The sequence below is a fragment of the Agrobacterium tumefaciens str. B6 genome (assembly GCF_001541315.1).
Lineage (GTDB): Bacteria > Pseudomonadota > Alphaproteobacteria > Rhizobiales > Rhizobiaceae > Agrobacterium > Agrobacterium radiobacter.
The window spans coordinates 1-57,671 of sequence record NZ_LMVK01000010.1 but is presented as its reverse complement, the minus strand read 5'-3'; the positions used below and the strand labels follow the sequence as shown (position 1 = coordinate 57,671).

46 protein-coding genes, 1 tRNA gene and 1 pseudogene (1 of these 48 running past the window's edge) are annotated in these 57,671 nt (G+C 58.9%); 25 read left to right on the top strand and 23 right to left on the bottom strand.

Annotated elements, in window-relative coordinates:
* Positions 1-728, top strand: partial view of a DUF535 family protein gene (locus tag ASB65_RS09260; protein ID WP_060723767.1) — the 3' portion only. Its footprint begins 226 nt before the window's first position; 728 of the gene's 954 nt are visible here — the last part of the coding sequence; its start codon lies beyond the left edge, outside the window; it ends in the stop codon at positions 726-728.
* 30 nt (positions 729-758) lie between these two features.
* Here ASB65_RS09260 and ASB65_RS09255 read toward each other — a convergent pair whose 3' ends face one another.
* Entirely contained in the window at positions 759-2,276 is a 1,518-nt protein-coding gene (locus tag ASB65_RS09255) for an MFS transporter (protein ID WP_060723766.1), read from the bottom strand.
* Positions 2,277-2,406: 130 nt separating this feature from the next.
* On the opposite strand from ASB65_RS09255, the gene ASB65_RS09250 reads away from it, so the two are divergent.
* Both ASB65_RS09250 and ASB65_RS09245 read left to right on the top strand, forming a co-directional pair.
* Positions 2,407-3,261, top strand: coding sequence for a LysR family transcriptional regulator (locus tag ASB65_RS09250; RefSeq protein WP_003522061.1), 855 nt, complete (start codon positions 2,407-2,409; stop codon positions 3,259-3,261).
* Between the two features lie 121 nt (positions 3,262-3,382).
* Positions 3,383-4,165: a pyrroline-5-carboxylate reductase gene (locus ASB65_RS09245; RefSeq protein ID WP_060723765.1), complete on the top strand. Its 783-nt coding sequence runs from the start codon at positions 3,383-3,385 to the stop codon at positions 4,163-4,165.
* A gap of 54 nt (positions 4,166-4,219) precedes the next feature.
* On the opposite strand, the gene ASB65_RS09240 is transcribed toward ASB65_RS09245, so the two are convergent.
* The 6 genes from ASB65_RS09240 to ASB65_RS09215 form a co-directional block, all read right to left on the bottom strand.
* On the bottom strand, positions 4,220-5,818 hold the full coding sequence (locus ASB65_RS09240) for an MFS transporter (RefSeq protein WP_060723764.1): 1,599 nt from the start codon (positions 5,816-5,818) through the stop codon (positions 4,220-4,222).
* The gene (locus ASB65_RS09235) at positions 5,815-6,255 is read right to left on the bottom strand and encodes a DoxX family protein (RefSeq protein ID WP_060723763.1); all 441 of its coding nucleotides are present in this window, start codon (positions 6,253-6,255) and stop codon (positions 5,815-5,817) included. The genes ASB65_RS09240 and ASB65_RS09235 overlap by 4 nt, the downstream gene beginning before the upstream one ends.
* A 208-nt stretch (positions 6,256-6,463) precedes the next feature.
* Positions 6,464-8,446, bottom strand: a complete 1,983-nt coding sequence (locus ASB65_RS09230) for an amidohydrolase (RefSeq protein ID WP_060723762.1) — start codon at positions 8,444-8,446, stop codon at positions 6,464-6,466.
* On the bottom strand, positions 8,446-8,736 hold the full coding sequence (locus ASB65_RS09225; protein WP_020813626.1) for a XapX domain-containing protein: 291 nt from the start codon (positions 8,734-8,736) through the stop codon (positions 8,446-8,448). The genes ASB65_RS09230 and ASB65_RS09225 overlap by 1 nt, the downstream gene beginning before the upstream one ends.
* Positions 8,737-8,809: 73 nt before the next feature.
* Positions 8,810-9,502 (bottom strand): hydrolase, encoded by a 693-nt coding sequence (locus ASB65_RS09220; protein WP_003508350.1) that lies wholly within the window; start codon positions 9,500-9,502, stop codon positions 8,810-8,812.
* 143 nt (positions 9,503-9,645) lie between these two features.
* Complete coding sequence (locus ASB65_RS09215; protein ID WP_060723761.1) at positions 9,646-10,578, bottom strand: ring-cleaving dioxygenase; 933 nt, start codon at positions 10,576-10,578, stop codon at positions 9,646-9,648.
* Positions 10,579-10,697: 119 nt separating this feature from the next.
* On the opposite strand from ASB65_RS09215, the gene ASB65_RS09210 reads away from it, so the two are divergent.
* Positions 10,698-11,597 (top strand): LysR family transcriptional regulator, encoded by a 900-nt coding sequence (locus tag ASB65_RS09210; protein ID WP_003508348.1) that lies wholly within the window; start codon positions 10,698-10,700, stop codon positions 11,595-11,597.
* A 120-nt stretch (positions 11,598-11,717) separates the two neighbouring features.
* Here ASB65_RS09210 and ASB65_RS09205 read toward each other — a convergent pair whose 3' ends face one another.
* The 3 genes from ASB65_RS09205 to ASB65_RS09195 are packed head-to-tail and all read right to left on the bottom strand — an operon-like array spanning position 11,718 to position 14,472.
* Positions 11,718-12,797: an alpha/beta hydrolase gene (locus tag ASB65_RS09205; protein WP_020010110.1), complete on the bottom strand. Its 1,080-nt coding sequence runs from the start codon at positions 12,795-12,797 to the stop codon at positions 11,718-11,720.
* Between the two features lie 26 nt (positions 12,798-12,823).
* On the bottom strand, positions 12,824-13,288 hold the full coding sequence (locus ASB65_RS09200) for a cyclophilin-like fold protein (RefSeq protein WP_060723760.1): 465 nt from the start codon (positions 13,286-13,288) through the stop codon (positions 12,824-12,826).
* On the bottom strand, positions 13,285-14,472 hold the full coding sequence (locus tag ASB65_RS09195; protein WP_060723759.1) for an MFS transporter: 1,188 nt from the start codon (positions 14,470-14,472) through the stop codon (positions 13,285-13,287). Before ASB65_RS09195 ends, ASB65_RS09200 begins: the two co-directional genes overlap by 4 nt.
* Positions 14,473-14,597: 125 nt before the next feature.
* Here ASB65_RS09195 and ASB65_RS09190 point away from each other — a divergent pair, with 125 nt between their 5' ends.
* The 6 genes and pseudogenes from ASB65_RS09190 to ASB65_RS09165 all read left to right on the top strand — a co-directional run bounded on the left by ASB65_RS09190 (position 14,598) and on the right by ASB65_RS09165 (position 29,189).
* Positions 14,598-15,491, top strand: coding sequence for a LysR family transcriptional regulator (locus ASB65_RS09190; RefSeq protein ID WP_026363586.1), 894 nt, complete (start codon positions 14,598-14,600; stop codon positions 15,489-15,491).
* 709 nt (positions 15,492-16,200) lie between these two features.
* On the top strand, positions 16,201-19,143 hold the full coding sequence (locus tag ASB65_RS09185) for a beta strand repeat-containing protein (RefSeq protein ID WP_080868684.1): 2,943 nt from the start codon (positions 16,201-16,203) through the stop codon (positions 19,141-19,143).
* A 93-nt stretch (positions 19,144-19,236) separates the two neighbouring features.
* Positions 19,237-20,202, top strand: a complete 966-nt coding sequence (locus ASB65_RS09180) for a glycosyltransferase (protein WP_060723757.1) — start codon at positions 19,237-19,239, stop codon at positions 20,200-20,202.
* 303 nt (positions 20,203-20,505) lie between these two features.
* The gene (locus ASB65_RS09175) at positions 20,506-22,467 is read left to right on the top strand and encodes a tetratricopeptide repeat protein (protein ID WP_060723756.1); all 1,962 of its coding nucleotides are present in this window, start codon (positions 20,506-20,508) and stop codon (positions 22,465-22,467) included.
* A 102-nt stretch (positions 22,468-22,569) separates the two neighbouring features.
* Positions 22,570-23,727: a UDP-galactopyranose mutase gene (glf, locus tag ASB65_RS09170; protein WP_003510423.1), complete on the top strand. Its 1,158-nt coding sequence runs from the start codon at positions 22,570-22,572 to the stop codon at positions 23,725-23,727.
* Between the two features lie 270 nt (positions 23,728-23,997).
* A pseudogene (locus ASB65_RS09165) lies at positions 23,998-29,189 on the top strand (beta strand repeat-containing protein).
* Between the two features lie 211 nt (positions 29,190-29,400).
* On the opposite strand, the gene ASB65_RS09160 reads toward ASB65_RS09165, so the two are convergent.
* From ASB65_RS09160 to ASB65_RS09130, 7 genes are all read right to left on the bottom strand, one after another.
* Positions 29,401-31,344 (bottom strand): methyl-accepting chemotaxis protein, encoded by a 1,944-nt coding sequence (locus ASB65_RS09160; RefSeq protein WP_060723755.1) that lies wholly within the window; start codon positions 31,342-31,344, stop codon positions 29,401-29,403.
* 392 nt (positions 31,345-31,736) lie between these two features.
* Positions 31,737-32,312: a DUF1349 domain-containing protein gene (locus ASB65_RS09155; protein ID WP_060723754.1), complete on the bottom strand. Its 576-nt coding sequence runs from the start codon at positions 32,310-32,312 to the stop codon at positions 31,737-31,739.
* A 202-nt stretch (positions 32,313-32,514) separates the two neighbouring features.
* Positions 32,515-32,757 (bottom strand): hypothetical protein, encoded by a 243-nt coding sequence (locus ASB65_RS09150; protein ID WP_003510191.1) that lies wholly within the window; start codon positions 32,755-32,757, stop codon positions 32,515-32,517.
* A 115-nt stretch (positions 32,758-32,872) separates the two neighbouring features.
* A complete protein-coding gene (locus ASB65_RS09145; protein ID WP_060723753.1) occupies positions 32,873-33,649 on the bottom strand; it encodes an ABC transporter permease in 777 nt (258 codons plus the stop codon).
* The gene (locus ASB65_RS09140; protein ID WP_003510194.1) at positions 33,636-34,403 is read right to left on the bottom strand and encodes an ABC transporter ATP-binding protein; all 768 of its coding nucleotides are present in this window, start codon (positions 34,401-34,403) and stop codon (positions 33,636-33,638) included. Before ASB65_RS09140 ends, ASB65_RS09145 begins: the two co-directional genes overlap by 14 nt.
* A gap of 63 nt (positions 34,404-34,466) precedes the next feature.
* Entirely contained in the window at positions 34,467-35,468 is a 1,002-nt protein-coding gene (locus ASB65_RS09135; RefSeq protein WP_060723752.1) for an ABC transporter substrate-binding protein, read from the bottom strand.
* A gap of 48 nt (positions 35,469-35,516) precedes the next feature.
* On the bottom strand, positions 35,517-36,599 hold the full coding sequence (locus tag ASB65_RS09130; protein WP_003510198.1) for a 4-oxalomesaconate tautomerase: 1,083 nt from the start codon (positions 36,597-36,599) through the stop codon (positions 35,517-35,519).
* Between the two features lie 105 nt (positions 36,600-36,704).
* Between ASB65_RS09130 and ASB65_RS09125 the strand changes: the two genes are divergently transcribed.
* A complete protein-coding gene (locus tag ASB65_RS09125; protein WP_003510199.1) occupies positions 36,705-37,601 on the top strand; it encodes a LysR family transcriptional regulator in 897 nt (298 codons plus the stop codon).
* Between the two features lie 89 nt (positions 37,602-37,690).
* On the opposite strand, the gene ASB65_RS09120 is transcribed toward ASB65_RS09125, so the two are convergent.
* Positions 37,691-38,236 carry a MarR family winged helix-turn-helix transcriptional regulator gene (locus tag ASB65_RS09120; protein ID WP_060723751.1) on the bottom strand — a complete coding sequence of 182 codons (546 nt, stop codon included), beginning with the start codon at positions 38,234-38,236 and terminating at the stop codon, positions 37,691-37,693.
* Positions 38,237-38,384: 148 nt separating this feature from the next.
* Here ASB65_RS09120 and ASB65_RS09115 point away from each other — a divergent pair, with 148 nt between their 5' ends.
* Together ASB65_RS09115 and ASB65_RS09110 are read left to right on the top strand one after the other, a co-directional pair.
* Positions 38,385-38,720: a cupin domain-containing protein gene (locus tag ASB65_RS09115; protein ID WP_060723750.1), complete on the top strand. Its 336-nt coding sequence runs from the start codon at positions 38,385-38,387 to the stop codon at positions 38,718-38,720.
* A gap of 27 nt (positions 38,721-38,747) precedes the next feature.
* Positions 38,748-39,152 (top strand): VOC family protein, encoded by a 405-nt coding sequence (locus ASB65_RS09110; protein WP_060723749.1) that lies wholly within the window; start codon positions 38,748-38,750, stop codon positions 39,150-39,152.
* Positions 39,153-39,299: 147 nt separating this feature from the next.
* Here the strand turns inward: ASB65_RS09110 and ASB65_RS09105 are convergent, their stop codons facing one another.
* The gene (locus ASB65_RS09105; protein WP_060723748.1) at positions 39,300-40,142 is read right to left on the bottom strand and encodes a LysR family transcriptional regulator; all 843 of its coding nucleotides are present in this window, start codon (positions 40,140-40,142) and stop codon (positions 39,300-39,302) included.
* Positions 40,143-40,231: 89 nt separating this feature from the next.
* Here ASB65_RS09105 and ASB65_RS09100 point away from each other — a divergent pair, with 89 nt between their 5' ends.
* On the top strand, positions 40,232-40,633 hold the full coding sequence (locus ASB65_RS09100; protein ID WP_060723747.1) for a tautomerase family protein: 402 nt from the start codon (positions 40,232-40,234) through the stop codon (positions 40,631-40,633).
* Between the two features lie 156 nt (positions 40,634-40,789).
* Here the strand turns inward: ASB65_RS09100 and ASB65_RS09095 are convergent, their stop codons facing one another.
* Positions 40,790-41,563 (bottom strand): SDR family NAD(P)-dependent oxidoreductase, encoded by a 774-nt coding sequence (locus tag ASB65_RS09095; protein ID WP_060723746.1) that lies wholly within the window; start codon positions 41,561-41,563, stop codon positions 40,790-40,792.
* A gap of 87 nt (positions 41,564-41,650) precedes the next feature.
* On the opposite strand from ASB65_RS09095, the gene ASB65_RS09090 reads away from it, so the two are divergent.
* Positions 41,651-42,274, top strand: a complete 624-nt coding sequence (locus ASB65_RS09090; RefSeq protein WP_060723745.1) for a TetR/AcrR family transcriptional regulator — start codon at positions 41,651-41,653, stop codon at positions 42,272-42,274.
* Between the two features lie 128 nt (positions 42,275-42,402).
* Here ASB65_RS09090 and ASB65_RS09085 read toward each other — a convergent pair whose 3' ends face one another.
* Positions 42,403-43,209: an AraC family transcriptional regulator gene (locus tag ASB65_RS09085; protein WP_060723744.1), complete on the bottom strand. Its 807-nt coding sequence runs from the start codon at positions 43,207-43,209 to the stop codon at positions 42,403-42,405.
* Positions 43,210-43,642: 433 nt separating this feature from the next.
* Between ASB65_RS09085 and ASB65_RS09075 the strand changes: the two genes are divergently transcribed.
* The 10 genes from ASB65_RS09075 (at position 43,643) to ASB65_RS09025 (ending at position 55,997) form a co-directional block, all read left to right on the top strand.
* Positions 43,643-45,673, top strand: coding sequence for an FUSC family protein (locus ASB65_RS09075; RefSeq protein WP_060723742.1), 2,031 nt, complete (start codon positions 43,643-43,645; stop codon positions 45,671-45,673).
* Entirely contained in the window at positions 45,670-45,879 is a 210-nt protein-coding gene (locus ASB65_RS09070; RefSeq protein ID WP_060723741.1) for a DUF1656 domain-containing protein, read from the top strand. The genes ASB65_RS09075 and ASB65_RS09070 overlap by 4 nt, the downstream gene beginning before the upstream one ends.
* A complete protein-coding gene (locus ASB65_RS09065) occupies positions 45,876-46,754 on the top strand; it encodes an HlyD family secretion protein (protein ID WP_060723740.1) in 879 nt (292 codons plus the stop codon). Before ASB65_RS09070 ends, ASB65_RS09065 begins: the two co-directional genes overlap by 4 nt.
* A 420-nt stretch (positions 46,755-47,174) precedes the next feature.
* Positions 47,175-48,443: a sugar ABC transporter substrate-binding protein gene (locus ASB65_RS09055; RefSeq protein WP_060723738.1), complete on the top strand. Its 1,269-nt coding sequence runs from the start codon at positions 47,175-47,177 to the stop codon at positions 48,441-48,443.
* 13 nt (positions 48,444-48,456) lie between these two features.
* Positions 48,457-49,545: a carbohydrate ABC transporter permease gene (locus ASB65_RS09050; RefSeq protein WP_060723737.1), complete on the top strand. Its 1,089-nt coding sequence runs from the start codon at positions 48,457-48,459 to the stop codon at positions 49,543-49,545.
* Positions 49,545-50,423, top strand: a complete 879-nt coding sequence (locus ASB65_RS09045) for a carbohydrate ABC transporter permease (RefSeq protein WP_003510216.1) — start codon at positions 49,545-49,547, stop codon at positions 50,421-50,423. The genes ASB65_RS09050 and ASB65_RS09045 overlap by 1 nt, the downstream gene beginning before the upstream one ends.
* 265 nt (positions 50,424-50,688) lie before the next feature.
* Entirely contained in the window at positions 50,689-52,284 is a 1,596-nt protein-coding gene (locus ASB65_RS09040; RefSeq protein ID WP_060723736.1) for a peptide ABC transporter substrate-binding protein, read from the top strand.
* A gap of 54 nt (positions 52,285-52,338) precedes the next feature.
* Entirely contained in the window at positions 52,339-53,262 is a 924-nt protein-coding gene (gene oppB, locus ASB65_RS09035; RefSeq protein ID WP_003510218.1) for an oligopeptide ABC transporter permease OppB, read from the top strand.
* Positions 53,255-54,385, top strand: a complete 1,131-nt coding sequence (locus tag ASB65_RS09030; protein ID WP_003510220.1) for an ABC transporter permease — start codon at positions 53,255-53,257, stop codon at positions 54,383-54,385. Before oppB ends, ASB65_RS09030 begins: the two co-directional genes overlap by 8 nt.
* 1 nt (position 54,386) lies before the next feature.
* Positions 54,387-55,997, top strand: coding sequence for an ABC transporter ATP-binding protein (locus ASB65_RS09025; protein ID WP_003510222.1), 1,611 nt, complete (start codon positions 54,387-54,389; stop codon positions 55,995-55,997).
* 200 nt (positions 55,998-56,197) lie between these two features.
* Here ASB65_RS09025 and ASB65_RS09020 read toward each other — a convergent pair.
* Together ASB65_RS09020 and ASB65_RS09010 are read right to left on the bottom strand one after the other, a co-directional pair.
* Positions 56,198-57,387, bottom strand: a protein-coding gene (locus ASB65_RS09020; RefSeq protein ID WP_139786529.1) for an IS3 family transposase whose coding sequence is annotated in 2 segments (ribosomal slippage) — positions 56,198-57,138 and positions 57,138-57,387 — 1,191 coding nt in all. Because the reading frame shifts where the segments join, the coding sequence is not laid out codon by codon here.
* 161 nt (positions 57,388-57,548) lie between these two features.
* A tRNA-Met gene (locus tag ASB65_RS09010) sits at positions 57,549-57,625 on the bottom strand.
* Between the last annotated feature and the right edge of the window lie 46 nt (positions 57,626-57,671).

The following is a 57,671-nucleotide window of genomic DNA, read 5'->3' as shown; positions in this document are numbered from 1 at the left end:
GAAAATTACCGCTCCCGCATGACGACCTTCTCCAGAAACCCCTGTCGAAACTCCTCATCAATAAAGTTTCCCAGACGAGACGGCTGGCTCTTCTCATGGATAATTTCGCAATTGCGGACCGGCATTTTTCCAGGAGCGTGATGGCCGGGCTGTGGGCGGGAAAAACCATTGATATGGGCACGGTTCGCGGCCGGAACGATGAATATCGATGCATACTGGCCCTCGCGGATTGTTGCGGCGGCCGGCACGAGGGTGCTTTTTCCGTCAGACTCATTCGCAGCCATGACAACACCATTCTCTGGACAGCAACATTCACTTTCGTTGAAGGGCGCGAGACACAGAACCACACGATTGTCGTTGGCGGCATGCAGGGCCCACGCGCCGCGAAAGAGCAAATGGTGTCGATGACGCGCGATCTCTCAGGGCTTCGTCCCAAGGAGGCTGCATTGATGGTTCTGCAAGGTCTCGCCGCCGAGGGTGCACATGACTATTTCGCTGTCGCCCACTCCAGACACCCCATCCGTTACCGGCGCGCCCGAAGGCAAAAAATGATGGTTTCGGACATCGATGCATTCTGGCGGGAACGCTCTGGCGAGCCGGATGAAATATTCGGTTTCAAGGTGCCCTTCTCCAGCCTTGAGGGTGGAGACAAACGCAGCCAAATGAAGTCCTCTTTTTTCAGCCTCGGCAAACGTCTCGCCGAGGCCGGAGTAAACGAAAGCGCCTGAGGCTCGTCCCAGGTTGCCTGGGACTTCGCGCTAACCATGGGCAGGTTTTCGCGCCGGACCGAAGATCATGAAACTGATGGCGGCAAGGAACCAGACGCTGATGCCAGCATAAAGCATGACCAGACCAAAACCGTCCGCAAGCGCCTGATGGACGAGCTCTTCCGAAACACCCTGCGCCGCGCCGGCGGTGCCCGCCGCGATCTTTTCCGCAAGCGACTGCAACGCATTGATGTCAGCACCTGATGGCAGGTTTGCCAGAAGCGAAGCCCGGACGCCCTCGACCAGAATAAAGCCCATGATCGGGATGTTGATGGCGAGCGAGATCATGCGCGCGCTCATGTCGATACCCGAAGCCATGCCGGAACGGGCGGGGGAAACCGCCCCCGTGGTGGTGTTGGTAACAGGCGTATTGGTCAGCCCGAGCCCGATACCGGCAAGGATGCAGCCGGGCAGCATGGTGAGCCAGCTCGCATTTTCGATGCCGCTTCCAAGCTTCATAAGCATGAAACCGAGGCCGATGGTGAACAGCCCGGCCGGAATGACGAGGCGCGGCTGGTAGCGCAACGACAGGCGCTCCGCCAAAGGCGGCACCACCAGCGCCGGCAGCGTATAGGCAAGCAAACCGAGGCCGGCGGTGACGCTGTCATAACCGAGGCCCGCCTGAAACCAGATCGGCAGATAGATCATGAACGGCCAGAAGCTGATGTTCATCGCCGCCGAACCGATGATCGCCCCCGAAAATGGCCGGATGCGGAAGACGGAGAAGTCGAACATCGGTCGCGTGTTGAGCTTTTCAGCGAACACGAAGGCGATGAAGCTCGCAACCGAGACGCCAAGGATCAGAAGCGCCGCCGAGCCCACGAAACCGAGTTCGGGTCCCTGCGTGATGAAAAAGGCAAGGCAAAAAACGGCAACCGAGAGCGTGACCATGCCGGCAATATCGAGACGCGCCGCTTCCGGATCTCGCGATTCTCCCACACCACCGGCGGCGAGTAGCCATGTTCCCACGCCAAGCGCGACGTGAACGAGGAACACCCATTCCCAGCTCCACAGCGCAACGATGGCGCCACCGATGATCGGGCCGAAACCCAGCCCCACGCCCGAGACGATGCCCCACCAGCCGAACGCCATGCCGCGTTCACGGGCCGTGCGGAACTGATGCGACAGGATGGCGATCTGGCACACCAGCATCGCGCCGCCGCTCAGTCCCTGCAGGAAACGCGCGCCGATCAGCACCGAGACGTTTTCCGTCATTCCGCAGGCGAGAGAGGACAGTGAGAAAGCGAAGATGCTGGCGATGAAGACACGTTTACGGCCGAAGCGATCGGCCAGCGCCCCCGTCCCCATCAGCACCATCGTCACGCCGATGGTATAAGCATTCATGATCCACTGAAGCTGCCGGAAATCCGCGTGCAGCACCTGTTCCAGTGTTGGCAGGATCGCCGGAACGCTGGAAATTTCCAGTCCGAACATCAGGGCGGAGAGACAGACGGCAGCGAGCGCCATGGCGCTTCTGCTGCCCGCTGGGGCGGTAACGGCAAGGGTCATTCTTCAGCCTTTCAAGGGTCGGTTCACCACTGCGAGAACCGATCTGTGGAGGAGGCACGCTAGACAAAGCTTGACCATAACTGAATTGGATGATTGGCTATTTCAGAGACAACAAATCGGAATAATCGATATGAGCACGCTGGATGTGGAGGCCGTCGAGGCCTTCGTCACCATCGCCGATATGCAGAGCTTCACCCGCGCTGCCGAAGCGCTCGGCACCACCCAGGGCGCCATCAGCGTCAAGCTCAAACGGCTGGAGGACAGGCTCGGCCAGCGGCTGCTCGAACGCACACCGCGCTCCGTGCGGCTATCCGCACAAGGTGCGGTATTTCTGGCGCCCGCCCGCGAGTTTCTCGCCGCGCATGATCGGGCGCTGGCGGGTCTTTCCTCGCCGCGCCGCCGCTTCGGCCTTGGCATTGCCGCCCACGTGGCGGGACCGGAGGTTCCGACCCTGCTTGCACGTCTCAACGACCACGACCCCGGGCTTACGATTGAAGTACGCATGGATCATTCCAGATCCCTGCTTGACGCCTTCGACCGTGGGGAGATCGATGCGGCGATCATCCGGCGCGAAGACGACAGGCGCGACGGCGAGGTGCTCGGACCGGAACATTTCGGCTGGTATGCAACCCCGCAATTCGAACACCGTCAGGGTGAACCGCTGCGGCTGGCGGCGCTCTCACCCGCCTGTGGTGTGCGTGACATAGCCACCCGCGCCCTGGATGCGGCTGCGATTGCGTGGACGGAGGTGTTTCTTGGCGGCACATCGTCGATGGTGACCGCAGCCGTCTCGGCCGGGCTTGCGGTTTCCGCCTTCTCCTCCCGTCTTGCACCACCCGGCACGGTGGAGGTCAGCCAGCGTTTTGGCCTGCCGCCCCTGCCTTCTACCGAAATCATCATGTTCTCGACCCTGACGGACAGCAGATCCCGGGAGGCGTTACGCACGCTCGCCGCCGCCTTTCGCGAGCATCGGCCGGGATCGTGACCATGATCACACAGATTGACACCGTCCGCTTGTCGACAACTACCGGCGGAAAATCTAGCATCGGGCGAAAATGACCCGGCCGATGTCTCTCTCGGTCCAATCGCTGCAGTGGAGTCCCCTCATGTCCCTTCCCCAGAAAATCGGCTTTATCGGAACGGGTGCCATCACGGATGCGATGGTGCGCGGCCTGCTCGCCAGGCCTACCGCCTTGCCGCATGTCATGGTGTCCCAGCGCAGCGCGGATATCTCGGCCAGGCTTGCAGTCGATTTTCCGCAGGTGATCATCTCCGGCGACAATCAGGCGATCGTCGATGGCTGCGATACCGTCATGCTCGCGATCCGTCCGCAGATCGCCGAAGAGGTCATCCGGCCTCTCCGGTTCCGCGACGGGCAGAAGGTCATCAGCGTCGTGGCGGCAACCAGCCGCGAGTCGCTCCTGGACTGGATCGGCGCGGATGTGCGTCTCACCCAGGCAATCCCGCTACCCTTCGTCGCCCGGCGCAAGGGCGTCACCGCCATCTATCCCGCCGATACAGATACTGCCGCAATCTTCAACGTGCTCGGCAATGCGGTGGAATGCGAGACCAAGGCGGAATACGACCTTCTGGCCGCGGCCAGCGCTCTGATGGCCACCTATTTCGGCATCATGCAGACCACGACCGAATGGCTGGCCGAGAATGGTCTGCCGGAAGAAAAGGCGCGCGCTTATCTTGCCCCCCTCTTCGCCGGCCTCTCCGAGGTGGCGGTGCTTGCTGGAAGCAAGGCGGATTTCAACGAGATCAGCCGTGAGTTCGCGACAAAAGGCGGCCTCAACGAGCAGGTGCTGCTGGACTTCGACGGCAAGGGCGGCTCAGGGGCGCTGAAAGACGCATTGAGCCGCGTGCTGGAGCGGATTACGCAATAGCCGGACAGGTGCAACGGCAACAACAAAAAAGGGGCCTTTCGGCCCCTTTTTGTCTTATGCCTTCCCCGGACGGTTGATTGTTAGGAAGTGCCGCACGACAGGCTTTTCCAGTCCGGAATGGTAAGCTAGCACCTTGCCCTGCAAATCCGCGTCGGCATGGGAAACCCGCTTGTGCTGGCGCAGATGTTCAGCCCAGGATTCCACCATGAACCATTCGACAATCTTCTGCGGATCGGCGGAGTCTTCCGTCACGCCCCAGCCATAGGCGCCATCGCGGCGACGTTCCTGGGAGAGTTCATCCAGCGCATGCAGGAAATCGGAACGGTGATGCTTTTCGACATTATATTCGATCAGGATCAGAACCGGGCCACGATCATGAGCCACCGGCTCGGCAACGAGCGGTTCGGGCCAATGGTTGGACGGCACCATATCCGCATCGCCCGCAGGCAGTTTCAGACGGTGCATGACGAGGCCCGCAACCAGCAATCCCGCAGCGCCGATCAGCAACGCACCCGGCACGCCTGTGGCTTCACCAACAGCACCCCAGCCAAGGCTGCCGGCCGTCATCGCGCCATTGAAGACGGTGAGATAAACGGCAAGGCCACGGCCACGCACCCAGTTCGGCAGAACTGCCTGGGCTGCGCCATTCAGCGTCGTCAGCGCCGTGATCCATGCGCCACCGAGGAACAGCAGGATGATGATGGCAAGCCACTTTGGCGGTGCGAAGGACAGTCCAGCCATGACGAGCGCAGTCGTGAGAGCCGCACCCAGCAACAGGGCATCGGCATCGAAACGTTCGCGCAGCTTCGGCATGACCAGCGCGCCGCAGATGGCGCCGGCACCGACGGCACCGAGCAGGATACCGTAGAAGCTCGCATCTCCACCGAGCAGTTGCCGGGCGACCAGAGGCAGCAGTGCCCAGACAGCACTGGCGAATGCAAAGAAGATCGCTGCCCGCAGCAGGACGACATGCAGCGGCTTGCTGGCGCGGGTATAACGAAGGCCCGCCCGGAATGCGCCGAAGAAACCTTCCGCCAGTGCATCATTGGCGTTCTTTGCCCGTGGCCACCACAGAAGGGCGGCGATAACCACGAAATAGCTGGCGACATCAGCGCCATAGGTAAAGGCCGCCCCGAAGGCCGCGAGCAGGATGCCGCCGGCGGCCGGGCCGATGGAACGGGCGATGTTGATGCCGAGCGAGTTCAGCGCCACGGCGCTCTTGATATCCTCGCGTTTCACCAATTCCGGCACGATGGCCTGCCAGGTCGGGCCCATCAGCGCGGCGCCGATGCCGCCGAGGAAGGTGAGACCGATCAGCGCGCTGACGGACAACAGGCCGGTTTGGGCCAGAACCATGAGGGTGACGCTGACGGAGGCCAGCAACAGCTGCACGGCGATCAGGAATTTGCGGCGGTCGAGAATATCGGTCAGCACGCCGGCCGGAATTGCCAGAAGAAAGATCGGCAGCGTCCCTGCCGCCTGAACCATGGCGACGGCCGCCGGCGAGGCCGAAAGATCGGTCATCAGCCATGAACTGGCGACATCGCGCATGAAACTGCCGGTATTGCCGAGCACCGTCGCGGCCCAGAGGACGGCGAAAACTGGTTGCGCAAGAGGAGCAAAGCTGCTCGCGGTGGATTTTGCGGCACTCATTTGCCCGTTCCTTTCGTGAGATCGATTGCGGCGACGATGATGAAGGCGCCGGCAAGGCCAAGATGCTCGAAGAAGGCGTTGGTGGCCATCATGCGGTCCATGCCGGGCGCCATTTCCCAAAAGCGGAGAGCGATGAAGGTGGCCAGAAGCGTGAAGCCCGCAAGTGCCAGAGCACCGGCCCAACGCAGGAAGCCCGACACCACCAATGCGGAGGCGGTGAGTTCGAACAGGATGACGACGACGGCGAATGCGGCCGCCGGCTGAAGGCCAAAATGGTTCATCTCGGCAATCGCGCCGGGGAAGTCGAAGATCTTGGTCAGCGGCCCCTGAATATAGGCCGAGCAAAGCGCCAGAAGCGCAAGGGGCTTTGTGGCGGGGGGGGGGACGACATTTGCGAGGAAGCCGCGAAGGCGAAGGGTTGAAGATGGCTCGGTCATTTTTTGCTCCTGCGATCTGGCCGGTCGGTTCGAGCGGCGCTGCGTTCATGTGATGGAGCGATATTGGCGCAAAGGATTACCGCCAACAATTGCATCAATAGTTTCTATATAATTGCGAATTTTGTAATATTCTTTTTATCGCCGGATCTTTCGCAGACAACGGGCAGCGGCAATCCACTGCCCGTTGGATTTGTCTTGCCAATCAGCCTCAGACCGCCCAGCAGGAGCAGCCGAGAGCGCCGAAAAAGCCCTTCAGATCGGCAATCGGCAGTTTCGACGTCCAGGCGCCGGCATGGTCGTGACCATGCACACCGCAATCACTGGCACAGCCGCAGGACGAGATCGCCGCCCGTCTGAGCGAGTTCTTTCCGGCACCCTGCGGCTCACCCCAGGCGGCATAACCGCCGAAGGTTCGCACAGGCGACCAGTCGGGCATCGCCGGCGGAATATTGCTTTCATCCAGCGTCCTGAAGTCGCCGGAGCCATAGACGATCTTGCCGCCGACCATGGTCAGTTCGGAGGTAAGGAAGGAGATTTCATCCTCCGCGCAGGAGAAATAATCCTTGTCCGGCACCACGAGATCGGCGAACTGGCCTTTTTCGATGCGGCCCTTCTTGCCTTCCTCGTTGGAGAACCAGGTGACTTTTTCGGTCCACATGCGCAGCGCCGTCTCGCGGTCGAGGCAGTTGGCGCGCGGATAAAGCTGCATGCCGCCCACCGTCTTGCCCGTCACCATCCAGAACAGCGACACCCACGGATTATAGGAGGCGACGCGTGTTGCATCCGTACCGGCCGAAACGTTCACGCCCTTTTCCAGCATCCGCGCAATCGGCGGTGTGGCCTCCGCCACGCCCTGGCCATACCGTTCGACGAAATATTCGCCCTGATAGGCCATGCGGTGCTGGGTTGCGATGCCGCCGCCAAGCGCGGCGATGCGGTCGATCGAGCGGTCGGAGATGGTTTCGGCATGATCGAAAAACCAGTTCAACCCTTCGAGCGGGATATCCCGGTTGACCTTTTCGAAGACATCCAGCGCCCGCGAAATGGTCTCGTCATAGGTGGCGTGCAGACGCCAGGGCCAGCGGTTTTCCGCCAGAATCCGGACAACGTCTTCAAGCTCGCCTTCCATTTCCGGCGGCATGTCCGGCCGTGGCTGGCGGAAATCCTCGAAATCGGCAGCGGAAAAGACCAGCATTTCGCCTGCACCATTGTGCCGGAAGTAGTCGTTACCCTGCTTGTATTTGACCGATGACGTCCAGTTGAGGAAGTCCTCCTTCTCCTGCTTCGGCTTCTGGGTGAAGAGATTGTAGGCCAGCCGAACCGTCATCTGGTTCTCATCCGACAGCCTCTGGATCACTTCGTAATCATCGGGGTAATTCTGGAAGCCGCCGCCGGCGTCGATCACGCCGGTCACACCCAGCCTGTTCAGCTCGCGCATGAAGTGGCGGGGGGAATTGACCTGATAATCGAGAGGCAGCTTCGGCCCCTTGGCGAGCGTCGAATAGAGGATGCCGGCATTCGGCTTGGCGAGCAGCAGGCCGGTCGGATTGCCGTTCGCATCGCGGGTGATCTCGCCGCCGGGCGGGTTCGGCGTATCCTTGGTGTAACCGACGGCGCGAAGCGCTGCGCCGTTCAGCAGCGCCCGGTCATAAAGATGCAACAGGAAGACCGGCGTATCCGGCGCCACCGCATTGATTTCCTCGATGGTCGGCAGGCGCTTTTCAACGAATTGATGCTCGGTGAAACCGCCCACGACCCGCACCCATTGCGGGGCCGGGGTAATAGCCACCTGACGCTTCAGCATGTCCATGGCATCGGCAAGCGAGCGCACGCCATCCCAGCGCAGTTCCATGTTGAAGTTCAGGCCGCCGCGCACGACGTGGGTGTGGTTGTCGATCAGGCCGGGCAGAACCCGCTTGCCCTTCAGGTCGATGATCTTCGTATCCGGCCCGGCAAGGGCCATAACCTCGGCATCGCTTCCCACTTCCAGAAACAGGCCATCCTTGATGGCCACTGCAGTTGCATTCGGATTGCCGCGGTCGAGCGTCGTGACGCGGCCGTTGTGAAGGATCGTATCTGGGTGCATGGAAGAACCTCCGGTCTTGATGAGATCAGCGGCCTTAGCCGGTGAAAACAGATTCGGAAAGGCAAGGCTCGAAGCCGCGCCAAGAAAGGTGCGTCGTGTCGGCATCAGCTTCTCTCCCGGTTGATAGGCTGTTTGACCTCGGCAAGGCCAGTTGTTTCAGCGCCACCCTTCGGCATATGGCCGAACATATGCGGCTTGATCTGGTTGATCCACGAAACCACGGCCGGCTCCTTGCCGACGATCGTCTTCGCGAGGGGGATGATCTGCTCTCCAACCAATATGCCGAGCAGGCCGACGAGAGCAATGACGGGCGGTGCGGGAGAACGCACATTAAGCAGGCTGTAAACGATGCCGACCAGCAGACCGGCGCCAAGGGACAGAAGATAGACTTTCATCGAAACCTCCTCGATGGGTGAAAGCCGCACCGGACTGGATGGCGATCCTGCCGGTGCGGCGTGGGTTGAAAGCTTATTTCTTGGCCGGGTTGGGGCCGATGCGCTTGCCGTGCTTCACACGTTCTTCACCGCCATGGACATGGGTGACGGCATAATCGATGCCCATGCCGTAAGCGCCGGAATGTTCCTTCACCAGCGCGGTGACGGCGTCATAGGTTTCCTTGCGTGCCCAGTCGCGCTGCCATTCGAGCAGCACCTGCTGCCAGGTGACGGGAATGATACCGGCCTGCACCATGCGGTCCATCGCATATTTATGCGCGTCGAGAGAAGTACCACCGGAGGCGTCCGCCACCATGTAGATCTCATAGTCCGCGACATCATGGAGAGCCGAGAGTGCGAAGGTGGTGTTGCAGACTTCCGTCCATAGGCCGGAGACGACGATCTTCTTGCGGCCACCGGCGGCGTTCTTGGCCAGCGCATCGCGAACATTCTGGTCGTCCCAGGAATTCATCGAGGTACGCTCGAGAATGTCGTTTTCCGGGAAGACCGCGAGCAGTTCCGGAAAGGTGTTACCGGAGAAGCTTTCCGTTTCGACCGTGGTGATGGTCGTCGGGATGTTGAAGATCTTTGCCGCCTTGGCGAGGCCGACGACATTGTTCTTCAGGGTCTGGCGATCGATCGACTGCACACCGAAAGCCATCTGCGGCTGCTGGTCGATGAAGATGAGCTGGCTGTTGGCGGGGGTAAGGACTTCGAGCTTGGACATTTTCAGTTCTCCGTTCAGGTGGTGATTGCCGATCTACGGCGGTGGAAACTAGGAAGGCTTCGCCGGCCGGCTGCCCGGCAGGGGCAGCCGTCTTGAAAAGCGTAATATCTGTTTGGTCAGTGGATGCGGATCAGAGACCCGCTCTATGCCGCAAGGGGAGCGAGGTTCGCCTCAATCTGGTTGCGGAAAGGCTCATAGCGGCTCGGCAGCTTGAGCGCTTCGCCCAGATGCGCGGTATCCTCGTCGCGGTCGAAACCGGGCTCATTGGTGGCGATCTCGAACAGGATGCCGCCCGGGGTGCGGAAATAGATCGCCCAGAAATAATCGCGGTCGATGACGGGGGTGACCTGATAGCCCGTATCCATCAGCGCCTTGCGCACTTCCAGCTGCTTTTGACGGTTTTCGACTGCGAAAGCGATATGGTGGACCGAACCTGCCCCCGGACGGGCAAAGGGCGTCTTCGGCAGGGCCGCAAGATCGATCGTGTCGGCCCCGTTGCCGCCGGGAATGATGAAGCGCGTCACATTGCCTTCAGCATCAGCCCGTTCATAGCCCATGAAACGAAGGAGTTCCTCAGTCGCGGCCGTGTCGTTCAGATTGAAGCGCGCGCCGGTGAAACCACGTATGGCGCTGTCTTCGGAAATGCCCTCGGCCAGCCAGGGGGCACGGGCGTCATTGTCCGTTTCGATCAGCGCAAGGCCATCGCCATCGGGACCGGTGAAGCGCAGGCGCTCAGCACCGAAGACCGTGTCGGCCTGAAGGCCGGCGGCACCTTTGGCAAGCAGACGCTCTTTCCAGAAGCCCAGCGAACCCTTGGGGATGGAAAACTGCGTCTCGCCCACCTCACCGACGCCGGGACGGCCGGCCATCATGTTGGCGAAGGGAAAATAGGTCATGACCGTGCCGGGCGTGCCATTTTCGTCGCCGTAATAAAGGTGATAGACGCTGGGTTCGTCAAAGTTGACGGTTTTCTTGACCCGGCGCAGGCCGAGCGTATCGGTGAAGAAACTGTTGTTCTGCCGCGCATCCGACGCCATCGAGGTGACGTGGTGCAGGCCCTTGATATCCTTGATCATCGGCGGCGCCTTTCGTTGTTGGTGTGTCCGTTTCGATGGACAGAGATGTAACCCGCTTGATTGCATCGCGGAATTGCAATATTTCTCTCGAATGAATTGCGATTTTTGAAATAATAGAGATGAACGACCATAAAGCTCTGAAAACCTTTCTGATGGCGGCCGAAAAGCGCAACTTCGCGCAGGTCGCCCGTGAACTGGGCATGACGGCGGCTGCCGTCACCCGTGCGATTGCCGCGCTTGAAGACGATCTCGGTGTGCAATTGTTTGTCCGCACCACCCGACAGGTTTCCTTGACGACGGACGGCGCCATCTTCGCCGCACAGATCCAGCCGGCGGTCGAGGCGCTTGAGAACGCCCGGCGCGATGTCCGCAACGCCCATAAGGCCGATGAGGGGCGCCTGAGGATCAGCGCGCCGACATGGCTTGGCAAGACGGTGCTGCCGCCGATCCTGTCGGGTTTCCGGGAACTCTATCCAAAAATGTGCTTCGAGATTTCCCTGTCGGACGGCCTGATCAATATCGTGGATGACGACTACGATCTGGCGATCCGCATCTCGTCCGCCCCGTCAGACAAATTCACCATCTGGCGCAAGATCAGGGCCGTGCCGCGAATATTGGTGGCGGCACCGGGCAGCCGCTTCACGCAGATGGAACATCCAAGCGAACTGACCCCTGACGATTGCCTTGCCTATAGCGGTGAAAGCCGGCGGGAGAACTGGGTCCTGTCAGACGGCGGATCGAGCATCGCCATCTCGGCCGGCCGCGCATTCAGCGCCAATAGCGGCGAGGTTCTGGCCGATATGGCGGCAGATGGCGCGGGCGTGGCCATGCTGCCGGGATTTAATATCGCCGAGCATATCCATAGCGGCCGGCTCGTTCATGTCCTGCCCGGCTGGGCGCCGCCCGAACTCTGGCTGACGCTCTATTATCCGCCCTATCAGACGCTGCCGCCCCGTATCGCGACCTTCTCGAAATTCTTCGAGGAACAATTGCCGGCGCATATGGTGATGCTGGACTAGAGCCGGCGACCTTGACCCCGCCGACGCGCACGAGCGCGTCGGCCTGATGCGTGGCTTAGCGTGGCGGCAGCAAGAAATGGCAATAGCCGGGGCTGCCGCAACGTTCTGATGGTCGGGCCTCTAGGCCAGATGCTGGCTGAAGAAGGCGGCGATCCGGTCGAACGGGATTTTGTCGGCGCGGTCATACAGGTCCGTATGGTTGGCGTCCGGAATGATCACGAGTTCCTTCGGTTCGGCAGCGGCAGCGAAAGCTGTCTCGCTGAAATATCGGGAATGCGCTTTCTCGCCATGGATGAACATCACCGGGCGCGGCGATATTTCGGCGATATAGGTCAGGATCGGCATGTTCATGAACGACAGGGGTGTCGTCTGCGTCCAGGAATTACCCGAATTGACAGCACGCGCATGATAGCCGCGCGGCGTCCGGTAGTAGTCGTGATAGTCGATCAGGAACTGCGCTTCGCCACCCTTGAGATCGTTATAAGGCGGCTGATAGGCGGGGCTTCCCTTTTCCGCATCCTGCCAGCGCTGCCGGCTCATCTGCTCCAGCGCCTGTGTGCGCTGTTCGAGGGTAACGCTGTCGTTGTAGCCTTTGGACATGGCCCGCGTCATGTCATACATGGTGCTGGCCACGACCGCCTTCACGCGCTTGTCCGCCGCGACAGCGTTCAGCGCCATGCCGCCCCAGCCGCAGATACCGATGACACCGATACGCTCGCGATCCACATAGGATTGCAGCCCGATGTAATCCACCGCGGCGCTGAAGTCCTCGGTATTGATATCCGGCGAGGCGACGTTCCGGGGCTCGCCGCCGCTTTCTCCGGTATAGGAGGGATCGAACGCCAGCGCGGCAAATCCGCGCTCCGCCATGGTCTGCGCATAAAGACCGGATGACTGTTCTTTTACCGCACCGAAGGGGCCGCTGATGACAAGGGCGGCCAAAGGCGCACTTTCGCGGTTCTTTGGCAGGTAGAGGTCACCTGCCAGGGTAATGCCGTAGCGGTTCTTGAACGAGACCTTCTGGTGATCGACATTGTCGCTCTTCGGGAAGACCTTGTCCCATGAAGAGGTTTGGGCGAAAGCCTGCGTCGCGCTCGCCATCGGCACCATGCCCATTGCGGCGACGGCGATGCCCGTTGCCTTCATCAGGTTGCGCCTGCCGGTATTGCAGGTTTCATCAGTTTCGACTGGCTTGCTCATGCTGGGAACTCCTGTTGTGGTTCGGTTCATTGGACGCGTTCGATGCGCAGCGGAAATTCCCCGGGGATATGAAGCGCTTCATAGCCTTTATCGAAGCGTCCCAGCCGGATGAGGCCGGGATGCCTGTAGTCGGCATAGAACATCGCGAGATTGCCCCAGGGCATGTAATAACAAAGGTCGTAAGGTCGCTCGTTTTCGAACGGACCGTGGCCTTCGACCGTCAGCTTTCGAGGGAGATAGGCGATCTTCTCGTTGGAGCCGAAGTCAGCGATCCTGACGTCGAGCGGCAGCATGGACGCGAAATCGCGGGCTGACGGATTGTTGTAGAGCGTCGCAATCATCGTGTTTTCTGCGAAAACCAGCTTGATCTTCAAATCGGTCCTCTCCTGATTGTTAGGCCCGCTTTTGCTGAAAGCTCGCCCGGGCAGGATGAAGGCGGCGGCCATCGCCAGCAGGATGCGTCGGGCGAAAACCGCCGGGCGACCATTCACGATCGCCTCCGCGCCAGCCGCCAGGCGACAAAAGAGGCAAGCGAGGAACCGCAGAGCAACAATGCGCTCAGTGTGAAGGCCGACCACCAACCGAAACTGTCGAATAAAATGCCGCCGACCGAGGCCCCCGCCGTGATCGCCAGTTGAATGACGGCAACCTGCAGCCCGCCGCCGGTCTCGGCATCATCAGGCAGAATGCGGCTCAGCCAGGTGCCCCAGCCAACCGGTGCGGCGGTTCCAACGAAACCCCAGCCGACAAGTGCGGCTGCGACAGGAAGTTTCGCGTCGCCAAAGGCGACCATGAAGAGCGCGATACCGGCCATCAACAGGGGAATGATCGCAAGAATGCTGAAGAGACGGTGTTGCAGCAGCCGGCCGACGACCCAGGTTCCGACCGCCCCCGCCAATCCCATGATCAGCAGCAGCAGCGACAGCATCGTGATTTCGACCCGCGTGACCTGCTCGAGAAAGGGCCGCAGATAAGTAAAAAGTGCGAACTGACCCATGAACAACAGCAGGATCGCGATCATGCCCGCCGTGACGGCTGGACGTCCAAGCAGCCTGAAGACATTCGCGGATACACGGGCGCGGCGCGGCGGAAGTTCCGGCAGGACGATCCATTGCCACAGGAGCGCAAGCAGGCCGATAGGCACGACCAGAAAGAAGGCGCCGCCCCAGCCGATATAGGCGCCCAGCAGGCTGCCAAGTGGGGCGGAAACCGTTGCCGCAACCGCGTTGCCGGCATTCAGCAGTGCAAGTGCTTTCGGCACCTGATCATGGGAGACGAGACGCATCACGATCGCGGTGGACATCGACCAGAAGCCGCCGATCGAGATTCCGAGCAATGCCCGGCCAAGCATCAAGAGCGGGAAAGACGGTGCAAGGGTGACCACGATGCCGGACACCATCAAGAGCGCCGTGAGGCCGAGTACGACAACGCGCCGGTCCAGCCGCCGGGTCAGGCCGGTAATCAACAGGCTGGTGATAACCGCAAAGATGCCGGAGATGGAGATCGCCTGCCCCGTATTACCTTCTGAAACGCCGAGATCGGCGGCGATCGGCGTCAGAAGACTGACGGGCATGAATTCCGAAGCGATCAACACGAAGGCGCAGAGCGTCATGCAAAACACGGCGCTCCATGCCGCATGTCTGCTGCCCATCTTTTCGTCATAGGTGAGAGTCATTCGCCAGATCCCACTAAAATCCCGGTTTCTTTCGATGACGGGAAGATATTGCCGGGCGACTTTGCGGACAATCCGTGCTAATTCGCATGGACTTATCGAAATTCAATATTAATCAGAGGTTTTTGATGCAGCGAGAGGATATGAAGGATCTCCTCTGGTTCATGGAGGTTGCCAAAGAGCGGAGCTTTACGAAGGCTGCGGCGACGCTCGGAACATCGCAATCGACATTGAGCTATACAATCAAGCAGCTTGAAGCCCGGCTGGGCGTGCGCCTGCTGACGCGGACAACACGCAGCGTGGCCACGACGGAAGCCGGCGAACGCCTGCTTTTATCTATCGCTCCGCGATTTCAGGGGATCGAGGCGGATCTGGCGGATCTAGTCGCCTTTCGCGAAAAGCCCTCAGGCACCTTGCGCCTCACCCTGTCCGATCACGCCCTGCAAACAACCGTCTGGCCGAAACTGGGCCGCGTTCTGTCCAACTACCCCGACATTCGTGTCGAGCTCTATAGCGACAATGGCATGCGCAATATTGTCGAGGAACGCTTCGACGCCGGCGTGCGACTGGGCGAGAGCGTCGACAGGGACATGATCGCCGTTCGGATCGGCCCCGACTGGCGTCTGAGAGCCGTGGCTTCGCCGGACTATTTCGTCAGACACGGCATCCCTGTCATACCCCAGGATCTGGTCGGCCATGTCTGCATCAATACACGTCAGGCAACCTGGGGTGGATTTTACGCCTGGGAATTTGAAAAGGACGGGCGGGAGCTGCGGGTCAGGGTTGACGGACAACTAAGCTTCAATTCCTCGATCTCCCAGATCGACGCCGCGATGAAAGGCTACGGGATCGCATACGTTCCGGAAGACCTCGTCGAGGCGCACATCGCTGAAGGGAGATTGCAGGCGGTTCTGGACAATTGGAGCGAGCCCTTCACCGGCTATCACCTCTATTATCCGAGCAGGCGTCAGATGTCTCCGGCGATGAAGGTGATCATCGACGCCCTGCGCCATCATGCCTGATACGGAGGGTTGACCTCCTATCGGAACAACCGCCCTGAACCCAAACCGGCCGGCATTCGTGGCGGATCATCGCGGCCCGCGTCTGCCCGCCTAAAGCATTGCCATATCCACGAAACGGGAAATCACAGCTTCCTCTCCCTAAAAACAAACTTCACGGCACCCGATATAAAGGAGACAAAGCAAATTATTGACTGCGGCTGACGCCCGTTACATCAGCGAATCAGCTTGCGACAAGAATTGTTGTTCCGTTTTGACCGACAATAAACATTAAACCCTTGCGCTCCCGCCTGCTCAAACGGGCGCTACTTATACGAGCGCGGACATATCTGGTTTCCCGCAGTGAAAACCGACCGACTGGGTAATTGGATTCGCAATTTTATACTCTATAAAGCTCTAAGATACGCAAACATCAAGAATAAACGCGCCCCCTCCAAATATTAACTAGGCTTTAAATGTTCGCCTGATATGACACGCACGTCGCGAAGATGTTAAGCGGCGGAAATTATTAAGCGGCATTCGCACAAGCTAGCGTGGAAAATCCGGGCCCCCTTCTCCGGCTCGAATTGCATGATGCCTTTCCAGCGCAGGTTCACATGAGCCATGTTCTCCACAATTTCGCTTTATTTGCGGATGTCGGACCGCTGTCATCATGGGCAGTGTCTGGCGGCAGATAGGCGTGACCAGTCGCCATTCGGTAAAGGACACGTTCATGACTTCGATTCTTTCCTCACTGTCTGCTGTGCAGATTTCCAAGCTTTCCACGTCCACCATTGCCAGCCTAACCTCTGAAGACGTGAATGCCCTTGACAGCACCAAGATCAAGGCCCTCTCGTCGTCTCAGATCGCTTCTTTGAGCACAGATAACCTTGCGCTCTTCAGCTCTGAAGACCTCCGGGCCATTTCCGTAAGCGCCTTTAAGGGACTGACCCTGACCCAGATCGCAAAACTGAGCTCCGCTCAGATCAGCGGCCTGTCGGCGTCTCAGGTTACGGCACTTTACACCAGCCAGATCGACGCCCTCTCAACCGACCAGATCAAGGCTCTTAACTCGGCTCAGGTCGCCGGTCTCAACTCCGCACAGGTTGCAACCCTGAACAGCAGCGAACTGGCTCTGTTCTCGACCGACGAAATCAAGGCCATTAGCGCCAATGCAATTGCCGGCCTTTCTGCGGCTGCACTTGCTGCCCTCAGCACCGAAAACGCCGCCGCTCTGACAAAGTCTCAGATCGCCGCCCTGTCTTCGACGCAGCTGAACGCCCTGTCCTCCGACAGCCTTGCCACCTTCTCCGCCGATGAAGTCAAGGCCATCAGCACCAAGCTCCTCGCCGGCCTCGACGTCACCAAGCTGAGCACTGGCAACATCGCCGCCCTGAGCAGAACGCAGATTTCGGCACTGTCCTCGGCACAGTTCGCAGCTCTCTCGACCGATCAGATCAAGGCCCTCAACTCCGATCAGGTTGCCGGTCTCAGCTCCGCACAGGTCGCCACCCTGAACAGCAGCGAACTGGCTCTGTTCTCGACCGACGAAATCAAGGCCATCAGCGCCAATGCCATCGCCGGTCTTACCCTGGCTGGTCTCGGCACCGAAAACGCCGCCGCTCTGACAAAGACGCAGATCGCCGGCCTGTCTTCGACACAGCTCAACGCCCTGTCTTCCGACAGCCTTGCCACCTTCTCCGCCGATGAAGTCAAGGCCATCAGCACCAAGGCTCTCGCAGGCATCGACGTCACCAAGCTGAGCACCGGTAACATCGCCGCCCTGAGCAGAACGCAGGCAGCGGCGCTTTCCTCGGCGCAGTTCGCAGCCCTGTCGACCGATCAGATCAAGGCACTCACCTCCGATCAGGTCGCCGGTCTCAGCTCCGCACAGGTTGCGACCCTGAACAGCAGCGAGCTGGCATTGTTCTCCTCTGACGAGATCAAGGCTATCAGCGCCAATGCCATCGCCGGTCTTTCCGCCGCTGCACTTGCTGGCCTCGGTACAGAAAACGCCGCCGCACTGACAAAGACGCAGATCGCTGGCCTGTCTTCGGCACAGCTCAACGCCCTGTCCTCCGACAACCTTGCCACCTTCTCTGCCGACGAGGTCAAGGCCATCAGCACCAGAGCCCTCGCCGGTCTTGATGCCAGCAAGCTGAGCACCGGCAACATTGCGGCCCTGAGCAGAACGCAGATTTCGGCACTGTCCTCGACACAGTTCGCAGCTCTCTCGACCGATCAGATCAAGGCCCTCAACTCCGATCAGGTTGCCGGTCTCAGCTCCGCCCAGGTTGCGACCCTGAACAGCAGCGAACTGGCACTCTTCTCGACCGACGAGATCAAGGCCATCAGCGCCAATGCCATCGCCGGTCTTACCCTGGCTGGTCTCGGCACCGAAAACGCCGCCGCTCTGACAAAGACGCAGATCGCCGGCCTGTCTTCGACACAGCTCAACGCCCTGTCTTCCGACAGCCTTGCCACCTTCTCCGCCGATGAAGTCAAGGCCATCAGCACCAAGGCTCTCGCAGGCATCGACGTCACCAAGCTGAGCACCGGTAACATCGCCGCCCTGAGCAGAACGCAGGCAGCGGCACTGTCCTCGGCGCAGTTTGCAGCTCTCTCGACCGATCAGATCAAGGCCCTTAACTCCGATCAGGTTGCCGGCCTCAGCTCCGCACAGGTCGCCACCCTGAGCAGCAGCGAACTGGCGCTGTTCTCGACCGACGAGATCAAGGCTCTCAGCGCCAATGCCATCGCCGGTCTTACCCTGACCGGTCTCGGCACCGAAAACGCTGCGGCATTGACCAAGACGCAGATCGCCGGCCTGTCTTCGACACAGCTCAACGCCCTGTCTTCCGACAGCCTTGCCACCTTCTCCGCCGATGAGGTCAAGGCCATCAGCACCAAGGCACTGGCAGGCCTCGACGTCAGCAAGCTGAGCACCGGTAACATCGCCGCCCTGAGCAGAACACAGGCCGCAGCACTTTCCACGGCACAGTTCGCAGCTCTCTCGACCGATCAGATCACGGCCCTCGGCTCCGATCAGGTCGCCGGTCTCAGCTCCGCCCAGGTTGCGACCCTGAGCAGCAGCGAACTGGCACTCTTCTCGACCGATGAGATCAAAGCGATCAGCGCAAATGCCATCGCCGGTCTTTCCGCGGCGGCGCTCGCGGGCCTCGGCACCGCAAACGCCGCGGCACTGACAAAGACGCAGATCGCTGGCCTGTCTTCGGCACAGCTTGGCGCCCTGTCCTCTGATAGCCTTGCCACCTTCTCGACCGACGAGGTCAAGGCCATCAGCACCAAGGCACTCGCAGGCCTCGATGCCAGCAAGCTGAGCACCGATAACGTCGCCGCCCTGAGCAAAGCACAGGCCTCAGCGCTCTCTTCGGCACAGTTCGCGGCCCTGTCGACCGACCAGATCAAGGCCCTCAACTCCGATCAGGTTTCCGGCCTCAGCTCCGCACAGATCGCGACCCTGAACAGCAGCGAACTGGCACTCTTCTCGACCGATGAGATCAAAGCGATCAGCGCAAATGCCGTCGCCGGTCTCTCCACAGCTGCCATTGGTGGTCTGAACAGCGCCCAGGCCGGCGCTCTCTCGCCCCAGCAGCTCAAGGTCATGAACGATGCACAGGTCGAGGCGGTCATCAAAGCCTACAAGGCAGTATAAGACTTAAACGACCAGAAAACCTACGACGCGGCTCAGGGCCGCGTCGTAACATTTTAATTGCAGAATGCCCCAGAAGGACATTCAGTCTCTGTCATGGCAAAAATATCCATCATCATTCCGGCCTTCAACATGGCCAGTCTTATCGCCGAGACACTCGACAGTGTTCTGCGTAATGAAACCGAAATGGATATCGTCGTTGTCGACGATGCCTCCACCGACAATACCTGCGACATCGTTGCGCAATACATGGCGCGGCACGCCAATATAAGGCTGATGCGCAGCGAGACGAACACCGGCCCGGGCGTCGCCCGCAACAGGGCGCTGGCGACAATCGACAGCGAATATTGCCTGTTTCACGATGCTGACGACCTCCTGCATGAGGGAGCCGTCGATACCGTTCTGCCCCTGATGGACGAGACGAATATCGATGTCGCGGCATTCAGATATAGCGTGCTGAGAACGGCCGGTGGCGCTCCTGGCGAAATGGCGCCTATCGACAAGAATATCTGGGATAGCGTCCTCGGTAGTCGCGACAGCGCCATGATCGATCTCGACTCGACCGCGCAATTCCTGGTGACGATCAACTACCCGTGGAACAAGATACTGCGGACATCTTTCATTCACCAGACGAAATGGCGCTTCTCCACGGCGCGGATCAACGAAGATATCCTGCCGCATTGGGCGGCCTATATGAATGCCGGGCGCTTTCTGGCCATTAACAGCAGCCTGACAACACATCGCCTCATCCCGGGACGGGAGCAGCATACGAGCACTTTCGACGAGCGCCGACTTGAAATGTTCGCGGCGCTGAAAGACACCGAAAAGCTTTTCCTAGAAAATCCGATCTTCAGGGCAAAATATTACCCGATCTTCATCGTCTTCAAGGCAGGTCTGCTGGAATGGGCGGCCAAGCAGATGCGGGAGGACCTGCACGGTCTTTTCCGGGAATATGTCGCACATTCATACCAATACTTCACAGACGAAGACTTCGACAGTGTCTATAGGATAAACCCGTCAATCGCTCTGGCGAGCTACAGGATGAAACATTCCCGTCGCTAGACATGTGAGTGATCCTTATTGCGGCACGACAGCATCAACGCCTCAGAAGCCGGCGCCTGACTGGGAGAAACCTTCGCCCCGCCGGGCCGCTGGCTGATCTGGACACGCAACCCCGCTTCAAACACATCCAGCCACAGGCAAGTTACCTGCGATAGCTAAGTACGGCCCATCAACAGGCCGTTTTATCTTCGACCCTTTGTCGCCTTGCCGCAGGATGTCATGACCGCCAACCACGTCTCTCCTTCAAATGACGACACCGCTCCCAGCGCACTTGATCTTGCGCGGAACCAACGGTTAAGTCTCATGGATCTGCTGAGCGTGACCGAGGCGCTCAATGCCGCCGGCCAACGAGCCGCTGCTGTGGAACTCTACAAGACCTGGGTCGCATTCAACGACAACAATCCCGTCATTCATCTTGCCTATTTCAACTATGCCGTCGCGCTCAGCCAGCTCGGCGACCGCGCGGGCGCCGTACAGGCATTCCGCGCCTGTTTGAAGGCCAATCCGCAATTCGCTCCCGGCCACATCAATCTCGGCCGTGTCCTTGAAGATAGCGGATTGATCGGCCAGGCTGTGGAACAGTGGTCGCATTATGCCGAGACAACGAAACATCTCGACGCCGAAGCGGTGGGCCATCGGCATATGGCCCTGCAGAACATCGGCCGGGTCCTCGAAGGCGCCGGAAAGCTTGATGACGCTGAGACCGCCTTGCTGCAGGCGTTCGAGCTGCGGCCGGAATTGCCGGAAGCAGGCCAGCACTGGGTATCATTGCGGCAGCGGCAGTGCAAATGGCCGGTGCTTGCGCCCTCGAACCACGTCCCTGCCCGCAAGATGCTCGACGCCATGTCGTCGCTGACGCTGAGCTGTTACGCCGACGATCCGATGTTCCAGCTGGCCAAGGCATATCGCTATAGCAAAACGGTGGTCGGCACGCGCCCGGACCTCAGCCGTTTTCCACGCAGATCACCGAAGCAGAAGTCCGGGACCGGTGAGCGGCTGCGCGTCGGCTACCTCTCGTCGGATCTTCGCGACCATGCCGTCGGCTTCGCTCTTTGCGAGGTTCTGGAGTTGCATGACAAGAACAGCCTTGAGGTCTTCGCCTATTATTGCGGTAACGTCCGCAACACTGACAGCACGCAGGAGCGGATCAAGGCAGCGGTTCATTGCTGGCGGGATATCCATGGCCTCGACGATGCCGCGGCGGCATCGCAGATCATTTCCGACGACATTGATATCCTGATCGACGTGAATGGCTACACCAAGGACGCTCGCACGAAGATTTTCGCCTATCGTCCCGCGCCTGTTATCGTCAGTTTCTGCGGCTATCCCGGATCGATGGGAAGCCCCTTCCATCATTATCTGATCTCCGACGGCTACATGATCCCGCCGGAGAACGACATCTATTACTCCGAAAAGGTCCTGCGCATCGCCTGTGACCAGCCGCTTGACCGCAAGCGCCTAATCGCCGCCCGGCCAAGCCGGGCCGAGGTCGGACTGCCGGAGGATGCATTCGTTTATGCCAGCTTCAACGGAATGCAGAAGATTACCGAAAGCTGCTTTGCGCGATGGATGACGATCCTGTCTGAAACGCCGGGCAGCCTGTTGTGGCTGCTGGCGGGCGATGAAGATGTCAATCAACGCCTGCAAGGCATCGCAGAAAAAAGTGGCATCGCACCGGAACGGCTCGTATTTGCGCCGAAGGTCCCGAACCCGCAACATATTGCCCGTATCGGCGTCGCCGATCTGTTTCTGGATACGTTCCCCTATGGCGCTCACTCCACAGCCGCGGATGCGATAACATCCGGCCTGCCCGTCCTCACCATGCCCGGCAAGACATTTGCGGCGCGCTTCTGCGGCAGCATCGTCACGGCAGCGGGTGTTCCGGAAATGATTTGTTCTTCGCCGGAAGATTATGTCGCCCGCGCCATCGGTTTCGAACGCGACCGGAAGAGCCTTCTGGAGGTTAGAGAATCGATCGCCCGGCAGCGCGACACCAGCGTATTGCGCGATATTCCCGCTCTGGCGCAACGTCTGGAAGAGCTGTTCTGGCAAATGCAGGGCGAATGTGAGCGCGGCGAGACACCGGTGCCGGATCTCAGCAATCTCGATCTCTATTACGAACTGGGCGCGGAAGCCGTTTTCGAGAACATAGAGTTTGAAGACGAGCAGAGCTACCGCAACCGCTACCTCAAGAAGCTCACCCAGTGGCACGACTATGCGCCAATCCCCTATGACCGTCGCCTCTGGCAGAAACCGGACAACTGAGCGCGGACTATTCTCGACCGGCCGGGGCACGCGCTGCACGGCAGCTCTTCGATGCAAATCTTGACCGCCCGCCGGGCGACGTATGAACAGGACTGATTACCAATGTTCGCGGACGAAAGAATTGTCATTGTGGGCGCCGGGCTTTCCGGCGCAGTCATTGGCCGGGAGCTTGCACTGGCAGGCCATATGGTCGACATCGTCGACGCCCGCGATCACATTGCCGGCAATTGCCACACCGAACGCGACAGTGAGACTGGCGTCATGGTGCATGTTTACGGTCCGCATATTTTCCATACCGACGACAAGGAAGTCTGGGACTATGTGAACGGCTTCCAGACGTTCATGCCCTACAAGAACCGCGTCAAGACGACGAGCGGCGAGCGCGTCTATTCGCTGCCGGTCAATCTGCATACGATCAACCAGTTTTTCGGCAAGAATTTCCGACCCGATGAAGCCCGGGCCTTCATCGAGGAAAAGGCCGACAAGTCGATTACCGACCCACAGACCTTTGAGGAGCAGGCGCTACGCTTCGTCGGCCGCGATCTCTATGAGGCCTTCTTCAAGGGATATACCGAGAAGCAATGGGGCTGCTCGCCGACAGAGCTGCCGGCCTCGATCCTGAAGCGCCTACCGGTGCGCTTCAACTATGACGACAACTACTTCTTCCACAAATATCAGGGCATGCCGGAAACCGGCTATACGGACATGATCGAGCGCATCCTCGATCATCCGAACATCACCGTCAGGCTTGGCACACATTTCCAGCGCACCGAGGCGCCCGCCTCCGGGCACGTTTTCTATTCCGGTCCGCTTGACGGTTATTTCGACTTCGAATTCGGCCGCCTGGCATACCGGACGCTGAACTTCGAACGCTTCACCTATGACGGCGACTACCAGGGCTGCGCGGTGATGAACTATGGCGATGTTGCGGTACCCTTTACCCGCATCACCGAACACAAGCACTTTTCTCCGTGGGAGGAACATGCAGGCTCCGTCTGCTACAGGGAGTTCTCCCATGAATGCGGCCCACAGGACATTCCCTATTATCCCATCCGGCTGGTCGAAGACAAAGAACAGCTTGCCGAATATGTGGCGCGTGCCGAACGGGAAGCGTCGGTAACCTTTGTCGGACGGCTGGGGACCTATCGTTATCTCGACATGGACGCGACCATTCGAGAGGCGCTCGATACCGCCCGGCTCTATCTCGCCAGGCAATCGGAGGGTGCTCCCATGCCGGCATTTCTGCATTCGCCCGTCTGAAACGGATCTGTCGCGTTCTTCTCCATAACACGCGCCGGCTTTACCGGAGCTCGCCGACGTTTTGCCGCGACGGCATAACGTCCCTCGCCGGCGGCGTTAAAGACAAGTATCGCAAAGGGAGATCGGCTGAGACGTAGCAACTTCAGGTTCAGGCAAGCCCGATTGCGTAATCAACATCTGAAAAATGGTGGACCCGAATAACCGATGCCCCTTTGGGGGGCTTGGGCGGAAAATCTACCTGTTAAGCTTGGACTTTAGGATTTTTCAGACATGACGTCGATCATTTCTTCCCTGAATGTCAATCAGATCAGATATCTTTCGACAGAGGCGGTCGCAGCCTGGACAACCGACGACGTGGCGTCGCTTTCCACAACGCAGATCAAAGCGCTCTCGTCGGCTCAGATCGCGGCATTGGATGTAGAGGATGTCAAAGTCCTCAACTCGCAACAGTTGAGCGCAATTTCGCAGGTCGCCATCGTTGGCCTGACGCTGGATCAACTCAATATTCTCGATCAATACGCCATTAAAAGTCTGAATTCGAGCCAGGTTTCTGCGCTCACCACCACCCAGCTTCAGGCCCTGACGACCGATCAGGCGGAGGCTTTGACCTCATCTCAGGTGCGCGCCCTCAGTGCGACGCAAATTGCCGCCCTGAGCGCGGAAGATATCGCAACATTCTCAACCGCTGATATGGCCGCGATCACGAACAGAGCCGTGCCGGGCCTGAGCACGGAAGTGATTGCAGGACTGACCCCGGATCAAATCGCGGCCCTGAGCACAAGCGCCGTTGCAAGCCTGACAACCGACCAGATCGCGGTCCTGAGCCCGGATCAGGCCGAAGCCCTTACGCCGGCACAGGTCAGGGTGTTGAGCTCGATGCAACTCGCGGCCCTCGGCACAGATGACATAGCGACATTCTCCACCGCCGACATCGCGGCGATTACCGTCAAAGCCATGCCGGGCCTCAGCACCGAAGCAATCGCAGAGTTTACCCCTGATCGGATCGCCGCCCTCAATGCAAGTGCGATTGCGGGTCTGACAATCGACCATATCGAAAGCCTGAGCACCGCCCAGATCGCCGCATTGACGACGGCTCAGATTGCCGCGCTCAAAACAACGCACATCGCCGCCTTAAGCACGAGCCAGGTCGAAGCCCTGTCACCGGCACAGGTGAGATCGTTGAGTGCGGCACAATTCGTGGCCCGGGGGGGGGAGGATATAGCGCGTTCCCAACCGCCGATATCGCGGAGATTACCGCCAAAGCCATGCCACGTCTGGGCACGGAGACGATCGGCGCGCTTACCAGAGATCAGGTCGCCGCATTGACGACGGCCCAGATGAACGCGCTTGGCGTCGCGCAATTCCAGGCCCTGAGCGCTGCTCAGATCGAGGCCCTGTCAACCGCTCAGATTGCCGCCCTCAACACAGGGGTGATCGCAAACCTGATCGCCGATCAGATCGAAGCCTTTAGTACCCAGCAGGTCGAAGCCCTGTCCTCGGCACAGGTGAAGTTGCTGAACTCGGTACAACTTGCGGCTCTGAGCGCGGAGGACATAGCGACATTCTCGACCGCCGATATTGCGGCGATCACGAGCAAGGCCATGGCCGGCCTCAGCACGGACGCAATCGCGGCGCTGACCACCGCCCAGATCGCGGCCCTGACCACCAGCGCCATCGCCGGCCTGACGGCCGATCAGGTCGAAGCATTGAGCACTGGTCAGGTCGAGGCCCTGTCGCCGACACAGGTGAAGTCACTGAGTTCAACGCAAATTGCGGCCCTGAGCATTGAAGATCTGGCGACATTCTCGACCGCCGATATCGCAGCGATCACCAACAGAGCCATGCCGGGCCTGAACACGGATGTTATCGCAGCCCTCACCACGGCTCAGATCGGTGCCCTGAGCACCAGTGCTATTACCGGCCTGACCTCCGACCAGATCGAAGCCCTGAGCGGCAATCAGGCCAGCCTTCTATCCGCCGCGCAGATCAAGGCATTGAGCGCAGCACAGGTCGCCGCTCTCGGCAACGATGTGACCGCCTTGTCCACCAACCAAACAGCCATGTTGAGTGCTGCGGGCGTCAAGGGTCTGACCACGGATCAGATTGCAGCGCTCAGCATCGATCAGTTCTCGGCCTTGACCACCGTCCAGATCGGAGCTCTCAGCTCGGGACAGATTGCGGCATTGAGCACGGACAATATAGCATCGCTTTCCGTCGCCCAGCTCGCGGCAATGAGCACCTCTGGCATCGTCGGACTTTCGAGCAGCCAGATCGCCGCCCTCAGCACCGATCAGGTTTCCAGACTGTCGACCAAGCAGATGGGGCGGCTGAGCGCGGCACAGGTCGCCACCCTTGGTACAGACGACATAGCCGCTCTTTCAACCGCCCAGATTGCCTCCCTGAGCGCTGCGGGCATTGCGGGACTTAGCTCGCAGCAACTGGCGACCCTCAGCACCAGCCAGGCTGAAGCCCTGACGAGTGCGCAGATCGTCAATCTCGGCTCCACACAGATTGCGCAGCTGGGAACGGACGATCTGGCGAAATTCACGACCAAGGACATCGCCGCGATCAGTTCAAGTGCGATCTCAGGATTGTCGGCGGAGACCATCGCCTCCCTGACGACAGCCCAGATTGCCGCCCTGAATATGCAAAGCATCGCTGCGTTGAGCACCGTGCAGATCGCCGCCCTCAGCATCGCCCAGGTCGAGGCCTTGACCACCGCCCAGGTCAGCGCTCTCAGCTCCAAACAGATAGCGGCCCTGAGCGCGGACGACATTGCGACATTCTCGACCAAGGACATCGCCGCGATCAGTCCGAATGCGGTCGCGGGTTTATCAACGGAAACCATGGCGTCGCTGACGACAGCCCAGATTGCAGCGCTGAGCACGGCGGGCATTGGCGCACTGAGCACCGGGCAGGTCGCCGCCTTGAGTACCGCTCAGGTCGAGGCCTTGACCAGCGCCCAGGTCGGCGCACTCAGCTCGACGCAGGTAGCGGCCCTGGGCGCAGACGATATCGCAACGTTCTCGACCAGAGACATTGCCGCGCTCAGTTCGAATGCGGTCCCGGGCCTGTCAACGCAAACCATAGCGTCGCTGACAACAGCGCAGATCGCCGCGCTGAGTACGGCCGGCATCGGCGCGCTGAGCACCGGACAGGTCGCCGCCTTGACTGGCGATCAGGTGGACGTTCTGACCAATACCCAGATTGCTGCGCTCACCTCCAAACAGGTTGCGGCTCTCAGCGTGGCTGACATTGCCTCGCTTTCGGCGGCCCAGATCGCCGCCCTCAGCACCGGCGGTATAACGGGCCTGACCACTGATCAGATCGCGGCCCTCGACACCACGCAGGTCGAGGCCCTGACCGATATCCAGGTCGGTGCTCTCAGCTCGAAACAGATTGCAGTCTTGAGTACGGATGACATAGCAACGTTCTCGACCAAGGACATCGCTGCGATCAGTTCGAATGCCGTCCCAGGTCTGTCAGCGGAAACCGTGGCGTCGATGACCACGGCTCAGATCGCAGCGTTGAGCACGGCCGGCATTGGTGGACTGAACACCGGACAGGTCGCCGTCCTGACCAGTGATCAGGTGGACGCCCTGATGAGTACCCAGGTGGGTGCCCTCACCTCCAAACAGGTTGCGGCTCTCAGCGTGGCCAGCATCGCCTCGCTTTCGGCAACCCAGATAGCCGCGCTCAGCACCGCGGGTATAGCCGGCCTGACCACTGACCAGATCGCGGCCCTCAACACCGCTCAGGTCGAGGCCCTCACCAGTGCCCAGATCGGTGCTCTCAGCGCAAAACAGATTGCGGCGCTTAGCGCCGATGATCTTGATACATTCACCGCCGCCGAACTGGCTGCCATCAGCTCGAGTGCAATCTCGGGCCTGTCGACGGCTGCAATCGCTTCGCTGACGACAGCTCAGATCGCAGCCCTGGGCACGGCGGCGCTACCCGGCCTGACCACCGACCAGATCGCGGCGCTCAGCATCACCCAGGTCGAGGCCCTCACCAGCGCCCAGGTGGGCGCCCTCACCTCCAAGCAGGTTGCCGCTCTCAGCGTAGCCGGCATCGCCTCGCTTTCAGCAGCCCAGATCGCCGCCCTCAGCACGGCGGGCGCGGCAGGCCTGACCGCTGATCAGATCACGGCCCTCAACACCGCTCAGGTCGAGGCCTTCACCAGCGCTCAGATCGGTGCTCTCGGTTCGAAACAGATTGCGGCCCTTGGCGCCGATGATCTCGATACATTCACCGCCGCTGAGCTGGCTGCCATCAGCTCGAGTGCGGTCTCGGGCCTGTCGGCAGCAACGATCGCTTCGCTGACGACAGCTCAGATCGCCGCCCTGGGTGCGGCGGCAGTGCCGGGTCTGACCACGGACCAGATCGCCGCCCTCGGCACCGGTCAGGTGAACGCGCTGACCAATGCCCAGATCGCCGCCCTCCCCTCCAAACAGGTTGCGGCTTTGGATACGGCCGACATCGCCTCCCTTTCCGTAAACCAGATAGCTGCTCTGGACGCCAAGGCGATCGCAGGCCTTGGCAGCGCACAGACCGGCGCGTTGAGCATTGAACAGGTTCAGGCATTATCCACCCGTCAGATCGCATCGTTGAATTCGGATGCGCTCAAGGGCCTGTCTGCGGAGATGCTGGAAACCTTCTCAACGGAAGAACTCGCCGCGATTGGTTCAAGCGCGATAAAGGGACTGTCCACGGGCTTTATCGCCGCTCTTTCCACCGCTGAGGTGGCAGCCCTCAGTACGGCTGGCGTCGCCGGATTGACTGGCGATCAGATCAACGCCCTTGGCAGGGATCAGATCGAAGCACTCTCTACAAGCCAGATCGCCGCATTAAGTTCGGCCGGACTTGCGGGGTTGACGACTGAAGATCTGGCAACATTCTCGACCGGCGAGCTTGCTGCCATCAATTCGACGGCGATCAGGGGGTTGTCCACCGCCGTTGTAGCGTCCCTGTCGCCTCAGGAGATCGCCGCCTTGACCACAAGCCAGGTGGCTTCGCTGAGCTACGGCCAGGTGGCGGCAATGGGATCTGCACAAATCGGAGCGCTTTCACTGTCGCAGGTCAGCGCCCTCAACGCGATGCAGGCAGCCGCGCTTGGCGGCGACGACCTCACAACATTTTCCACCGAGCAAATCATCAGCTTGAGTTCGAGCGCGATCTCGGGACTGAGCACCGGCACGCTCGCTGCCTTGACGACCTCCCAGGCGGCCGCCTTCACGCCGGGTCAGATCGCCGCCATGACGTCCGCGCAGGTTACGGCATTAAATAGCGCAAAGCCCACAAACAGCTCCGTGCAGGATATCGCCTCCTTCATCTCAACCACCGAGCAGAAGGCTGCGACCCCGGACAATACAGCCGGGACCGACACATCAGCGAACGCTTCGAGTGAGACGCAGGAGGCGTCTGACGTCGCTGCAACCATTTTGTCCTACCTGGACGTCTGACTTTCGCTCGTGAGCAGACCGGAAAATCGGTGAAGCCCCAGCCGGCTTGACCACCATGCAAGGGCATAGATGGGCGGCAGTTCCGGGCTCATATCGTTCAAAAGCAGAACACCGGGGATCAGGGTCCAACAAACCTCCGATCCCCGGCGTCAATGTTCAAAGCGATGCTTTCAGTCCCTCAGCTGAGGCCGGCATAAGAGCGGGACAGGGATCAAAACTCCTCCCAATTATCCGCCGCGGTATTCAATGCCGCATTGCCGGAAAACGCAGCCTTGATCCTGCCGCCCAAGGCGCGGGCGGGAGAACGAGCGGGTCTGTCGGCGGGCGAAGCCGAACGCACTGGCGCAGCGAACTCGCTGAACGAACCCTCCGACAGTTTGAACTGGGCGATTAGCCCGTTCAGCGAAGACGCCTCGCGCGCAAGGCCGTGGCTGGCGGCAGTGCTTTCTTCCACCATGGCGGCGTTCTTCTGGGTGTCCTGATCCATCTGGTTCACGGCCGTATTGATCTGCTGAAGACCTGAGGATTGCTCCTGCGCCGATTCCGCGATGGCCGCAACGTGCCGGTTGATTTCCTTCACCTCCGTCACGATCAGTTCCAGCGCCCTGCCGGTTTCGCCAACCAGCTGTACACCCTGCTGAACCTGACCGTTCGATGTCGTGATCAGGTTCTTGATCTCCTTGGCGGCACCGGCGGAGCGCTGCGCCAGTTCGCGAACCTCCTGCGCGACAACGGCAAAACCCTTGCCCGCCTCTCCCGCACGGGCTGCTTCAACGCCCGCATTCAGCGCCAGAAGGTTGGTCTGGAACGCGATCTCGTCGATCACGCCGATAATGTTGGAAATCTCATTGGCGGATGTCGCGATCTGCTCCATTGCCGCAACGGCCTGCTGCACCACCTCTCCGGACTTTTCAGCGCCGACTTTTGCGCGGCCGACGAGGTGACCCGCTTCCTGCGCCCGTTTCGTGGCGTCTTTCACCGTCGTGGTGATCTCTTCCAGCGCAGCCGCAGTCTCTTCGACGGCGGCGGCCTGCTGCTCCGTGCGTCTCGCCAGATCGTCTGCCGCAGACCTGATCTCGTTGGCGCCGGCATCGATGCCGCGTGCGTTCTGCGCCACCTGGCTCAAGGTCGACTGCAACTGCTCCGCAGCCCGATTGAAATCACCACGGATACCGTCAAGGCCGGAGACGAATGGCTGAACGATCCGGTAGGTAACGTCGCCCTCGGCGATCTTCGAAAGGGCCGTGGCAAGATTATCGACGGCAAACTGTACGTCGGCAGCTTCCCTGGCCTTCTGTTTCTCGCGCTCGATCCGGTCCTTTTCCGAAGTCGACCGGTTGGCTTCCGTTTCATTCTCAAGCCGGAGGCGCTCGATTGCACCTTCGCGAAATGCCTGCACGGCCGCGGCCATCTGGCCAACTTCATCCCTGCGATCCATTCCGGCGATTTCGCTCGCCGTATCACCGGCCGCCAGCGATTCCATGCGCGCACGAAGCCGCGCAATCGGGGTGGTGATGCCTCGGGAAGAAACAAGCAGGCCAAGTGCGATCACAGCCAGAGAAACGAGCGCGAGCGTAATCAGGCCCGTCCAGATCGTCGTATTGGTGCTGGCTGTAAGACGCTCTCTCCCCTCATTCATGACCTGGATGAGCTGCTCATTGCCGGCGCTGATCTTTGGCGAGACTTCGGCAATTTTTCGAAGCACGTTAAGCGCCATCTGCTGCGCTTCGGCGCGTTGCCCTGCCTGCATGAGGGCGATGACCTGATTGCCGATCTCTTCGACTTCGACAACACCCTTGAGGATATCGCGGGCGGCTTCCGTGCGCGCCGGCACCAGCTCCATGATCTTGTTCTGGCGTTCCTCGAGTTGCTTATGGTCGGCTCTGAAGGTTTTGACGGCAGCTTCGAAATCACCACTGGCCGGGTCGTTGAGGCTGGCGCGAAGCATCTGCATGCCGAGCGCATTGAGGTTTCCGCTGGTTCTGGCGTTCAGAACCGCAGCAAGGGCCTCATGGCCGATGAAGTCGCTATAGACGTTGTCGGTTTTTTGATATTGCAGGCTGACGTAGCTTATTCCGGAAAGCGACATCAGGCTCATCAGCGAGATGACAAAAACGACCTTCGTTTTTATCTTGGTATTCTTCAGGAAAGACATGAATGGCCTCAAGGCAAGCACTCCTCCAGCCGCCCTCGCGGGAGGCCGGGGAATATATGATGAAACATCGCGGGTAGCTGTTGCCCCTCCTCATAGGGCGACAAGCGAGCGCCATTTTCGAACCGCCGCCAGGCAGGTCGAGGAGGCTTCACTTGTTCTACCGGCTCCGCCGATGAAACCTTGGAACCTGCGTATTTTAGATTTCACAAAATCACTAAATGAAGTGTTACCCGGACTATGCAATTGCTGACAATCCGCTGCACCGCAAACCCGTTCAGGCATCATTTTCACGTGTAGCGGCGGCCTCTGCGGCTATGCCGGAAACCGACGCCGCAAGGCTGACCGACATCGCGGTGGCTCTGCCCCGCAACGGATGATTTTTCGGATATTTCTCACGTCAGGTCATGAAGGGCTTTGCCGAGCGGAGGTCCAACACGGAACTCGGAAAACCTGACCTCCAGGCCCTCGCGCTCCGGTGTGCAGCACATGGGCCCGACCTGATAAAATTGCGATTTTGGAAACGGGCAAAGTTTTAGAAGAGGCCAGCGGATTCCATCAGCGGATGTTTGAACGCGCAGCACGCCATCCGCAACGGTGACGCGCAGATACAGATCAGACGCGTCGCCTGCGTAGGCAGTTGTGGACCAGTCCGAGCGACCCAGAGTCAGCACATTGCCGATGCAGGCAACACCGTCCGACAATTCGATACCCGCCTTGATCCAGTGTGACTCATCAATCCGGACCATGATCCCTGCCTGATCGTACAGTTCCTCATAACGTCCATGGATCCGCAATGAAGCGGTGAAATCCCCCTGCCATTCCATTCCGAAGAAGTGCCCGCTATCGCGCGTAAAGCCATAATAGGTCTCACGCCAGAAATCGGAGCCTTTATCAGTGGTGACGTGGAGGACCTGGTTATCGAGCGACCATTGCTGCGGCTCATTATGCCAAACACACCTCTCGAACATGGGTATCCCTAGCTTCGTTCATACGACGGAATCGGTGGAGTTATACGTCGAGAGAGGCAGGCTGGCCAGCACACATGCACCTGCGATCGGGAAGCTTAGAAGCCGCGAAGGCACCAGCAGCACAAGCAAAAGCAGCGTAAAGCCTCCGGCCAATAGGAGCATCTCGCCAAAGGCAAGCCAGAAGAGAGCTCGCCATCTGCCTTCACGCGTTACCTTTCAGAACATATTCGTTTATCAGGAGGATGTTCAGCAATATCGCGACCTGCGCGGGTTCAAGCAGCGCGTCGTCGAAGTAGCTGAGGTCCGCGCAAGCCTGCCGGCCCTTGTCGAACAGGGCCGCAAGCAAACGGTGCGCATCAAGATCGATGGAGCCGGCGAGTTCGAGGCAGCCCGAGTCCGGCGGCATGAAGGCGGTGTCGAAATCGGCGCAATAGATGTCCAGCATCGCAATTGGTCTAGCGGATGGAAGGATTTGAACGCCCTATTTTGCGTGCAAGGCTCAGGCATTTAAAAGGGGCGATCAACGACCGCCCCGACGGAATATTCCTGTTTCAGTCCGCTTACGCAGGCCGCTCCTCGCCTGCATTCGGTCGCCAGGTAATCAACCTCTTCTCCGCAAAATCCAGAATGAGGTCAATAACAAGAACAAAGACCGCGAGGATGATGATGCCCGCAAAAACGCCGACCGCATCGAAGTTTCCTTCCGAGCGGGCGATCAGGTAACCGAGGCCAGCGGAAGCTCCCAGATATTCGCCGATGATTGCGCCGACCACCGCAAATCCGACGGAAGTGCGCAGCGACGATAAGATCCAGCTCGCCGCCGCCGGGAAATAGACATGACGCAGCAGATCCGAGCGCTTCGCACCAAGAATGCGGGTATTGGAAAGCACGACCGGGTTCACCTCGCGCACGCCCTGCATCGCGTTGAAGAACGTGACGAAGAAGACGAGCGTAACCGCAAGCGCAACCTTCGACCACAGGCCAAGACCGAGCCAGAGCACGAAGATCGGGGCCAGAACGACACGCGGAATGGCGTTCACGGCCTTGATGAACGGATCAAGCACGCGGGCGACGAAGGGGCTGAGGCCCAGCCAGACGCCGGCGCCGACGCCGAGACCTGTTCCGATGATATAGCCAAGCACCGTTTCGCTCAGCGTGATGCCGACATGCTTGTAAAAACCGGCATCGGCAACCCAGTCAATCACCTGTTTGACGATGTCATAGGGCGCGGGAAAGAAGAAGCGGTCGATGGCGCCCGAGGTGACACCGAGCTGCCACCCGCCCAAAAGCACGACCAGAAGAACGATCTGGATGATACGAACATTAACGGCTTGCATAGCTTTTCTCCACTTCGCCACGCAGGGACGCCCATATATCGCGATAGAGCGTCATGAATTTTGGATCGAGTTTGATTTCCGCAACGTTGCGGGGCCGTTCAAGATCGACAGGGAAACTCTCGATGACTCTGCTTTTCGGGCCTGCAGCGAGAACGACAACCCGGTCTCCGAGCGCAATCGCCTCTTCCAGATCATGGGTGATCATCACCACCGCACGGCGATCCTCCTGCCACAGGCGCAGCAATTCATTCTGCATGAGGTGGCGGGTATGAATATCCAATGCGGAGAAGGGTTCATCCATCAGGATGACCTTCGGCTCGGTAATGAGCGCCTGCGCCATCTGCACGCGTTTGCGCTGTCCACCGGAGAGCTGGTGCGGAAAACGGTCTCCGAAACCCTTCAGGCCAACCTTTTCAAGCCAGGCCTGAACCTTGGCGCGCCGCTCATTTTCGGGAACGCCGCGGAACATCAAGCCAAGCTCGACATTCTGAAACGCGGTCTTCCAGGGAAGAAGCGCGTCCTGCTGGAACAGATATCCGATGTTGTTCTGTACGCCCTTGACGAGCGAACCGTCGATGGAAACCTTGCCCTGCGCTGGCTTCAACAGGCCCGCGATGGCGTTGAGAATGGTGGACTTTCCGCATCCCGTCGGCCCAACGATGGAGAGAAACTCGCCATCGCCGACCTTGAGATTTACGTTTTGCACGGCAACAAACGAACCGAACGCCATGGTCACGTCGTCGATTGCCACCATCGGCTGGGGTTTGAGTTCCGTCACGGGTTCTAGCTTTCTGGCTGGCGAAGACATGGCGGCCTCTCAGTTTGCGGCCTTCGAGGCCGCGGCCTCGACGAACTTGTTGGTGTAGGTGGTGTTGAGATCGATCGTCGCCTTTGCGACCGCATCGTTGAAACTTTTCAGGACGGCCAGCGGCGTTTCGAGATCGGCAGGCTCAAACTTGCCATCTTCGGAGAAGATCGCCTTGGCCGCTTCAACTGCCTTGATGTAAGTCTGCTTGTCGCCGGACACGAAATCATCGGGAAGCTTTGCGACGATTTCTTCCGCAGAATGCTGCTTCATCCAGTGCAGAGCCCGAACCGTTGCATTGGTGACCTTCTGGATCACTTCGGGATTGGCGTTGATATAATCCTGCGTCGCGTAAAGAACTGATGTCGGATAGATGCCGCCGTAGACATCCTTGGCGCCCTGATCACTACGGGCATCGATGAGGATCTTGCCGAGCCCGCGCTCCACGACGATGGTCGCGGCAGGGTCGTAATTGACGAGCAGATCGATCTTGCCCTGCTGCAGGGCTGCAACGGCCGCAGCGCCCGAACCGACACCGATGATGGAAATGTCGTTGTCGCTGAGATTATGCTGCTTCATGTAGTAGCGAATGAAGAAGTCCGAAGAGGAGCCGGGCGACGTGATGCCGACCTTCTTGCCCTTGATCGTCTCGGGCTTGGCCGGATCGAAATCGGTGTCGCTCTTGCCGGCGAGAACCAGACCCGAGTTACGGGCGAGCTGCACGAAGCCGACCACGTGCTTGTTCTGCGACTGCATCTGGATCGTATGATCGTAGAAACCCACGGCAACGTCGGTGGAACCGGCAACCAGTGCCTGAAGCACCTTCGAGCCACCCTGGGCAAAGTTCTCGGTCGTTACATCAAGGCCTTCCTCCTTGTAGAAGCCTAGACTGGCGGCCACGGGGAAAGGCAGGTTGTTGAGGTTGTACGAGCCAACGCTCATTCTGACGGATTCGGCATTGGCGGATGCCGCCAGCGCACAGAGCGCGGCGGTTGCAAGCAGATATTTACGCATAAGGGTCTCCTCCCGGTTTGACTATATTTTGCGCCACTATGGCCGCGTCTAGGCTGCGTCTTCAATCGCAGCGGTTGGTTTGGCGAAGGCAAAGCCTTCGAAAAGCCTGCGCGCCGTCCTTACAAGTCCGGCCGTTATTGCGCCGTTTCGCATTTCCAACTGCACGTCGAGGCAGCCGGCGGGATGTTCGATGCGGATCTGGGTGGGCACCGAAAGGCCTCCGGCCACATCATATGCGACGGAGCCTTTGGTGACAGCCGCCGTTGCGATGCCAACAGCACCGGTCGTCGCCAGTGCGGGATGACACTCGTTAGGCATGAAATACCGTACCGAGAGAGTGCCACCTTTACGGGCGGGCGCAACGAGCACCGGTTTCGGAATGACCATGTCTTTTACATCACCCATTCCCATCAACTTTCCAGCCTCAATGCGGATGCGCGTCATCCGTTCAATAAGGTCTTTGTTGGCGCTCAGGGTTTGCGGATCCTCGTAACCCGTCATGCCGAGATCTGCTGCGCGGATGAGAACCATCGGAATGGCGCAGTCTATGGCCGTCACGTTGACCCCATCGATCACGTCAACCGGCTTTCCGGTGGGCAGCAGCTTGCCGGTTTTCGCACCTGCTGCATCCATGAATGTCAATGCGATGGGCGCCGCCAGGCCCGGAACACCGTCGATCGAGGCGTCGCCGAGATAAATAACCTCGCGGCCGCGTGTCGGGACCTTCGCCTCGATCAGCTTGCCGGTATTCACGTTATGAATTCTCACAAGAGTATCGTTGCCCTGCGCTTCGACAAGCCCCGCTTCGATGGCGAAGGGGCCGACGGCGGCCAGCATGTTTCCGCAGTTTGGCGAATAGTCGACATACTGCCTGTCGGTCCGAACCTGTGCGAACAGATAATCTATGTCGGCGCCCCTGACCGTGGAAGGTCCGATAATCGCAACTTTGGACGTGACCGGATTGCCCCCGCCAATGCCGTCGATCTGCAACGGATGGCCCGACCCCATGATGGAAAGAAGGGCCGCGTCCCGGTCTGCTCGATCACGCGGAAGATCGGATGCAAGAAAGAACGGTCCACGCGACGTTCCACCGCGCATCAGCACACAGGGTATCTTCAGCAGATCGTTCATGGGTTGCCTCAATATTGCATTTGGCGGATCAATACGCCGTGTTGTTGCAATATGAGCAAAAGAGTCTAATCTGTTAAATGCAATGTTTTGGAGTTTTATTGCGTTATGAGCATCAATTGTGAAATTCTGGATCTGCGGGCATTTCAAGCGGTGGTTGAACTCGCCAGTTTCCACAGGGCCGCCGAGGCGCTGCACATCTCGCAACCGGCGCTCACCCGCCGCATCCAGAAACTGGAGCAGGCCATCGGGGCGCCACTTCTGGAAAGAACGACGCGCCACGTCGCGCCTACCGCCATGGGGCAGGAAGTCATGCCGCTCGTCCGGCGTATGCTCGAGGAATTTGACGGATCGCTTTTTGCCATGAAGGACGGCGCGCAAAGGCGCGGGCTTATTACGATGGCCTGCGTCCCCACTGCCGCTTTTTACTTTCTTCCGACCGTTATCAAGACCTTCAGCCAGCAATATCCCCACATAAGGCTGCGGATCAGGGATCTGACAGCCAATGAGGGTCTGCAGGCGGTCGCCAGAGGCGAGGTGGAATTCGGCATCAACCTGATGGGCAATTCCGATCCCGAGCTTTCATTCGAGCCACTCATCGATGACCCCTTCGTGCTGGCAATGCGAAAAGACCACCCTCTGGCAGCGTTCGAAACGATCGAGTGGGACCAGCTGGAGGCCTATCCGCTGGTCGTCGTGGATCGTTCAAGCGGCAACAGGACGCTTCTGGACAGCGCGCTTGCACGGCACAATCTGAAATTGAACTGGTTTTATGAGGTCACGCATCTCAACACATCGCTCGGTCTCGTCGAAGCCGGTCTTGGGATTTCAGTCCTGCCGCGGCTGGCAACGCCGCAGGACGATCATCCATTCCTCATCACCCGGCCGATCGTCAACCCGGTGGTCTCCCGTACGATCGGCATCGTGCAAAGGCGAAGCAGTGCTCTTTCCCCAGCCGCCGAAAAATTTGTGAGGATGCTGCTCGAGACCTGGAAAACACAATGATCTCTTTAGAAAATACCTTCTACGACATCCCGGCTGGTGGCGGCGCAAACCGTAGGTGCGCGGTAACAGCCTCTGATTTGCACCAGAAGCTACACCCGGGCCTCGATATCCAGCACCAGTTTTTTCAGCAGCGCCGCGAGGTTCTCGCGCTCGTCCGGAGTGAGGCCCTGCAGGAAATTCAGTTCGCTTCTCATGTCCCGGCGAAACGCCTTTTCCGCCAGCTCGATGCCGGCCGGCATAAGGCACACAACGACGCTGCGCCCATCAAGCTTCGATTTTCTGCGCTCGATGAGGCCGGCCTTTTCCAACCGGTCGAGCCTGTGCGTCAGGCCGCCTGAAGAGAGCATCAGCGTCGTGTACATCTCCGTCGGCGTCAGCTGGTAGGGCGGTCCCGACCGGCGCAATGTGGCAATAACATCGAACTCGCCGCGATCGAGACCAAAGCCGGCGAATGTCTCTTCTATTGACGGTGCCAGAAGGTTGCTGAGCCGTTTGGCGCGCCCGAAGATAGCCATCGGCTCGGTATCGATATCAGGCAGTTCCCGCGCCCACTGGCCACGGAGACGATCCACATGATCTTCCCTGTCAGTTTCAATCGTCCGATCCGCCGTCGTGTCCGGCATCGCCTGCTTCATCTCATCACCCCATTACCACTCTGAAAACCATATACGGCTTTGCCTGCTCCGTGAATATATCTTTGCGAGAAGATAGATATCTTGACAGGAAGATAAATCGCACATATATCTTCTCGCGAAGATAGTTTTGTCTCAGGGAGGAGACCAGATGTTTTCCATACGCCGTCATCACGAGCCGAAGCCCGGCGAGAGCCGGACAGTGCGTTATGAAGGATACGAATACGGAAGCGCCGTATCCATCTTTCTCGTCAATGCCGATCCGGGTCGCGGCCCTGATCTGCATGTTCACCCCTATGCCGAAACCTGGGTGGTGCGCAAAGGCGAGGCCGAGTTCACAATCGGCGATCAGAGGGCGCGGGGCTCGTCGGGAGACATCGTCGTCGGGCCTGCCAATATCCCCCATCGCTTCGAAAATATCGGTACGGACCGGCTGGAGATCATCTGCATCCATCCGAGTGAGACCTTCCAGCAGACCTTCCTGTAATTCCGTTCCAACATGAGGAGAAAGACAATGGCCAGAATGATTTTCCTGAACCTGCCGGTCAAAGACCTGGCTGTTTCAACCGCCTTCTACGGGGCAATCGGCTGTGTGAAGAACGAGGAGTTCTCCAACGAAGACGCAAGTTCGATGGTGTGGTCGGACACGATTACATTCCAGCTACTGCGGCATGACTATTACAAGACCTTCACCGCCAAACCGATCGCCGATGCTCACAAAACAAACGGCATGCTGATTGCTCTTTCGCGCGACAGCCGCGAAGAGGTGGATGCCATGGTTGACGCCGCGGCAAAAGCGGGCGGACAGGCGGATGTTCGAGAGCCGCAGGATCTGGGTTTCATGTATCTCCGCACCTTCGCCGATCCCGATGGCCACGAGTTTGAACCCGCTTACATGGATTTGAGCAATGCGAGCTGACGTCACTATACGTTATCCACAAAGGGATGATCCCCATTGATAGCGTAAAGCGTGCCTCCCGAATGGTTTTGATATCAGGAAGGCGCTTCGCACTTGACCGTGGGCTGCGAACAGCAGCCGGAAACTAAAGCACGCCCGCCCCTTCACCTAATCGCCGGTGCCCGATACGGCTGCGGCCAGCGCCCTGATCGCCGATGCGTGTGCCGGCGTTCTTGCACGGGAAAGAAGAACGATATCGGAAGGCGGCAACGAAGGCAGCCCGAGTTCCGCACCCCTGTCGGGCAGGCCACGGGCGCTAATATCGCCGAGCGGCGCGACACCCGCTCCCGCAAGAATTCCTTCATGGAGCGCCGAGCAGCTTCCGGCGGTGAACGCATCGCGCCAATCCACGCCGGCTCTTCTAAGCTCCGACACCGCAATTTCCCGGACTCCACACCCGGTTCCCAGCGACACCAGCGGGATGGCGCTGTTCGCGCGTGGCCGCCAGTCTGGAGCGGCCCGCCATCCCAGCTTGTCAGTACGCAGGATTTCGCCGTCAGAGCCACCGCCGTTGCGCCTGAAAATGACGGCGTCCGCCTGTCCGGACGCGAAATTTTCCTTCACGTGCCGGGAAAAGCCTACATTCACTTCAATCACCGCATTGGCAGGAAGTGCCGCACGCACCGCTCTTATGGCCGTCGAAAGGCGGCCCCCGATCGCATGGTCACTCGCAGCCAGGCTGAAGTGCAGCGGTGATTCATGATTGAAGGTCAGTGCTTCCTCGTGTTTGGCGAGCAACTCGCGCGCCTTCGGCAGAAACCCCTCACCATCCTCCGTGAGCCGCAGATGACGCGGCGAACGGTCGATCAGCCGCCTGCCGACACGCTGCTCCAGCAACTTCAATTTTTGGCTGACGACCGGTTGCACGGTTCCCGCCGCCTCGGCCGCCTTTGTCAGGCTGCCGAGCTCGACGGAAAAAATGAACAGGCGAACGCTCTCAAGATCAATCATATGAAATCACTATGTATGGAATATCTATCCTCATCTTCTCATTATGAAGAAATTTGCGCAAGGTGTCTCGGCAACAAGGAGACAAGACCATGCCCATGATCAAAGCGCGTTACACCAAACCCCAAAACGGAAGCGACCCAAAGCTGGAAGTCGCGGCGCTGCTCTCTCGCCTCACGGCGGAAATCCTGCACAAGGACCCGGCCGTCACCGCGGTTCTCGTCGAGAGTGCCGATCCCGAGGACTGGATCATTGCCGGATCGAGTGTCGCCGACCAGAAGATCGGAAGCTTCTATGTCGAGGTTTCGATTACCGAGCACACCAACATAAAGGATGAAACGACCGAATGGGTCCGGCGGGTCTATGACGGGATGAACGCGCTGGTAGGCCCCGTGCACGAGGCGAGCTATGTCCTGGTTCACGCTGTTGATGGCGACGCCTATGGTTATGGCGGGCAAACCCAGAACCTGCGGTGGGCGCGCAAGCACGGATAACGCCGGCAACCAGATGAGGCAGGCCGACAAAGTCAGCGGCGCGGCCCCGGATATACGAAACCTGCCCTAGGAGGAGGACTACAGCCGCCCCACCACCTCATCCGGGCGTCGAGCGAAACCGCCCGACACCCGTCATCCAAGTCTACGCTCGCGGGATCAAATCCGCGCACCGCCTGTCGCATCGATCATCTGTCCAGTCGTCCAGCGGGCATCATCCGAGGCAAGGAATGTGATGACGTCAGCAATATCGTCGGCGCGACCGATACGTGAAAAGACGGACAGGGCCTCGGCACCGGCACGGGCCTCCGGCGCTGCCAGCCATTCGGCGTTCATGTCGGTTTCAGTAACACCCGGCAGAACCGAATTGACCGTAATTCCGCGCCGGCCGAATTCCGGGGCGAGTGCCAGTGTCAATGTCTCAAGCGCACCCTTGGATGCCGCATAGGCCGGATGCGTCGGCGCCGCAATGCGCGTGAAACCGGTCGAAACATTGATGATCCGGCCATTGTCGCGGAGATGATCAGCGACAGCCTGAATAAGGAAGAATGGCGCCTTGAAGTTGATCGTCATCAACTCGTCGAACGCGGCCTCCGTTGTTTCTTTCAACGGTGTCGCCGGGGCAATGCCCGCATTGTTGACGAGAATATCAAGCGATGGCGCGCCGGTGAAAGCGATCGCGGCTTCCTTAAACTGCTCCCACAAGCTGTCGGTCGCTGCTTTCCCTGCCCGCAGATCGGCATTGAGCGCGACAGCCTTCGAACCGAGGGCCTCGATCTCGCGGATCGTTGCCTGTGCGGCATCGAGATTTGCGCCGTAATGGACGCCGATAAGACCTGCACCTTCTTTCGCAAACGCCAGGGCGGCGGCGCGGCCAATACCGCGTGAACTGCCCGTTATGAGGGCGACTTTGTTTGATAGTTTTCGGGACATGGATCACTCCGTTGCGATTTAACTAGCGATCGATATAATAAAAGCCAATCATAGTCTGTCAATGTTTTTATAGTGATCGATATAATAATGACTGAAACAACGCGAAAACGCGGCAGACCGCGTCTGCTCGATCGGAATGCAGGGCTCGATGTCGCAGCCCGGCTGTTCTGGGAACGCGGCTATGAGGGAACCTCGATAGCGGACCTTACCCATGCGATGGGCATCACCCCGCCGTCCCTCTACGCGACCTTCGGTTCAAAGGAAGAATTATTCCGGCTGGCGCTCGATCATAGCATCGCGCAGCAAAGCCAACGCCGTTCCGAAATGCTGCAGGCGAAAATACCGGCCTACGAGGCGCTCGCCACTTATCTCTACGACATTGCCGAAGGAGACACCCAGCCGGACAAGCCGCGCGGATGCATCGTGTCTACCGCCGTTCTCCAGCATTCGGAAGAAAACGCCTCTGTCGCCCGCACAGCGGCAGCGTGGCGCGAGGCGGCAATGCAGATTCTCAAGACGCGGTTCGACCGCGCCGTCAGCGAAGGCGAACTGCCCGAGCAAACGGACACGGATACCCTCGCGCGCTTTTATGGCGCCATCATTCAGGGCATGTCTGCGCAGGCATGTGATGGCGCATGTACGGCAAGATTGAAGGCTCTGGTCGACGTCGCGCTGACGGCCTGGCCGGGGAAACAGGGCCGTCAGGATTGAGTCCGAAGGCTCTTGAACAGGCAGATTGAGGGCTCAGTCAGAATAGGCCGAATAGAGCTGACAGGCGACTCTCCATCAAAACTTGTTCAAGCCCCACCTGCGCTTTAGTGACAGCATTCCCTTTATGATTATTGGTCGAAGGTCTTGAGATACCTGGCCGGAGATGTACCGAGCGCTTTCTTGAACATCGTTATGAAGGCAGATACGGACTCATACCCAAGGTCGCCCGAAACCTGCTGCACTGTTGCCCCCGCTGCAAGACTTCGCAGCGCGATGATCAACTGTAACTGCTGCCGCCAACGCCCGAAAGTCAGGCCGGTCTCCCGTTGAACGAGACGGGCGAGGGAATTTTCGCTTAACGCCACTCGTGTCGCCCATCGCGCTATCGTGCTTCGGTCAGAAGGATCGCCGACCAGTGCCGACGCGATCCGAGCAAGCCGAGGTTCATCGGTTATCGGCAGATGCAGATCCTCTATGGGCATACGCGACAAGGCCGATAGAAGCAGTGTGGTGAAGAGTTCGGCATCCACCATCGCGACTTCGGACTGGTCAGCCATCTCGATGATAAGTTCCCTGACAAGCGGGGATAGGGAAAGCGTGCAGCACCGGTCCGGAAGGTCGGCGGCGCCCGGCTCAATGAACAGGAAGAACAGACGAGCATTGGCGGTCGCGACATTGCTATGCGGCATCCCCCCTCGAACCCAGACACCACAATGAGGCGGCACCATCCACATCCCGCTTGGAACGCGACAGGTGATCCCGCCTCGCAAAGCCATGACGAGTTGGCCCTTGCGATGTTGGTGCTCGGGAGCTTCGCGCTCGTTTTGCGATACGTCGATCCTGAAGGCATGCGCTCGCGCCGTGGACTCTTCGAGCTCATGGTCGAAGAGAGCTGCGGAAAGAGACATCGGAGGCTGGTTGGATTTAGTGATCATTTGAGAGGATATCTAAATTCCTCCGACTGCCTTGTCGATAGGATCATCCGAAAAGATTTCGGAGAATGACGATGGCAATTCAAAAGAACGACCCTCACTGGTGGTCCGATATAGTACGGACTGAAATTCGATTGCCTCACAGGTGCTCTCGCAGACTTTGCATCCTGCCCGCACCGCGCAAGCGGGTCGGGTCCACGCGCATAACCTTTTTGAGGAAGCTTACACGCACCTTCCTCTTGAAAATCCACACGTTCCTTGCCCGCCGGCCCAAAGCCACCTCGACTGTTTCGTGTGCCGACCCGGCTGAAGCCTATATGAATGCCTGCCTGGCGGCACCGCCCTTCTGCTATGTTTCACCGGCAATCTACGCTCTCACCGATGCCGACAACCAGCGAGACCTCCCCACCGGAAGCTCCCGGCCGGGAGATGAGGCGTGAGCACCCGCCCGGTCGTCACCACCGCCAACGTCATTTTTTCCTTGAAGACGTTCGCAGCGGCAATGCTGGTTTATTTCATCGCCATCAGCTTCGATCTGCCTCGACCGTTTTGGGCGGTAGCTACGGTCTACATCGTCGCTCATCCGCTTTCGGGCGCGATCTCCTCCAAGTCAGTCTATCGACTGCTCGGAACTCTCATCGGCGGCGGCGCGACGATCCTCATGGTTCCCACCCTCGCAAACGAGCCTATACTGCTTTCTGCCGCGATCATTGCCTGGGTCTCGGTATGCACCTTCATCAGTCTTCTCGACCGCACGCCCCGAAGCTATGTTCCGCTACTGGCCGGATATACGGTGCTTCTTGCGGGTTTGCCGCTGGTCACGGCTCCCGCAAACACGTTTGATACGGTCGTATCGCGCATTGAGGAGATCGGTCTTGCCATCACGTGCGCCTCGATCGTCAGCCATGTCGTCTTTCCTGCCCATGTGGGCAACGTTCTCGTCGGTCGGATCGACGCATGGATGGCAAAGACGCGAACGCTCCTCGCCACGACGGCAGTCGGAGAGGTAAGCGAAATCCAGAGCAGGATGGAGCGACAAGGTCTCGCGGCGGATGCTGTGGAAATGCGCTCGTTTACGACGCATCTTCAATATGACGGCTCCAGATATCGACGTGCTGTTTCGTTGACCCGATCGCTGCAGCACCGAATGGTGTCCTTGCTTCCATTACTGGCTGAACTCGAAGATTTGCGGCGCTCATTGACCAGGCTGAATACCTCCGGCGCGCAATGGGCTCTGGTTGTGATTGCACGGGTGGCTTCTCGTTCGACGAATACCCCAGAACGCCTGAAAGTCGAGATCGATGCGCTTGCTCCGTCCGATACGCTTCATTCCTGGGAAAATCTTCTCCTCGCCAACGCTTCGCGGAATCTCGTGAATATTCTTCGGATATCCGACGAGTGCCGCACTCTTCGAGAATCTCTGGAAGAAGAGAATACGGCGAGAGCGACCCGCCGCTTCACGGCGCCCGAGACAATGCCAGCCCAGCATCGCGACATCGGAATGGCTTCGCTGTCGGCGCTTTCAGTGGCGATCTGCCTGGCGACATCGATCTTCTTCTGGATCGCAAGCGGCTGGCCAGATGGAATGACGTTTGCGCAGATATCAGGGGTCACTTGCTGCCTCCTTGCCACAATGGATGATCCGGTTCCGGCGATGCGCAAGTTTGTCCGCGTAACGATTGGCTCTGTCATCGCAGCATTCGTCTACGGTTTCGCGATCCTTCCGGCGATCGACGGTTTCGTGCCGCTCGTCGCGGCACTTGGGCTATTCCTGATCCCGGCGGGAATAAGTCTCGCGGTGCCGTCGCTGGCACTCGTCGGCATGGGATTGTGCATAAATTTTCCCCTTCTCCTCACACTCCAGTCACACCAGAGCAGTGACTTCATCACATTCTCGAACACGGGGATTGCCACCGTACTTGCCATGGTCTGGACGATTATAGTCTGCGGTATCTTCCGGTCCGTAAGGGCGGAGACGAACGCTAGAAGGCTTTTTTCCGTTACGCAGAGGCACGTTGCGAAAATCGCCGCCGGCAGACATGCAGACGCTCATGTCACGCATCATCACGTCATCGATATCGCCGGTCTGTTTGCTTCGCGAGCGGCAAAACTCCCATCGACTTCCGATGCCGCGAATGCCGATCTTATTCGGGATTTGCGCACAGGCCTTCATGTGGCGGAGATGCAGCGGCTTGCGGATGAAGCGTCCGAGCCAGTTCGTTGTAAAATGGAAGCCGTCTTCAAGGCAGTGGAAGGGCTATACGACCTGAAGTCCACCAGACGCCGTGAGTCATTGGAAAATGCCCTTGCGGTTTTGGACGAGCTTGTTCTTTCCGCTCCGGGCACTCTCACGGCGGCTGCGGAACGGGAGCTTCTGGTGCAGGTCGTCGCCCTTCGTGTTTGCCTTGCGCCGGACGCTGATCCGCCGGGCTTCTCGACGCCACCTGCAAGCGAGATGGCGGCATGACCGGACAATTCGATCTCTATGGCGCCTTCCTGCCATCGTTCGCGGCGCTCGCCCTGTTCACCTACGGCGTCCTCCGCGCTCTTGCATCGGCTCTCTCCAAGATCGGGTTCTATCGGCTGGTATGGCATCGTTCGCTGTTCAACGTCGCACTCTACGTCACCCTTCTCGGCGTGTTTTCAATTGCTATGAGCTGGTTTCAAAGATGAAGAATGTCACACATATTTCGGGTCAGGTTCTTTTGACCCTGTCTATGGTCGCTTGTGCTGCGGTGCTGAGCATGCACCTATGGTCGTTTTACATGGAAGCGCCATGGACCCGCGACGCTCATGTCCGTGCCGACATTGTCAGGTTGGCTCCCGATGTCTCCGGCCCCGTCACGGAAGTTCTGGTGTCGGACAACGAGTGGGTGGAGAAAGGCGCAACGCTATTTCGTATCGAAACACTTCGTTTCGAGCTTGCACTGCGTGACGCGGAAGCTCAGGTGCGGAGCGCCAGGGCTTCCGCGGAACTGGCAAGAGCCGATTTCGAACGATATCAGTTGCTCGCCTCGAAAGAGGCTGCCAGCCTGAAGCAGCAGCAGCAGGCGGAAAGCCAGATGCATCAGGCAGACGCTTCATATCAATCTGCGCTTGCCACCCGGGATCTCGCCGCGCTCAACCTGGAGCGGACAACCGTGAAAGCGCCCGCAACTGGGGTCGTCACGAACTTCTCTCTGCGCCGCGGAAACTATGTCTCTTCGGGTAATGCCATCGGGGTGCTGGTAGAAAGAGAATCCATCTATGTCGCAGGATATTTCGAAGAGACAAAGCTTCCCCGGCTCCACGTCAACAATCGGGTGAGGATCGACATCATGGGTGAGCCTGAACCTGTGATCGGGCACGTCGCAAGCATCGCGGCCGGCATCGAGGATCGGGAGCGCAGCGATTCCGCAGGTGCTCTCGCAAGTGTGGCACCAACATTCTCATGGGTTCGTCTGGCCCAGAGGATTCCGGTGCGGATATCGATCGACGAGATCCCTGATGGCGTGCAACTGATAGCGGGCCGGACTGCAACGGTTTCGATTGAACAAAAAAGGGACTAGGTCTTATCTGGCTCTATCAACGGCGTTGTGTGATCGCTAACCGGGTTTAGTCGTAAGGTTCCTGGAACCTTTCGCAGCCGATTACGACTCGGTTTGCAGCGAAACAAGCCATTGGAGCCACCTATTGCCAGCCGCCTGGGAGATACCGAGAACGACGACGCCGGCCGGCGTTCCCCGGATCGGGCCGAGGCCGCCAGGAATCACTGCTTCAAAGGCAGACAGCATACGCTCGGGGCCGGTCAACGGATCGAACGTCCCCAAGCGTATGCTGCAAAAGATTGCCGCAACGGCGGAGATGGAGCGGAACTTGCAGCCGCCGTAACGAGGCTTTCGCAATAGGACACTGTTGTCCGAATGCGAATTTTCTGCGGAACAATCTGTAGATGGTGAAGTTACCCTTCTTCAGGAGGAGGACCATCTATGACCACCAAAGCCATTTTTGCCGGAGCAGCCACTGCCCTGTCGATGCTTTTTTCCACTGCCGCATTGGCACAAACCGACCTGACGATGTGGTATCATGGTGCGGGCAATGTTGAAGAACGCAAGATCCTGGCGGGCATTATCGAAGACTTCAATTCGTCTCAGTCAGACTGGCGGGTCTCGCTTCAGGAATTTCCCCAGAGCGCATATAATGAGTCCGTCACCGCCGCTGCGCTCTCCAACAAGCTGCCTGACATTCTGGATGTCGACGGCCCGAACATGCCAAACTGGGCGTGGTCCGGTTATCTGCAGCCACTGCAGATCGATGAGGCAAAGCTTGCCAATTTCCTGCCGGGCGCCGTCGGGAAGTGGGGAGACAAGCTCTATTCAGTCGGCCTGTGGGACGCAGCCGTCGCGGTCTTTGCCCGCAAATCTGTTCTCGATGAAAATGGCATTCGCATTCCAACGCTGGACCAGCCATGGAGCGGCGAAGAATTTAATGCAGCGCTCGAAAAGCTCGCGGCCAGCGGCAAGTTCGACTATGCGATCGACCTCGGCATGGCCGATAAAACCGAATGGTACAGCTATGCCTTCAGCCCGTTTCTGGAAAGCTTCGGCGGCAGTTTGATCGACAAGGAAAATTATCAAACCGCCGAGAACGTCCTTAACGGAGACAGTGCCATCAAGTTCGGGGAGTGGTGGCAATCCCTGTTCCAGAAGAAGCTCGCGCCCGGAACTTCGCAGTCGCCTGCCGACCATGAAACCGGATTTCTGGAAGGTCGCCACGCCCTGCAATGGATGGGCAACTGGGTGGCGGTGAAGGCTCTGGAGAAATATGGGAACGATCTGCTGTTCCTGCCGGCCCCTGATTTCGGGAACGGTCCGAAGATCGGTGCGGGATCCTGGCAGTTTGGCGTGTCGGCCACCAGCAAACATCCGGAAGGCGCATCCGCCTTCATCGAATTCGCCATACAGGACAAATATCTCGCGCAGTTCTCCGATGCGATCGGCCTGATCCCGGCCACGTCTTCAGCGGCCCAGATGACGGAAAATTACAAGCAGGGCGGCCAGCTCGAGGTTTTCTTCGAGCTCTCCAAGCGTCAGGGAACATTGCGTCCGGTGACGCCAGCTTACGCCTTCATCTCGCCGGTCTTTTCCAAGGCCGTGTCCGACATTGCCAATGGCGCGGATGTGGCCGATACGCTGGACAATGCAACCGACGAGATAAACAACAACATAGAGCGTAATTCCGGTTACCAACCCAAATAGGGGCATGTGATCGATGGCGCTCTTTTCCTCAAAGGGGAAACTGACCCGGGACGGTTTCACGGGCTGGTTCATGGCTGGACCGGCCATGGTGCTGATCGGGCTGTTCCTGATCACGCCCTTTCTGCTGGGGCTCGGTTTTTCCTTCACCAACCAGCGGCTGACATCTCCCAATCCCACCGAGTTTGTCGGCGTTGAAAACTACACCCGGCTGCTGGGTATCGGCGTGCTCACGCTCGAGCCGGAAAGGGAGGCGGATGGGAGCCTCAAGCAGGGTGCGGATGGCGCCATCTCCTATCCGCGAATTCGCAATTTCACCCGCAACAATCCCGACTATCCCCATCTGGAAGGGATGCGGGAATATAAGAGCTTCACCTGGGGCGAGAACCAGATCGTCATTCTGGCGCGCGACGTTGTGTTTTTGACAGCACTCGTCAATACGCTTTCCTTCGTGGCGGTCGTTGCGCCGGTTCAGGCAGCACTTGCGTTGTTTCTTGCCCTGTTGGTGAACCAGAAGATTCCCGGCGTCACGATTTTCCGTGCGATCTACTTCATGCCTGTGGTGCTGTCGGTGGTGGTGGTGGCCCTGCTCTGGCGGTTTATCTATGCGGCGGATAACGGTCTTCTGAACAGCCTTTTGAGTTACATGAGCTTCGGGCTGTTCCAGCCAGTCGACTGGCTGGGCAGAACCGATACCGCCCTGTGGGCCATTCTGGTGATGTCAGTCTGGCAGGGCGTCGGTTTCCACATGGTCATATGGCTTTCCGGCCTGCAAACAATCTCTCCGGATCTTTACGAGGCGGCTGATATCGAAGGAGCGAGCCGCTGGCAGAAGTTCAGCATGATAACCTGGCCGCTGCTGCGCAACACGGCCGTGCTGATTATCATCGTCATTACCATGCAGGCTTTTGCCCTTTTTGCGCAGATCGATGTGATGACCAAGGGCGGACCCCGCGATTCGACGCAGAGCATCGTCTATCAGGCGGTTGAGCGGGGATACCGACAGCAGGACATCGCGGCAGGTTCGGCAATCTCGGTCGTCCTGTTCCTGCTTGTCCTGTGCATATCGCTCACCCAGCGATACCTGACAAGGGAGAAGCAATGATGCAGGCCGGACAACGCAAAAGCCTCGCTTTTCTCATCGGCAACTATGTACTCATGCTGGCTTTCGCGGCGATCTTCATTTTGCCCCTGCTGTTCATGGGCTTCTCGTCACTGAAACCGAACGACCAGCTGCTCAGTGATGCCACGTCGATACGAGCCTTCCTGCCGGTGGGAGACCTTTCGCTCGAAAACTACACTGCGGCTTTTGCCCGAGCGCCGATTGCGACCTTCATATTCAACTCGGTGCTGGTAACGGGCGTTACCGTCTTTCTCGCCCTGCTGCTTGGCTCGCTTGCCGCCTTCGCCTTCACCTTTTTGAACTGGCGTGGAAAGGATGTGCTCTTCTCGGTCATCCTCGCCACCCTCATCATTCCCTTTGAAACCATTGCCGTGCCGCTGCTGCTGGAAGTCAACAATCTGCCATGGATCGGCAGCAATGGGTTCACCTGGGGATGGCTCAATTCCTGGCATGTGCAGATCATTCCATGGATCGCAGACGGGCTGACGATTTTCCTCTTCGTACAATATTTCAAGGATTTGCCGAAGGAGTTGCTGGAGGCGGCGCGCATCGACGGGGCCGGCTGGCTGCGGATTTACGCGCAGGTGGTGATGCCGCTCAGCGGCCCGGTCATCGCAACGGCTGCGATCCTGAAGTTTCTCGTCATGTACAGCCAGCAATATCTATGGCCGCTTCTCGTCACCCAGTCCGAGGCCTACAGGCCGGTGATGGTGGGGCTGCAATATTTCTTCCAGCTCAACACACCCTGGGGTGAGGTGATGGCTTATCTCACCATCATCACGCTGCCGGTGCTGATCTTTTATCTCTGCCTGCAGAGGCTGTTCATCTCCAGTATCGCTGCGAGCGGGATAAAGGGATAATGCATCGGCAAGGTCGCGGCGCGAACCGTTCGGCCCCCGAAGGCCGGCATCTTCGCTTCGCGACAGCCTGCCGCCGGATGAGTTCCCACCAAAGTTTTCTACAAGAAACTCTCGGGTCAAGCTCGGGAGGCTGGGTACGTCAACCCAAGTGAAACGCGAGGTTTCGCCAGAACTCACAATTTATTGTGGTTGCGTTATTGTGGTTGCGCTTTGAAGCAATTTGGCCTTGTTTGTGGACTTAAAATATTCACGGGGAAAGAAAACAATGTCGATAACAACAACAGCGCGCGTCACTCTGCTGGTAGGATCGCTTCTGATCGGTGCCAGTTCCGCACTTGCAGAAACAGTTCTGCACCGTGGTAATGCTGGGGAACCACAGACGCTCGATCAGGCACAAACCTCGATCAACATCGAAGCCTTTATCCTGAAAGACCTTTATGAAGGTCTCACCATTTACGATGCTGCCGGCAAGATCATTCCCGGTACGGCGGAAAGCTGGACGCTGTCTGAGGATGGCACAGTCTACACGTTCAAGCTGCGCGCGGATGCGAAGTGGTCAGATGGTACTCCGGTAACGGCTGGAGATTTCGTTTTCTCCTACCAGCGCGTCGAGGACCCGAAGACCGCCGCAAAATACGCGAATATTCTCTACCCGATCAAGAACGCCGAAAAGATCAACAAGGGCGAAACGCCGGTTGAGCAGCTCGGCGTGAAGGCGGTGGATGACAAGACCCTTGAGATCACACTCGAGCGCCCGACACCCTTCTTCGTTGAACTGCTTGCCCATCAGGCGGCTCTGCCCATCTCAAAGGCGAGCTACGAAAAGAACGGCACGAACTTCGTAAAGCCTGGTGTCATGGTCTCGAACGGTGCATACAAGCTCGAAGCGCATGTCCCGAATGACAGCCTGACGGTCGTCAAGAACACCAGTTTCTGGGACGCAGCAAACACCAAGATCGATAAGGTCATCTTCTACCCGGTGGATGACCAGGCCGCATCCGTTCGCCGTTTCGAAGCGAAGGAAATGGACCTCGCCTACAATTTTTCCGCAGATCAGATCGACCGTCTGCGCAAGGCCTATGGTGAACAGGTTCACGTTTCGCCGACGCTTGCGACCTATTACTACACCTTCGATACCCGCGAAGCGCCCTATAACGACGTCCGGGTCCGCCGAGCCCTGTCGATGGCGGTGGACCGCGATTTCCTCGCCAAGGAAATCTACAGCGGCTCTCAGGTTCCGGCCTACTCGATGGTTCCCCCTGGTATGGCTTCCTACGGCGAGCCAGCCAAGGCCGACTTTGCGACGCTGTCCCAGCTTGATCGCGAAGACGAAGCCCTAAAACTCATGAAGGAAGCCGGCTACGGTGAGGGCGGCAAACCTCTTTCCGTCGAAATCCGCTACAACACCAACCCGAACCATGAGCGTGTTGCCACCGCTATTGCAGATATGTGGAAGAACACCTTTGGCGCAAAGGTGTCGCTGGTGAACCTCGACGTCGCCTCGCACTATGGCTACCTGCAGGAAGGCGGCAAATTCAATGTCGCGCGTGCTGGCTGGGTTGCCGACTATGCGGATGCGGAAAACTTCCTCGCGCTTTCCATATCCTCCAACAAGACCTTCAATTACGCCAAGTTCAACAACGCCGAATATGATGCGTTGATGAAGAAATCCTATGACGAAAAGGATCCGGCAGCGCGCTCCAAGCTGCTGCATGAGGCAGAAACGATCCTCATGAAGGAACAGCCGGTTGCTCCGCTTCTGACGCAGGCCGATCTCTGGCTGGTTTCCAACCGCGTCAAGGGTTGGGAAGATAATGCTGCCAACGAACACCTCAGCCGCTTTCTGAGCGTTTCCGAATAAGCAGCACTGGCACGGTGGCCGAAACCACCGTGCCATGCCGGAGCCCGAAAAACCATGATCTCGTTTATTCTGCGCCGTTTGGCGAGCGCCGTGCCGACGTTGTTTATCGTCGTCACGATTTCGTTTTTCCTGATGCGTTTCGCACCGGGCGGTCCGTTCAATCTTGAACGCCCCCTGCCGCCGCAGACGATGGAAAACCTGATGAGAACCTATCATCTGGATGAACCATTGTGGCGCCAGTATCTCATCTATCTCGGCAATGCCGTCACCGGCGATTTCGGTCCGAGCTACATCTACAAGGACAACACCGTCGCCCAGTTGATCGGCAAGGGCCTGCCCTATTCGCTGGAACTCGGCAGCTATGCTCTTCTATTGGCGCTGGTGGGCGGCGTTCTTGCCGGCACCTTCGCCGCGCTCAAGCAGAACAGCGCCTTCGATTTCTCGATCATGTCGATTTCGACAGTCGGCGTCACCGTGCCGAACTTCGTTGTCGCACCGGTTCTGACGCTGATCTTCGCTGTCATGCTCGGGCTTCTGCCGGCAGGCAGCTGGGGCGACGGATCGCTGCGATATCTCATTCTTCCAATGATCGCGCTCGCTTTGCCGCAGCTTGCGGTTATCGCGCGCCTGACGCGCGGTGCCATGATCGAGGCTCTGCGGATGGACCATATCCGCACCGCCAAGGCTTATGGTCTTCCAGCGCGCAGCGTGGTGGTGTTCCACGCCATGCGCGCGGCGATGCTGCCGGTCGTTTCCTATCTCGCGCCCTGTGCCGCAGCCCTGCTCACCGGTTCGGCGGTCGTCGAGACGATCTTCACGATCCCCGGCGTCGGCCGCTATTTCGTTCTTGGCGCCATCAATCGTGACTATACGCTGGTGATGGGAACCGTCGTTCTCGTCGCCATTTTTGTCATCGTGTTCAATCTCGTGGTCGATATTCTCTACGGCCTGCTCGATCCGAGGGTCAGACATGACTGATATCTCCGGCAATATTGCCCCTCAACCATCGGTGAAAAGCCGAAGCCTGTTCCAGCTGGCAGCCCTGCGTTTCAAACGAAACAAGGCGGCCATGGCTGGCTCCATCATGCTCGTGCTGATTACGCTTTTCTCATTTATCGGTCCGAATTTCCTTACGCACACCTATGATCAGGTGTTTTCGTCCTATGTCTCCGTGGCGCCAAGCCTTGAGCCACGCCCGGATGTGAACAACCTTCAGGGCGTGATGGAGGGCGTCGCAGGCCGCGCGCGCGTGGAACTGAAGGAATTTTCCGTGGAGGGGCAGACCTTCACGGCAACCATCACCTCCAGTAGCCCGATCGACCCGCGCGCGACACGTTATTTCGACCGCGCCAACGAATTCGAAAATACGAAGGTCGTCGCCACCGAAGATGAAGGCCGGACGCTGAAGCTGGAAGGCGAGGTAAACCGCGAATACTTCTTCTTCGGTACGGATTCGAACGGTCGCGACATGCTGGCTCGCGTGATGCTGGGTGGGCAGATCTCGATCACCGTCGGCGTTCTCGCCAGTCTCGTTTCGCTTGGGATCGGCGTCGTTTACGGCGCGACTGCGGGGTATATCGGGGGGCGTGTCGACAATGTGATGATGCGTTTCGTCGAAATCCTCTATTCGCTGCCCTTCGTCTTTCTGGTGGTCGTTCTGGTGGTCTTTTTCGGCCGCAGCTTTATCCTGATCTTCCTGGTCATCGGTGCCGTGGAATGGCTGGATATGGCACGTATCGTGCGTGGCCAGACGCTTGCCTTGAAACGGCGGGAATTCGTGAGTGCTGCCCAAGCCCTGGGTTTGAGCGACTGGCAGATCATCCGCCGCCACATCATTCCCAATACCATCGGGCCCGTCGTCGTCTTCGTCACCGTTGTCGTGCCCAAGGTCATTCTTCTGGAAAGCTTCCTCTCCTTCCTCGGTCTTGGCGTGCAGGCGCCGTTGACGAGCTGGGGCGCGCTGATTTCCGAAGGTGCCAACAATATCCAATCGGCACCATGGCTCCTGATATTTCCGGCGATCTTCTTCGTGCTGACCCTGTTTTCGCTCAATTTCGTGGGCGATGGGTTGCGTGATGCGCTCGATCCCAAGGATCGTTGATATGACCAAGACATCTGAAACCATCCTCACCGTCCGCAATCTCAAGGTCGATTTCACCACGCCTGATGGCACGGTGAATGCCGTTAAAGGCATCGATCTTGACGTCAAACCGGGGGAAACGCTCGCCGTTGTCGGCGAATCCGGTTCCGGCAAAAGCCAGACCATGATGGGCATCATGGGGCTGCTTGCATCCAACGGCGTTATTGAGGGCTCGGCAAAATATCGCGGGCGCGAGCTGATCGGTCTGCCGGTCAGCAAACTGAACGACATCCGCGGCGCGAAAATCACCATGATTTTCCAGGAGCCGATGACCTCGCTCGATCCCCTCTACAGGATAGGCGCGCAAATCGCCGAACCGATCATCCACCACAAAGGTGGCAGCAAAAGACAAGCGCGTGCACGCGTTCTCGAACTCCTGAAGCTCGTGGGAATTCCTGATCCGGAGCGGCGCATAGACAGCTACCCACACGAACTCTCCGGCGGCCAGCGCCAGCGCGTCATGATTGCCATGGCTCTCGCGAATGAACCGGACATTCTGATTGCAGATGAGCCGACGACTGCGCTCGATGTAACGATCCAGGCGCAGATTCTCGACCTTCTGAAGTCGTTGCAGCAACGCTTCGGCATGGCCATCGTCCTGATCACGCATGATCTCGGCGTTGTCCGCCACTTTGCCGATCGCGTCGCCGTCATGCGCCGCGGCGAGATTGTCGAGACCGGCACGACGGAGGATATCTTCGATCGTCCGCAGGCGGAATACACCAGGATGCTTCTTGACGCAGAACCCAGCGGGCACAAGCCTGCAGTCGGTAAAGAGGCGCCGATCGTTCTTTCCGGCCAGAACGTGACAGTCGATTATAAAATCCCCGGCGGCTTCCTGTCGAAGCCCAGCAGGTTTCGGGCCGTCGATGACGTCAATCTCAGCCTTCACCAGGGACAGACCATCGGCATCGTCGGTGAATCGGGATCGGGCAAGTCCACGCTCGGTCGCGCGCTTTTGCGTCTTGCCCATGCAAATGGCCGCATTTTCTTCGGCGCGACGGAAATCAGCGGCCTCGACCGAAAGGCCATGCGGCCTTTGCGACGGCATCTGCAGCTGGTGTTCCAGGATCCCTATGGCTCTCTCTCGCCCAGACAGACGGTCGGAGAAATAATCACCGAAGGTCTGTTCGTGCATGAGCAGCAACTCAGCCGGGCGGAGCGTGACAAACGCGCAATCGAAGCGCTGAAAGAAGTCGGTCTCGATCCCGCCGCCCGCAACCGTTACCCTCACGAGTTTTCAGGCGGACAACGTCAGCGTATCGCAATTGCCCGCGCGATCATCCTTAAGCCTGATGTCGTCATTCTCGACGAACCTACATCGGCGCTGGACCGATCCGTTCAGGGCCAGGTTATCGACCTGCTGCGCGATTTGCAAAAAACGCACGGCCTTTCTTACATCTTCATCAGCCACGACCTTTCTGTCGTCAAAGCCATTTCGGATTACGTCATCGTCATGAGAAACGGGAAGATTGTGGAGGAGGGAGAAACGGACGACATATTCAACAGGCCGACGGCGGAATATACCGAAACACTCATCAAATCCGCGTTCTCGGCGGGAGTCGCACGGTAGATTAGCGCCCGACAGCGCCGGACTACCCCTCTTGGCAAGGCACAGGACGATCACGTCCGCGCTGTTCTTCCGGGTCTCGGTCTTTCGTCGAGAGCGGTCTATCCTGCGATCCTGCAAATCCAGCCTTTGTATAATCTCAGGCATTGAGAGGTTGGAGATTTGGCGACCATTGCGATTTGACGTGACCTTGCCCCCAAGTTTTATCCAGTTTTGAGTTCGCTCCAGCGGTTTTGGGTTGCTGTATTCGGGGCGGTAGCGGCGGGGTGCGGTGCGGAGCCATTTCGGCTGCGCAGCACCGCATCACGTCGCGGGTTGATTGTCTGAGCGAACTCGGCGGGGGTCAGCCAGCCGAGGCCAGAGTGTGGGCGGTGATCGTTGTAATCGTAGCGCCAGTTTGAAAGCGCTGATCGAGCATGAGCCAGCGACGAGAAGAGAGTCTCATTCAGGAACTCGTCCCGCAGCCGCCCATTGAAGCTTTCGATGAAGGCGTTCTGGATCGGCTTGCCCGGTGCGATGTAGTGCCATTCCACCTTGGTCCGATCCGTCCATTGCAAGATCGCGTTGCTGGTGAACTCGCTACCATTGTCGCTGACGATCATCTTCGGCTTGCCTCGTCCCTCGATGATCCGGTCCAGCTCACGGGCAACCCGCAGACCGGAAAGCGACGTATCGGCGACGAGAGCCAAGCACTCCCTGGTGCAATCGTCGACCACCGTAAGCACCCGGAACCTGCGACCATCGGTGAGCTGATCCGACACGAAGTCCAATGACCAGCGATCGTTGGCGGCAAGCGGGATCAGCATCGGTGCTCGTGTGCCTATCGCTCGTTTCCGACCGTCGCGCTTGCGCACCGTCAGTTTCTCTTCCCGATAGAGCCGGAAGAGCCGCTTGTGGTTCACAAGGTGACCCTCACGCCTGAGCAGCACATGAAGGCATCGATATCCAAAGCGGCGACGTTCATGCGCCAGCGCCTTCATCCGCTCGCGAAGATCATAGTCATCGCTGCGTCTGGTTTCGTAACGGATCGTCATCCGGCAAAAGCCGATGGCTTTACACGCCCGCCGTTCGCTCATCTGGTGGTGATCCATCAGACGCGCGACAGCTTTTCGCCTTGCTGCGGGCGTCACCACTTCTTTCCCAAAAGGTCTTTCAAAGCCGCATTGTCCAGCATCGCATCTGCCAGGAGCCGTTTCAGCTTCGTGTTCTCGTCTTCCAGCGTCTTCAATCGCTTGGCTTCGGATACGTCCATGCCGCCGAACTTGGCTTTCCACTTATAGATGCTGGCATCGCTGACGCCGTGCTTGCGGCAAAGCTCCGAGACCGGCGTGCCAGCCTCGTGCTCCTTCAGAATGCCGATGATCTGTTCGTCTGTAAAACGATTGCGCTTCATTCCCTGGTCCTCTCAATGGGCCAGAGCTTACTTCAAAATGGATTATTTCAACGGGGCAAGGTCATTGCGGTCTGGCGGAATATCGTAATTTCCGCGGTCCAGAAACGCAAAAAAGGGCTCCGCGTTGTCACGGAGCCCTTTTTATATTGTGTGACTAGAATTGGTTGCGGGGGCAGGATTTGAACCTGCGGCCTTCAGGTTATGAGCCTGACGAGCTACCGGGCTGCTCCACCCCGCGGAATGATTTATTATAGCATAAAGGCCGCTTTTGGCGGCCTTTTGAT

Coding starts and splice junctions, on each gene's coding strand:
- ASB65_RS09255 (WP_060723766.1), bottom strand. CDS start 2,276: ATGACCCTTGCCGTTACCGCCCCAGCGGGCAGCAGAAGCGCCATGGCG.
- ASB65_RS09250 (WP_003522061.1), top strand. CDS start 2,407: ATGAGCACGCTGGATGTGGAGGCCGTCGAGGCCTTCGTCACCATCGCC.
- ASB65_RS09245 (WP_060723765.1), top strand. CDS start 3,383: ATGTCCCTTCCCCAGAAAATCGGCTTTATCGGAACGGGTGCCATCACG.
- ASB65_RS09240 (WP_060723764.1), bottom strand. CDS start 5,818: ATGAGTGCCGCAAAATCCACCGCGAGCAGCTTTGCTCCTCTTGCGCAA.
- ASB65_RS09235 (WP_060723763.1), bottom strand. CDS start 6,255: ATGACCGAGCCATCTTCAACCCTTCGCCTTCGCGGCTTCCTCGCAAAT.
- ASB65_RS09230 (WP_060723762.1), bottom strand. CDS start 8,446: ATGCCGACACGACGCACCTTTCTTGGCGCGGCTTCGAGCCTTGCCTTT.
- ASB65_RS09225 (WP_020813626.1), bottom strand. CDS start 8,736: ATGAAAGTCTATCTTCTGTCCCTTGGCGCCGGTCTGCTGGTCGGCATC.
- ASB65_RS09220 (WP_003508350.1), bottom strand. CDS start 9,502: ATGTCCAAGCTCGAAGTCCTTACCCCCGCCAACAGCCAGCTCATCTTC.
- ASB65_RS09215 (WP_060723761.1), bottom strand. CDS start 10,578: ATGATCAAGGATATCAAGGGCCTGCACCACGTCACCTCGATGGCGTCG.
- ASB65_RS09210 (WP_003508348.1), top strand. CDS start 10,698: ATGAACGACCATAAAGCTCTGAAAACCTTTCTGATGGCGGCCGAAAAG.
- ASB65_RS09205 (WP_020010110.1), bottom strand. CDS start 12,797: ATGAGCAAGCCAGTCGAAACTGATGAAACCTGCAATACCGGCAGGCGC.
- ASB65_RS09195 (WP_060723759.1), bottom strand. CDS start 14,472: ATGACTCTCACCTATGACGAAAAGATGGGCAGCAGACATGCGGCATGG.
- ASB65_RS09190 (WP_026363586.1), top strand. CDS start 14,598: ATGCAGCGAGAGGATATGAAGGATCTCCTCTGGTTCATGGAGGTTGCC.
- ASB65_RS09185 (WP_080868684.1), top strand. CDS start 16,201: ATGACTTCGATTCTTTCCTCACTGTCTGCTGTGCAGATTTCCAAGCTT.
- ASB65_RS09180 (WP_060723757.1), top strand. CDS start 19,237: ATGGCAAAAATATCCATCATCATTCCGGCCTTCAACATGGCCAGTCTT.
- ASB65_RS09175 (WP_060723756.1), top strand. CDS start 20,506: ATGGATCTGCTGAGCGTGACCGAGGCGCTCAATGCCGCCGGCCAACGA.
- glf (WP_003510423.1), top strand. CDS start 22,570: ATGTTCGCGGACGAAAGAATTGTCATTGTGGGCGCCGGGCTTTCCGGC.
- ASB65_RS09160 (WP_060723755.1), bottom strand. CDS start 31,344: ATGTCTTTCCTGAAGAATACCAAGATAAAAACGAAGGTCGTTTTTGTC.
- ASB65_RS09155 (WP_060723754.1), bottom strand. CDS start 32,312: ATGTTCGAGAGGTGTGTTTGGCATAATGAGCCGCAGCAATGGTCGCTC.
- ASB65_RS09150 (WP_003510191.1), bottom strand. CDS start 32,757: ATGCTGGACATCTATTGCGCCGATTTCGACACCGCCTTCATGCCGCCG.
- ASB65_RS09145 (WP_060723753.1), bottom strand. CDS start 33,649: ATGCAAGCCGTTAATGTTCGTATCATCCAGATCGTTCTTCTGGTCGTG.
- ASB65_RS09140 (WP_003510194.1), bottom strand. CDS start 34,403: ATGGTGGCAATCGACGACGTGACCATGGCGTTCGGTTCGTTTGTTGCC.
- ASB65_RS09135 (WP_060723752.1), bottom strand. CDS start 35,468: ATGCGTAAATATCTGCTTGCAACCGCCGCGCTCTGTGCGCTGGCGGCA.
- ASB65_RS09130 (WP_003510198.1), bottom strand. CDS start 36,599: ATGAACGATCTGCTGAAGATACCCTGTGTGCTGATGCGCGGTGGAACG.
- ASB65_RS09125 (WP_003510199.1), top strand. CDS start 36,705: ATGAGCATCAATTGTGAAATTCTGGATCTGCGGGCATTTCAAGCGGTG.
- ASB65_RS09120 (WP_060723751.1), bottom strand. CDS start 38,236: ATGAAGCAGGCGATGCCGGACACGACGGCGGATCGGACGATTGAAACT.
- ASB65_RS09115 (WP_060723750.1), top strand. CDS start 38,385: ATGTTTTCCATACGCCGTCATCACGAGCCGAAGCCCGGCGAGAGCCGG.
- ASB65_RS09110 (WP_060723749.1), top strand. CDS start 38,748: ATGGCCAGAATGATTTTCCTGAACCTGCCGGTCAAAGACCTGGCTGTT.
- ASB65_RS09105 (WP_060723748.1), bottom strand. CDS start 40,142: ATGATTGATCTTGAGAGCGTTCGCCTGTTCATTTTTTCCGTCGAGCTC.
- ASB65_RS09100 (WP_060723747.1), top strand. CDS start 40,232: ATGCCCATGATCAAAGCGCGTTACACCAAACCCCAAAACGGAAGCGAC.
- ASB65_RS09095 (WP_060723746.1), bottom strand. CDS start 41,563: ATGTCCCGAAAACTATCAAACAAAGTCGCCCTCATAACGGGCAGTTCA.
- ASB65_RS09090 (WP_060723745.1), top strand. CDS start 41,651: ATGACTGAAACAACGCGAAAACGCGGCAGACCGCGTCTGCTCGATCGG.
- ASB65_RS09085 (WP_060723744.1), bottom strand. CDS start 43,209: ATGATCACTAAATCCAACCAGCCTCCGATGTCTCTTTCCGCAGCTCTC.
- ASB65_RS09070 (WP_060723741.1), top strand. CDS start 45,670: ATGACCGGACAATTCGATCTCTATGGCGCCTTCCTGCCATCGTTCGCG.
- ASB65_RS09065 (WP_060723740.1), top strand. CDS start 45,876: ATGAAGAATGTCACACATATTTCGGGTCAGGTTCTTTTGACCCTGTCT.
- ASB65_RS09055 (WP_060723738.1), top strand. CDS start 47,175: ATGACCACCAAAGCCATTTTTGCCGGAGCAGCCACTGCCCTGTCGATG.
- ASB65_RS09050 (WP_060723737.1), top strand. CDS start 48,457: ATGGCGCTCTTTTCCTCAAAGGGGAAACTGACCCGGGACGGTTTCACG.
- ASB65_RS09045 (WP_003510216.1), top strand. CDS start 49,545: ATGCAGGCCGGACAACGCAAAAGCCTCGCTTTTCTCATCGGCAACTAT.
- ASB65_RS09040 (WP_060723736.1), top strand. CDS start 50,689: ATGTCGATAACAACAACAGCGCGCGTCACTCTGCTGGTAGGATCGCTT.
- oppB (WP_003510218.1), top strand. CDS start 52,339: ATGATCTCGTTTATTCTGCGCCGTTTGGCGAGCGCCGTGCCGACGTTG.
- ASB65_RS09030 (WP_003510220.1), top strand. CDS start 53,255: ATGACTGATATCTCCGGCAATATTGCCCCTCAACCATCGGTGAAAAGC.
- ASB65_RS09025 (WP_003510222.1), top strand. CDS start 54,387: ATGACCAAGACATCTGAAACCATCCTCACCGTCCGCAATCTCAAGGTC.